This window comes from Fonticella tunisiensis, assembly GCF_004364155.1.
GTDB lineage: Bacteria > Bacillota > Clostridia > Clostridiales > Caloramatoraceae > Fonticella > Fonticella tunisiensis.
In genome coordinates this window covers 1-57,671 of record NZ_SOAZ01000005.1, presented here as the reverse complement: position 1 = coordinate 57,671, position 57,671 = coordinate 1, and the positions used below count along the sequence as shown (strand labels likewise).

The window sequence follows — 57,671 nt, the reverse complement described above, 5'->3', positions numbered from 1 at the left end:
CAACAGGCTACTGTGCAGGAATAAGCTGCTAGGAGGGTGATATTATGTTTTCTATTAGGGGTGCAATCACAGTTGACAGGGATGAAAAGGAGGAGATAATAAAATCCAGCGAAGAACTTCTCCTTAAGATAATAAATAGTAATGGAATAAGCATAGGCGACATAATTTCAGTGATATTCACATGTACAAAGGATTTATGCTCTGCGTATCCTGCAGTTGGTGCCAGGAATATTGGAATAACAAAAGCTGGAATAATGTGCCTTCAGGAAATGTACGTTGAAAACAGCCTGGAGAAATGCATAAGGGTAATGCTCCTTGTGAATGGAGATAAAAATCAAAGTGACGTTAAGCATATTTATCTAAAAAAAGCAGTTAGTTTAAGGCCTGATCTTATGGAGGAATTTTAAAAAAAATATTGAATATATTATTATAAACTTTTGAGGAGGTAAACGATGAATAGACTCGTTATAGCCGTAGATGGACCTGCAGGAGCCGGTAAAAGTACAATATCTAAAGCAATTGCGAAGAGGCTTAATATAGAATATATTGATACAGGGGCTATGTACAGGGCTGTTACTTTAAAACTATTAAGAAGTAATGTTGACTTCGATGATGAGGCTTCTATAAAGGATATTTTAAGCAAAATTGATATTAACCTTTCTGAGGGCAAGGTTTACCTGGACGGTGAGGATGTGTCGGAGGAGATCAGAATGCCCTATATAAGCTCAAGGGTTTCAGAAGTTGCGGCAATGCCACTTGTAAGGGAAAAGCTGGTTGAGATTCAAAGAAAAATGGCATCCACTAAAAGCGTTATCATGGACGGCAGGGATATTGGTACAAATGTTCTCAGGGATGAAGCTAATTTAAAAGTTTACCTTACAGCATCTGTCAGGGAAAGAGGAAATAGAAGATACAAAGAGCTTAAGGAAAAGGGACTGGAGGTAACTCTTGAAGATATTTGCAGGGAAATTGAAAATAGGGATAAATACGACATGTCCAGGGAGATTAATCCGCTCTGTAAGGCAGAGGATGCTGTACTTGTTGATACGACAGGTAAAAGTATAGAACAGGTGGTCCAGGAGATTATACGCCTGGTGGGTAATATAGGGGGGAAAAGTAATGTTTTATAATTTTGCTAAGGCCTTGGTATCAGCAATTTTTCATCTGATTTACAGAATAGATGTTGTAGGTCTTGAAAATGTTCCAGAAGACGATGGCGCTCTTATATGCCCTAACCACTTTTCAAACCTTGACCCTTTTTTGGTAGCTATAGTACTGCCAAAGCAGATAAGATTTATGACTAAATATGAAGCATTTAAGAATCCTGTATTAAGGTTTCTTTTATATAAGCTTGGAATGTTTCCGGTAAAGAGAGGGGAGGCAGATTTAAACGCTGTAAAGACGACGCTGAAAATTTTAAGGGACAAGCAGTTGGTAGGGCTATTCCCTGAAGGGACCAGAATTAAGGGAGGAGCCTTTGGAAAAGCTAATCCCGGGGTTGCAGTCTTTTCAATTAAATCCTCAAAGCCTATAATTCCGGTTTATATTTCAGGTAATTTTAAACCCTTTACAAGGATGAAAGTTATTTTCGGAGAGCCTATAGACTTCAGCCAGTACAAGGGTACAAAATTGACAAATGAGGAATATACAGAAATAAGCCAGAAGGTTATGGAAGAAATTAAAAAGCTAAAGGAGGGAATTTCCTGATGGAAATACTTATAGCAAAAAATGCAGGTTTTTGCTTTGGAGTTCAAAATGCAATAGATAAGGCTGAAAGGGTTGCAGAGGAGGGCAGAGGAGTTTATACCTACGGACCTATAATACACAATAGGCAGGTTGTTGAGAATTTGAAATCAAAGGGAGTGGATGTAAAGGATGATATCGATGAAGTTAAAGAGGGAGACAAAATAATAATAAGATCCCATGGCGTGCCCAAAAAGGAATATGAGGAGCTTGCTGCAAGGGGGTCTGAGATAATAGACGCTACCTGTCCCTATGTAAAACATATACATAAGGTGGTTGAAGAAAAGTCAAAAGCAGGTTATAAAATTGTAATAATAGGTGATCCTTCCCATCCTGAGGTTAAAGGGATTAATGGATGGTGTGATGAAAAAGCAGTCATAATAAATGGTGAGGAAGATATAAATAAAATAGACTCAAAACTTCATAGGATATGTGTTGTTTCTCAGACCACATTTAATGAAGAAAAATGGTATTCTATAATATGCAGGCTTGTGAGAATGGCAAGGGAAATGCTCATTATAAATACAATATGCAATGCAACAGAACTCAGGCAGAAGGAAACCATGGAGCTCTCGAAGCAGGTCGACGTAATGATAGTAGTTGGAGGCAAGGAGAGTTCAAATACAAGAAAGCTGTTTGAAATATCAAAGTCCAACTGCGATAATACAATATTTATTGAAACTGCTGAGGAACTGGATTTGAGCCTTGTAAAGGGTGCTAAAAAGGTAGGAATTACTGCTGGGGCGTCTACACCGGATTATATAATACAGAACGTCGTGGACAAGATAAAAGAAATAGATGTGGAAAATGAAAAGGTGTCATCTAAGGAAGTTCTAAAGGACAACGATAAGGATATGATGGGTGATTATTCTCTTGAGTTTAAGAAAATCCATCCGGGTATGGAGGTAGAGGGTAGAGTTATACTTGTTACGGATAAGGAAGTTTACGTGGATATAGGATATAAGTCCGATGGAATACTACCTTCTGAAGAAGCTTCCAATGAAGAAATAAATCTCAGAGAAAAGTTCAATGAAGGCGATATAATAAAGGTTGAAGTTATTAGGATGAACGATGGTGAGGGAAATGTAGTTCTCAGCAGAAAGTCTATTGAGGAAGAGGAGCTTATCAATTCTCTCAAAGAATATAAGGAAAGCGGCAAAGTAATTGAGGTTGCTATAAAAGGAGTGAACAAGGGTGGATTTGATTGCGTTTACAATTCCATCAGAGCGTTTATGCCTTTATCACTCTCAGGAATCTCAAGGGATGAAGATAGTGAGTCCTATATAGGTAAAAAGCTTAAGGCCCAGATAGCTGACGTAGTGGAAAGCAGAAACGGCATTGAAATAGTAGTTTCAAGAAGGGAACTTATGAAGCAAGAAAGGGAAAGAAAGATTAAGGAGACTTTTGACAATCTTGAATACGGCCAGGTTGTAAAGGGGAAGGTAAAATCAATTATTGATTCAGGGGCATTTGTGAATATAGGGTATGTGGATGTGTTTGTACCAATTTCCGAGATTTCCTGGAGAAGGGTAAATAAGATTCAGGATTTTGTCAAGGAAGGGGATGAAATCGAAATCCTTCTAATTAGGATTGATAAAGAAGAACTTAAGGCTACAGGAAGCTTAAAGAGGCTGAAAAAAGAGCCCTGGGAAGAATTCGCTTTAAGTCACAATGAAGGTGACATAGTGGAAGGAAAGGTTGTAAGGTTTGCAGATTTTGGAGCCTTTGTTGAGCTGGCAGAAGGTGTAGATGGACTTATACACATATCCAACATGGCTGACAGGAGAATTAACAGACCCCAGGAGGTTGTAAAGGCAGGCCAGATTGTTAAAGCCAAAATATTAATGATCGACAAGGAATCAAGGAGAATAGGACTTACTCTTAAAGATATAGAATAATAGCAATTAGACAATTAACTTATAATAGGTAGATACATATTATTTTATTATGATCTACCTATTATTTATTTTCGTTCTATTTATAAGTTGTATATAGAGATAATGGACAAGATTATAAATCGATGTAAAATACAGAGATTTAAAGAGAAATATTGATAAATTATGTTTATAATTTCATTTAACAATTGATTTCTATAATTTATATTGACTTTTTGGTTCATTTTGATAAAATTTATATATTGAAATTTTGAAAAAGGAGGTTGAGAGTCGGAATGAACGCATTGGGTCGTCATATTTTAGCGGAGATATATGGATGCGATCCAGCTATTTTGGATGATAGCGAACTTATTAAAAAGATAATGGTGGATTCAGCCTTGGCCGCAGGGGCTGAAATTAGGGAGGTAGCATTTCATAAGTTTAGCCCTCAGGGAGTAAGTGGTGTTGTGGTTATATCGGAATCACATCTTACTATACACACATGGCCGGAGCTGGGTTATGCTGCTGTGGATGTATTTACATGCGGAGACAGGATAAATCCATGGGATGCATGCAACTATTTAACTGAAAAGTTTAAAGCAAAGCATATAACAGCCACCGAAGTTAAAAGGGGACTCTTTGACCAGCCTGTGTCAGTAAAGGTTTCAAACCTGTAAAGGATAACGAAAATGCGGCCCTAATTATTTAGGACCCATTTTTTATACATAAATATAATATAAATGCTCTATAAAATTCATGAATGAATTTTATAGAGCATTTATTGTAATTTACTGTATTGCTGCAGATAGTGGTGGAACGACCTGTTTCTTCCTTGAGACAACGCCAGGCAGGTAAACAGAGTTTTCACCGGGTTCTACATTAAACGCCCTGGCTATGAGTTCCCTATCCTCACCAACGAATAGAAGCTCAGAGCCTTCCTTTATGATGTCTGTAAGCATTATTATCACAAGGTTGTAGTTTTTATCTTTATAAACCTTCTCCATATATTTAAGCAATTCTTCCTTAACGCTTGTTATGCTGTCCGTATCCATGGTGCTTACCTGTCCGATTCCTATTTTATATTTTCCAAGGCTAAAGTCCTTAAAATCCTGATAGAATATTTCCTCAGGAGTCCTTCCAGTGAGGGAAGAACCTGCCTTGAACATTTCAAGAGCAAAGCTGTCTATGTCAATTCCTGCAATTTCAGCAAGCCTTTCAGCTGTCATTTTGTCAATGAATGTACATGTTGGAGACTTAAACTTTAAAGTATCAGAGAGTATTGCTGCACAAAGTATTCCAGCTATGCTTTTAGTAGGCCTTACACCGTTTTCAAAATATATATTTGCAACAATCGTTGAAGTGCTTCCAACAGGTTCATTTCTGAAGTATATAGGCCTGCCGGTCTGAATATCAGCTATCCTGTGATGGTCAATTATTTCAAGTATTTCGGCTTCATCTATGCCATGAACTGATTGACCGCGTTCATTATGATCCATAAGTATAACCTTTTTCTTTCTCTGGGAAATAAGGTGATATCTTGAAACAAGCCCCTTTACTCTATTGTTTTCATCAACAACGCAGTAGTTTCTGTACCTGGTTTGAAGCATCTTATCCTTTATTTCATCTACAAAATCGTCCAAGTTAAAGCTTATTATGTTTTCCGTCGTCATGACGTACTCAACAGGTATGCTCTGGTTTATAAGCCTTGAAGTTGAAAAAGTATCATTTGGGGTTATCATCAATATGCAATTTGCTTTTTTTGCAGCCTCTATAACTTCCTTTTCTACTTCGCATCCTCCGGTTACAATTATTAGGTTTGCCCCTGATTCTATTGCTATAAGCTGGCTGTCAGTTCTGTTTCCCGTTATTACAATATCACCTTTATCGATAAAGGATTTTGATTGTTCAGGAGTCAGCGCAGCAACAACTACCTTCCCGCTTGTTTTAAAATCCTTCTGGCTGCCGCAAACGATCTTTGCATTAAGGGTTTCAACTATGTTTCTAAGGGGAGTTTTACTTGCAGCAATAATGTTGTTTTCGAGTGCATCCATGTATTTGTTTGTTATGTCTGAAGGGGTAACTATTCCAATAAGTCTTTCGTTTTCATCCACAACTGGAAGAGTTTTTATGTTGTTTTTCTTCATGAGCATCCATGCTGTTTTTATGGATACATCAGGTGACACTGGAATAACGTTGTCGATGTTCAAATCGCTCACCTGAGTTTTTACTGTAGGAAGGTATTCAGGTGCAGGAACACCAAAATAATTAAGTATGAATTCTGTCTCTCTATTAATATCGCCAAGTCTGGCAGCTACAGCATTATGTCCGAGCTTTTTCTTAAGCTCTGCGTAGGCGATTGCTGAGCAAATGGAATCGGTATCAGGATTTTTATGGCCTGTTATGTATATAACGTCCGGCATATTTTCACCTCCTAAATAGATTACTTTAATTATTATATATAAAATGATAAAAAAGTAAATGATTTAATGGAAAAAAGTGAGTTCACACTTTTAGTATAACCTGGCTATGAATTTAAAAACATTTATTTTAATCATTAAAGTGATACTTAAATCAGGTTTTAAATATAAATAGTTATAGGTTTAATTGAGGAGGATGGTATATGTGAGGGTAGTAAATATAAACACAGGAGAAAGAATAGATAGTGATTATGGATTAACCCAGAGAGAAGCGAAGAAAAGGCTTGAGAAACATGGATATAACGAACTTATAAGAAGGGAAAAGATGTCTCCGTTTAAGATCTTTTTATCTCAATTCGGCGATTTTATGACATGGGTACTTATGGCTGCAACGGCCATTTCAGGTTTTATGGGAGAGAAGGCTGATGCTGTTACAATACTTATTATAATTGTTTTAAACGCAGTGCTTGGATTTATTCAGGAATACAAAACTGAAAGGTCACTTGAGGCATTAAAGGAGCTTGCTGCACCAACGGCAAAGGTTATAAGGGATGGCAAGCTTATAACAATTAAAGCAAGGGAGCTTGTTATTGGAGACATTATAGAACTTGAGGCAGGGGATAGAATACCAGCTGATTGTGTACTTATAAAGGGGGATGATGTGAACGCCGATGAATCGATTCTTACAGGTGAATCAATCCCCGTTGAGAAGAAGATATTTAAGGGTATAGAATTTCCTTCAGGTGAAAATATGCTTTATATGGGATGCAGCATTGTCAGGGGACGAGGAAGAGCGAGGGTTATCGCTGTTGGAATGAATACCGAGATGGGCAAAATAGCAGGAATGCTTCAAAATATTGAAACAGGAAGGACGCCTCTTCAAAATAAGTTGGATAAACTGGGGGAAATACTGGTTTACGGATGTATTATCATTTGTGGAATTGTAACTGTTACAGGAATAATCAGAGGAGAGGATGCCTATAAAATGTTTCTAATAGGGGTTAGCCTTGCAGTTGCAGCTATACCGGAGGGACTTCCTGCAATAGTTACTGTATCCCTTGCACTTGGAGTTCAAAGAATGATGAAGAGAAATGCCCTTGTAAGAAAACTTCCAGCAGTTGAAACCCTTGGCTGTACAAATGTTATTTGTTCTGACAAAACAGGAACCCTTACACAGAACAAGATGACCGTAAAGAAAATTTACATAGTTGACAGGAATTGTGACGTTACAGGAGATGGTTATTCAACAAAGGGGGATATCATCTGCAATGGATCAAGGGTTAACGTTAGAAATATTAAAGAACTGAGGATGCTCATAGAGGCAAGCGTTATATGCAATAATTCTTCAATACCTGAAGAGGATAGAAAGGTGGTATTCATAGGAAATAGCAATAGCCAATATTCGGGAGATCCAACGGAGATATCTCTTCTTATTATGGGAGCAAAGTCAGGAATTTATAGAGGAGAGCTTCTTAGAAAATACAGGGTAATAAAGGAGAATCCCTTTGACTCAGAGAGAAAAATGATGTCGGTACTTTGCGGCTATGATAGAAGGAGATACCTATTTGTGAAGGGTGCTCCTGAAAGAGTTTTAAATAAATGTAAAAGTTATCTGGAGAACGGAGAGGAAACCTCACTTTCAAGCAGTATTAGACAAAAAATTACATATGCAAACAATAGAATGGCCGAATCTGCTTTAAGAGTTTTAGCTGTCGCCTATAAAGAAATGGATTCAAGTAATGTTAATACAGGAGAAGACGATCTTGTGTTCCTCGGCCTTGTTGGAATGATAGACCCGCCGAGGGAAGAAGTAAGGGATTCAGTTATAGAATGCAGGCTTGCAGGAATTATCCCTGTTATGATTACCGGGGATCACAAGCTGACTGCCCGGGCAATTGCAAGTGAATTAAAGATACTTGATAAGGACGGAATGGTAATAACTGGTGAGGAACTTGACAGGATGAATGATTCAATGCTGGAAAAGATTATAGATAGGGCAAGAGTGTTTGCAAGGGTAAATCCCTCACACAAATACAGAATTGTTAGGGCTTTGAAGAAAAATGGCATGGTAGTTGCTATGACCGGAGATGGGGTAAACGACGCCCCTGCAATAAAAGAGGCTGACATAGGTATTGCAATGGGTATTTCAGGCACTGACGTTACAAAGGAAGTATCATCCATGATACTTCTTGACGATAATTTTGCAACGATAGTTTCGGCGGTTAGGGAAGGAAGGGTAATATATGACAATATAAGAAAGTTTTTAAGATATCTCCTGTCCTGTAACATAGGCGAGGTTCTTACCATGTTTATTTCATCTTTTTTGAGCCTTCCAATACCACTTTTGCCTATACAGATACTGCTGGTTAATCTTGCAACTGACGGACTTCCTGCAATGGCATTAAGCCTTGAACCGGGGGAAAAGGATGTAATGTCAAGAAGGCCAAGAAGAAAGGACGAGAGCATTTTTTCAGATGGACTCCGGGCAAAGATAATTTTAAGGGGAAGCTTAATAGGCCTTTGTACTATAGCAGCATTTTCCATGACACTGGTGTATTTTGAGGGCAATTTGAGGCTTTCAAGAACAGTAGCACTTGCTACACTTGTAATGTCGCAGCTTTTCCATGTATTCGAGTGCAGATCTGAGAGGCATTCTGTATTTAAAATAGGCTTTTTTACCAATATTTATCTTGTTGCTGCAGTTTTGTCATCGATGATATTATTGATCACGATAATTTACATACCCTGGCTGCAGAGCATATTCTATACTCAAGGATTAAACCTTTTACAATGGGGAATAGTTCTTGCATTTTCAGGCACAATATCCCTGATATCCAGCCTTATATGGTACAGTAAATAAAATGAATATTTAAAATGGTGGCTGAAAAATTAAATTTTCAGCCACCACGAACTTTAAAAATTCTATATATCAAGCTCCTTTATAACATTGGCCATAATCTCTGCAGATTTCTGAAATGCTTTTATTTCATCATCGTCCAGTGGCAGTTCCAATATACTTTCAACACCGTTTTTACCCACAATTGAAGGAACGCTTAAAGCCACATCTGAAACCCCATATATGTTACTTAGAGGAGAAGAAACCGTAAGGATTGACTTTTCATCGCGGGTTATTGCCTCAACAATTCTTCTTACGGCCATGGCCACTGCATAATACGTTGCTCCCTTGTTCTCAATAATTTTATAAGCAGCATTTCTTACTTCATCAACTACTTTTCTTCTGAAGTTTGCATCGCATTTTGATTTACAAATTGTACAGTATTCCGTAAATGGAACTCCTGCTACGTTTGTGAGACTCCATGCGGCAAGTTCGGAATCTCCATGCTCACCTATAATGTATCCATGGATGTTTCTAGGATCAATACCGCAGTGCCTGCTGAGAAGAAATCTGAACCTTGAACTATCAAGGACAGTACCGGAACCTAGAACCCTTCCCCAGGGAAGGCCTGATATTTTGTGAGTTACATAGGTAAGTACATCAACGGGATTGGTGACTATTAGGTATAGGGCCTTATCATTGACTGACAAAAGCTTTGGAATCATTTCCTTAAATATGGCCGTATTTTTCTTGACAAGATCGAGTCTGGTTTCACCGGGTTTTTGGTTTGCTCCGGCGGTTATGATTACAATATCCGATCCCTTTACATCGGAGTAGTCGCCAGCGTAAACATCAACAGGCCTCATTAGTGGAACTCCATGGCTTATGTCCAGGGCATCTCCTATGGCTTTATTCCTGTTAATATCTATTAGAACTATTTCAGTAACTGTACCGCTTGCAGCAAGTGTAAAAGCAGAAGTAGCGCCTACAAACCCAGAACCTACGATTGCGACTTTGCTCATTATAAATTACCTCCCAAATGACTTATTTTAATATTTAGTGTGCGCGAATACAGAATTTTTTATAATACACTTGCATATAAAATAAAGCATATGGAAATCCATATGCTTTATTTTATAAACTGCCTCCTTTGAATGCGTTTTACTTCCTGCTGGTCAACGGCTATTAAATCCTTTTTGGTAGTAAGGTTTCTAACGTTTATAATTTGAATAGCTTCGTTTGCAGTGCCCTTTGATTTCTGATTTTTCTTTGGTTTTAACCCTTGAACAATGACCATGTTACCCTGATTTAACTGCATAAAGACTGGCTTTTTTAACCACTGATTTTTCTTATACTGGCATCTAACTACTGCTTTGCTTCTTTCAGGTTTTACAACTATATCAGCCTTAAGTATATGATAAATCCACAATATAGTTTTGGTAGTAACTTTAACGCTTAATACGTGCCCCTGAACCTGCGTTAAACGATCTCCATATTTTTTTAAATAAGCCTCAGCATATTTTTGTGATAACTTCTCCCTAAAGCTCATTACACTATCTCCTTTGCCACATATTTTATTTATGAATATATAAAATTCCAATTATATTGTAAATTATATCATATATTATGATTTCCACGAAGAAGTTTTTTGATAAAACCGTTTTTAAGAATAATGATAATTTTTTCTTAATATGTCTTTAATTTTTGAAATATTCACACTATAATTATAACAGAAAATACTAATTTATGGTATAGATTATCCTAAATATTTATTATACTAAGTTATGCTGTTATGATTACTTCACTTTTTTATAGTAATTACGGACACATCATTTATGTTGCAGCTCTATGTCCTGCAGAATTTAACATAGGGGAAGATATCAGGGTGGCTATTTTAAGTGTTCCCGAGGGAGATGACAAGCTAGAGAAGTACCCCCTTATGTTCACAACATCCGAGTCCATAGTAATAAATAAGTATGACATGATTAAATATTTCGATTTTGACGATGTTAGGTTGGAAAACACTGCAAAGGAAATGAACCCAAATATCAGGGTGTTCAGGGTATCCTCAACAAAGGAAACTGGTATTGACGAATTGGTGGAGTGGCTTGAAGGCAATATAAATGAAAAAATACAGAATCTTGTCACCCAACTCGAGCATTAGAGCTTCCTTGTGCAATTATATTAATGAATGAAACATATTTTTTATCGCAGCACTCTTAGAAGGATCAAACTGTCACAACAAGTTAATTTTAGGATATAGTTCTTATAAGACTAAAAATTATATAAAATAAAATTATCAATTAGGCCAAATATAGGTTAAAATATTAAGTGAAAATCAAAATAATAGGAGGAATAAAATATGATAACCAGGGAATATGTAGCCTCAATAATTGATCATACTATTTTAAAGCCTGAGACAACTCCTGAGGACGTAAAAAAAATATGCCGGGAAGCCAAGGAGTATGGCTTTGCATCGGTATGCATTAATCCATGCTATGTTAAGCTTGCTTCAGAGGAACTTAAAGGTTCAAAGGTAAAGACCTGTACTGTAATAGGCTTTCCTCTAGGAGCTTCCCCTTCAGAGGTTAAGGCCTTCGAAGCTAGAAAAGCTATTGAAGATGGGGCCAAGGAAGTTGACATGGTTATTAATATAGGGATGCTTAAAGCCAGGGAATATGATTATGTTAAGAAGGATATAGAGGCAGTTGTGGAGGCTGCTAAGGATAAGGCACTTGTTAAAGTTATTATAGAAACCTGTCTTTTAACCGATGAAGAGAAGGTTATGGCATGCAGGCTTTCTAAGGAAGCGGGAGCTGACTTTGTAAAAACCTCAACAGGATTTAGCAAGTGGGGGGCAAAGGTTGAGGATGTTAAGCTTATGAGGGAAACCGTAGGAAGTGAAATGGGAGTGAAGGCTTCAGGAGGAGTGCATAGCTTTGAGGATGCAGTTAATATGATTGAAGCAGGTGCTACAAGAATCGGTGCCAGTTCATCACTTAAGATTATAGGAGTGTCAGCATCCAGCGAGGGAAAAGCATATTAATTTTAGTGCCTAAAACTTTGATGTTTTAGGCTTTTTTTATCTGATGGTGAAAAAATATTATTTAAAACCCCTCTGCCAGAATATTATATATTAAGGCAAAGGAGGGATATGATGTCGGATTATAGAGAGCTAACTTTGGAAGATCTTAAATTCGATTTAAAACTTCATAAGAGCTTTGAATCAACCCTTGAAATAGCGCCCTACAATGATATCATTGGACAGGAAAGGGCAGTTAAAGCACTTGAAATGGGATTGATTATTAATAAGTTTGGATATAACATCTTTGTAGCTGGAAGAAAGGGAACTGGCAAACGCAGTTATATAGCGGATAAGTTGAAGGAGTATGCAAAGGATTACAATGTACCCGATGATTGGTGTTATGTATACAATTTTAACGATCCTTTTACTCCCCTTGCAGTATCACTACATGCAGGAACGGCTGAGGAGTTCAAAAACGACCTGGAAAACTTTATTGACAGCCTTTTTGAAAAAGTGCCAAAGGTATTTTCCGATGAACTTTATGAAAGGGAAAGGAGCAGTATTATAGATAAATATCAAAAAGAGATACTGCATCTTGCTGATAAGCTTTTTGATGAATCAAAGGAAAGGGGCTTTAATGTTAAAAGCACAGGGGAGGGTTTTGCATTTATACCGCTTAAGGACGGAGAAGAGATGAGTGAAAAACAGTACAATGAACTTTCAGAGGAGGAGAAGGAAAGGATAAATCTTCTTGCTAGCGATTTGAAGCTGTTAGCCCTTGAAACTATGAGAAAAACAAAATCCTTAAAGAAGGAAATGGCTGATGAACTTAAAAATCTTGATAATAAAATGTCCATTATGCTGATGGAGAAGGAGATAGAGTACTTAAAGGACAAGTATGGGTATAATAAAAAGATTATCGAATATATAAATGCTGTTGAGCAGGATATTACAGATAATATAGATGCTTTTATGGATTATGAAAATCAGTATGAAAAATATGATGAGAATTTCTTTAAAAGATATTATGTAAATATAATGGTTTGTAATAAGGGTTTAAAGGGAGCTCCCGTTGTTTTTGAAGAAAATCCGGAATACCATAATCTTCTTGGAATAGTGGAATATGAAAATAAATCCGGGACTCTTGTTACCGACTTTACAATGATAAAACCAGGAAGTCTTCACAGAGCCAACGGAGGCTTCCTCGTGATCGATGCTCTTCAGCTTCTAAAAACGTATCGTGGATGGGAAGCATTAAAAAAAGCGCTGAGATCAAGAAACATCAGCATTGAAAATCTAAAAAATCAGTTTGAAATTATTCCTTTAGCTACACTTAAACCTGAGGATATTCCACTTGATATCAAGGTTATAGTTTATGGGAGCAATTATCTATATTATCTTCTCTATAATTATGATGATGATTTTAAAGAGTTATTTAAAATAAAGGTTAATTTTGATGATGAAATAGAAAACACAAGCGATAACATTGGTAAGCTCCTGGGATTTTTAAGCAATTACTGTATTAAAAATGAAATTTTGCCAATAACGCGGGAAGGTGTTATTGAGCTTCTAAGGTACTCTGCAAGACTGTCTCAGAGTAAAAAACATTTTGATTCATCCCTGAAGGAGATTGTTGATATAATTGAACAGGCTGGACCTATTGCAGAATGGGAAAACAGCAGGTTTATAGACGGAAGCCACGTAAAAAGTGCAATCGAGCTTCGGGAAAAAAGGCACAGCATGATAAGAGACAAAATACTGGATATGTACAGGGATAATAAATATATAGTGAATCTTTCAGGGTACAGGATTGGACAGATAAACGGCTTGTCTGTAATAGATTATGGAGATTTTGCATTCGGGAAACAGAATAGAATAACAGTAACCACATTTGCAGGAAGGGATGGAGTAATTAACATTGAAAGAGAAACCGACATGAGCGGAAATATACACAGCAAGGGGATAATGATACTGTCAGGATATATAGGGGAAAGATTCGGCCAGAATATGCCTCTTTCCTTCAGTGCAAGCATTTGCTTTGAGCAGCTCTATGGAGAGATAGATGGTGACAGCGCATCGGCAGCTGAGCTTATAGCTCTTATGTCAAGCCTTGGAGATATTCCAATAAAACAGAGCATAGCGGTAACTGGTTCCGTTAATCAAAAGGGAGAAATACAGCCGGTAGGAGGGTTGATTGAAAAGGTTGAAGGCTTTTATGAAATATGCAGGATATTTGGATTAAATGGAAGCCACGGTGTAATCATTCCCTACAGCAACATTGATGAACTAGTTCTAAAGGATGAAGTGCTTGAGGCTGTTGACAAAAAACTGTTTCATGTTTATGCAGTAAAAACTATCGATGACTGCTTTGAAATATTGTGCCAGGACTTGTACAGAAAGGGCAATAGAAAGAACACTATGGATTATGTAGATGAAGCCATAAGGGCAAAGCTTCAGAAATATAACAGCGTATTTAATGAAAGAGGTAAAAAATAAACAGGTAACCAGCATGCGTTCAAATATAGCGAATTAACCATGGACAAATCTCTTTGAATATCATGATGAAGTTTGCACGTAATTTTAGCAGGTTTTATCTACGATATAAACCTGCTAAAATTACAATCTTTCCAGATATTTATATATCCAAAGTGAAAAATGCAGAAGAAATTTTACCCTTTTCACAGTTTGCTTATACGTTAAACCTAAACAGAACAACGTCTCCGTCCCTCATTACATAATCCTTACCCTCAAGCCTTGTAAGCCCCTTTTCCTTTGCGGCTGTTTCTGAACCGGCTGCAATCAGGTCCTCAAATGATGTAACTTCTGCTCTAATAAACCCTCTTTCAATGTCCGAATGTATTTTTCCAGCTGCCTGGGGAGCTTTTGTCCCTTCAGTAATAGTCCAGGCCCTTACTTCGTCAGGTCCCGCTGTAAGGAAACTAATGAGTCCTAAAAGCCTGTAGCTTGCTTTGATCAATCTGTTAAGCCCAGGTTCATCGAGGCCATAATCCTTTAAAAATTCCTTTTTCTCTTCATCGTCGAGTTTAGAAATTTCCTCCTCAAGTTTTGCACAAATCGGAATGACTTCTGAATTTTCATTTTTTGCGTATTCTTCTACCATCTTTACATAAGGGTTATTTTCATAGCCGTTTATTACATCATCCTCGGATACATTTGCTGCATATAAAACGGGCTTTGAGGTAAGGAGAAAGTACTGTTTTATAAGTTCTTTTTCATCATCGGTCATTTCAAGGGTTCTTGCTGGATTGCCTTCTTCAAGATGAACCTTTAACCTTTCCATAAAGGAGAGCTCCTCCTTTGCCTTCTTATCCCCTGAACGTGCTGATTTGCTTACCTTATCGATTCTCCTCTCCAGTATTTCTATATCTGAAAGGATGAGCTCAAGATTGATTGTCTCAATATCCCTTATTGGGTCAACGGAACCTTCAACATGGACTATATTTGTATCTTCAAAGCATCTAACAACATGAACTATCGCAGCAACTTCCCTGATATGTGAAAGAAATTTATTCCCAAGGCCCTCACCCTTGCTTGCACCCTTTACAAGCCCGGCAATATCATAGAATTCAACTACTGCAGGGGTTACCTTTTTTGGTTTATACATCTCTGCAAGCTTTTCGAGGCGGCTGTCCGGAACTGCGACAACTCCAACGTTAGGTTCTATAGTACAAAAAGGATAGTTTGCAGACTCGGCTCCTGCCTGTGTTATAGCATTAAACAGTGTACTTTTGCCAACGTTCGGTAGTCCAACTATTCCTAATTTCATTCTTATCTTCCTTTCCTGTAATTATCAAATAAATTATAAACCATAGTTCATATGGCTGCAAGTTTAGCGCATGGAGCTTATATATAAAGTTTTGAGTATTAAATTTTAGGATGGAAATGTATAAGATGAGGAGCAGCTATAGATTGGTGAATAAAACCTTTTGTTAAGCTCCCATTTTCTGATTTAACTTAAGAAATTTCAATTATATGGATGTGGTTTATGAGGATGTTTAGCAGCATGTTTTAACGAGTAAGAATATAGCAAATATTTCGACAATATTATGATATATTTAACAATACAGAATTTTTGTGTAGATAAATGAAATAGAAGTTGATATCAAGCATTGTTTTTCTTTGTCGATAATTAACATAATTTTAGAAGCATAGACATATATTTATAATTATTGACAGTTTATAACATATGTTGTAATATAATGTTATACCCACTTTTCACCACAATTTTTATCGGGTGGGTGATATTATGTTGCTGTTAGATAAGGTTGAAATGTTAAGGGGTCTGTTATATGAATTTTTAACACATAATGACCGCGAAATGATCCTTAGGATTAGCCAGGAGCTTGACGAGCTGATAGTTGAGTATTACAACAAAGAGTATAAACGAAATATGTAAAAACGATATAATAGAATTTACGATACGTAGGGATGGTCAGGAAAAGCCGTCCCTATTTTTTATCGTAGAGCCTTTTAAATCCAAAACCAGCAGGACAAGTTATATTAATGGGATTTGAAGCCAGACTGTGTTTTAAGCAGCGCGTATATCTAATATCTTTGTTAGAAATACGTGCTATTTTTATTTTTAAAGGAGGATTTTTTATTTTTATATAGAATTATATAAAATGTGGTGAAAAGTGGAGTAAAGTGGAGTGATTTGTGAGGGATATGGATGTTTATAGGTGAATATCAGCATGCACTGGATTCCAAAAACAGAATTATCATTCCAGCCAAGTTTCGGGAAGGGCTGGGAAATAAATTTGTTATTACAAAGGGACTTGATGGATGCCTCTATGTCTATCCTATGGATGAATGGAAAAAGCTTGAGGAAAAACTGAAGGCGCTTCCACTTACCAACAGGGATGCAAGAGCCTTTGTGAGATTCTTTTTTTCGGGTGCTGCTGAGATAGAAATAGACAAGCAAGGCAGAGCTTTAATCCCTCAAAATCTAATTGAATATGCCGGTATCACGAAGGAAATAGTAAGTATAGGCGTTTCAACAAGAATTGAACTTTGGAGTAAAGAAAAGTGGACTGAATACAATGAACAAAATATCGATTTCGATGAAATTGCTGAAAAAATGTCCGAACTTGGTATTTAAAATAGAGGGTGAAACATATGGAGTTTAAACATGTATCAGTTATGTTAAAGGAATGCATAGAAGGACTTAATATAAAACCAGATGGAATATACGTGGACGGTACATTAGGTGGTGCAGGCCATTCTTCGGAGATATTAAAACGCTTAAACGGTTCAGGCTTACTGGTAGGAATAGATCAGGATCAAAATGCTATAAAAGCTTCCAGGGAGAGGCTAAAAGATTATAACAATTTGATATTTGTACACAATAATTTTTCTAATATTAAAGAAATCCTTAGCAATCTGGGTATTAAGGGCATTGACGGTATGCTTTTGGATCTTGGTGTGTCATCTCATCAACTTGATACTCCTGAAAGAGGGTTTAGCTACATGCATGATGCACCTCTTGATATGAGGATGAATATGGAGGCTCAGTTAAGCGCCATGGATGTTGTTAATGGATATTCGAAGGAGGAGCTTTATAAAATAATAAAGGAATATGGGGAAGAAAAATGGGCAGGGAGAATTGCTGATTTCATTGTTAGAGAAAGAAACAAAAAAACAATTGAAACCACATATGAGCTTGTCAATGTGATTAAGGCAGCGATTCCTGCCTCAGCCAGAAGGGAAGGGCATCATCCGGCTAAAAGGACTTTTCAGGCCATTAGAATAGAAGTGAATAGAGAAATAGAGCTGCTTGAACAGGCTGTTAACGACTGTATTGACGTTTTAAAGAAAAATGGAAGATTATGTATAATAACCTTCCATTCTTTAGAGGACAGGATTGTTAAAAATGTGTTTAAGAAAAGAGAGAATCCCTGTACCTGTCCGCCAAATTTTCCCGTGTGCGTATGCAATAATGAACCGGATGTAAAGATTATAACAAAAAAGCCCATAGTGCCTTCTGATGAAGAAGTTGAAATGAATCCGAGATCAAGAAGTGCTAAACTGAGGATAGCTGAGAAAATATAAGTTCTAACAGGACGTGGGGGTGAATAATATTGGTAATGGTAAAAAACGAAAAAAGATCGTATAATTATACTTATGGCAATACAGCCTACGAGCTGCAGCCGGAAATAGTCAAAAAGGAGAAGAAAAAGGCAAGCAGAAGGCCTAAGAAAAACACTAAGAAAAAGCTAAAAGTTATGTCAATGATAGGGGTTGTGTGTATATTTTCATTTTTATCACTTGCCAGGTTTTCTGCTATAATAAATCTTCAGGGGAATATCCGTTTTGTTAAATCTGAAATAAGCAAGATTCAGAAGGAAAACGAAAATTTAGAGGTTGACATAGCTGAATCAAACAATATCAAAGCGGTTCAAGAGGTTGCTGTTAATAATTATAAAATGGTCTATCCGGAAAACAGCGATATTGTTTATGTGGATGTTAATCCCCTGACTCTACCTGATGATAATGAAAAGAAAAGTGCTTTTCAGTTTGTTCAGAGGCTCCTAGGACTACTAAATTAAGGGGGGTATTTGCTTGAACTTCCAGCACAAAACCACTATAACGGTTAAAAGAAGGATTGTTGTACTTCTACTTATAATATTTGTTGTACAAATGGTGATAGTTGGAAGATATGCATGGGTACAGATAGTTTGGTCCCCTGAGCTCCAAAAGCTAGCGGTTGAGCAGTGGACTCAAGATATTAAAATTTCAGCAAAAAGAGGAAAGATATTGGATAGAAATGGGGATCCCCTTGCCCTCAGTGGAAATGTAGAGAGGGTAGAGGCATTTACAAAAAGTATAAACGAAGCTGAAAAGAACGGTAAGATAACCAAGGAGGAGATGGCGGAGAAGATTGCACCTATACTTGGAGTGACAAAGGATGAAGTTTTAAACAAGCTAAATAAAACCCTTCCAAGCGGTCTGCCAATGTCAACCATAACCCTTGCCAGAAGAATAGAGAAGGAACAGGGAAACAAGATAAGGGACTTAAATTTACCTGGAATACTTGTTTCGGAGGATACTAAAAGGTATTATCCAAACGGCAACCTTGCATCCCACATTCTGGGCAGCACTGACATAGACGGAAAAGGAAGGGCTGGGCTTGAACGTTATTATGATAAGTATCTTGCAGGTGTTCCAGGTAGATTTAGAGGGGAAACGGACCCATACCACAGGGAACTGCCATATACCATTTCAGACTATGAAGCTCCAAAGAACGGCAGCGATATTGTTTTAACCATCGACGAAACAATCCAATTTTTTGTTGAGAAGGCACTTGAGAAAGGATTAGCCGAATATAAAGCAAAAAGGGCATCAGCTATTGTTATGGATCCAAAGACAGGTGAAATACTAGCCATGGCAAATAAGCCGGACTATGATCCAAACAACCCTGTAGTTGGCACCGTTGAGGAGTCAACAGCCCTGTGGAGAAACAGAATGATTAATGAAAGCTTTGAACCCGGTTCCGTGTTAAAGGTTATTACCGCAGCCGCTGCAATCGAGGAAAATGAAGTAAAGGATAGTGATAAATTCTTTTGCAGCGGGTCGTATAAGGTAGCGGATAGAACAATACATTGCTGGAAAAGAACAGGGCATGGGCTTCAGACCTTTCCAGAGATTCTTCAAAATTCATGTAACGTTGGATTCATGATGCTTGGTGAGAGGCTTGGTAAAGAAAAGCTCTATAAATATTTCAATTCATTTGGACTTGGACAGAAAACTGGAATTGACTATCCGGCAGAGGAAAAAGGTATTTTAATGTCCATAGATAAAGTTGGACCCGTTGAACTTGCAACACAGGCCTTTGGTCAGGGTATATCCGTTACGGGTATTCAGTATGCAACAGTTTTAGCTACAATTGCAAATGATGGCAAGATGGTACAGCCTCATCTGGTGAAAAAAATCATTAACACTGATGAAAATGGAAATACCTCAGTTGTAAAAGAGTTTACTCCCCAGATTGTTAAGCAGGTAATATCCGCCGAAACTGCAAGGCATATGAGGGAAATACTTGAAAGTGTTGTATCTGAAGGGGGAGCAAAGAAAGCATACATTGAAGGTTATCATATAGCGGGTAAGACTGGAACTGCCCAGAAAGTTGTTGATGGAAGATATGCTCAGGGAAAGTATATTTCATCCTTTGGTTCTATGGTTCCGGCAAGCGATCCGAAACTGGTGCTCTTCGTTTCTATTGATGAACCTGATCCATCAAATTACTATTCGGGAAGTACTGCGGCACCCCTTGCAAAATCCATATATGAGGACTTGTTTAAGTACCTGAATATGGAGCCTGATACGTCAGGCCAGGAACAGAAGCATGTAAATAAGGTTGTTTTACCGGAACTTAGGGGTATGGGCATCAAAGAAGCCGAAAGCACTCTTAAAAACATCAGGCTAAATTATGAAACTGATGGTAATGGCAGCATAGTATATGATATGAGTCCAAAGCCGGGCGTGTCAGTGGATGAAAATTCAAAGGTAGTTTTATATCTTGGAAATTCTAAAAATGATAATACAAAGGTTGTAGTGCCTGATTTTACAGAGATGACAAGAAAAGAGATATCAGAACTTGCTGCGTCCCTGGGTCTTAAAGTTTCCTTTAATGGCGATGGAATAGGGGTATCGCAGGATGTGGAGCCAGGAACGGAAGTTGATAAAAACACCACCGTTAAAATAATATTGGAGCAGCCTGATGAATAATATTAGCACAATATGGCATAGCCATATTGTGCTAAAACATTAGGAGGAATAAGAATGAAAATATCAGAACTTATAAAAAATGTGGACTATATTAAAATTGTGGGTGAGGATATAGATATAAAATCCTTGTGCTATAACACCTCAGATATAACTGAGGGAAGCCTTTTCTTCTGTATTGAAGGAACAAAAACAGATGGGCATATTTACGCCCAAAAAGCAGTGGACAATGGCGCTTCAGCCCTTGTAATCAGCAAAGATGTAAATGTAAATGGTAAAGTCGTGAAAATCAAAGTAAGGGATACCAGGAATGCCATGGCTTTGATGTCCTCAAATTTCTATGGACGTCCGTCAGAGTATATGGATATAATTGGTATTACGGGAACAAATGGAAAAACCACTTTGACCTTTATGATGAAATCGGTTCTTGAAGCCTCCGGGAAAAAAGCCGGACTTCTCGGTACTATTTATAACATAATGGGTGATGTTGTTGAAGAAGCAAAGAGAACCACTCCAGAATCAATGGATCTTCATAATATCTTTTATAGAATGAAAAAAAATGCGATTGAAGTTTGTGTTATGGAGGTTTCATCACATTCACTCGAGCTTAAGAGGGTAGAAGGAGTTAAATTTAACGTAGGTATTTTTACCAATCTCACTCAGGACCATCTTGATTTCCATGGCACTATGGAGAATTATTTCAATGCAAAGCTCAAGCTATTTAAACAGTGTGACACTGCTGTGGTAAATATAGATGATGAGTATGGAAGAAAAATACCGGATCTTATAAATACCAGAATAATAACCTATGGTATCGATAGAAAAGCAGACGTCATTGCAAAGAACATCAATATTTCTGGTGAAGGAACAGTTTTTGACCTGTGCTATAACGGAATAAGTATGCCTGTGAAGCTTCACCTTCCAGGTAAATTTAACGTATATAACGCACTGGGATGCGCAGCTGCCTCTATAGCCATGGATATCTCAATGGATTTTATAAAAAAAGGCCTTGAAAACCTTAAATCTGTGCCCGGAAGAAGTGAGAAAATCAATTCAAAAAAAGGTTTTACGGTAGTAATAGATTACGCACATACACCTGATGGTATAGTAAACATTCTGACTACAGCTAGGGAATACACCAGGGGAAGGCTTACAACGGTGTTTGGATGCGGAGGTGACAGAGATAAGAGCAAGAGGCCCAAGATGGGAAAGGCTGCAGGGGAACTTTCAGATTTTTGCGTAGTTACATCAGATAATCCAAGAACCGAAGACCCAATGGCAATAATAAATGATATTATTCCAGGAATAAATGCTACCGGATGTAATTATGTTATAATAGAGGATAGAAAGCAGGCCATAAAATATGCAATAGATAATGCAAAAGAGGGAGATGTAATAGTTATTGCAGGAAAGGGGCATGAAACTTATCAGATTTTAAAGGATAAAACGATATACTTTAATGAAAGGGAAATAGTAATGAACATTCTTGGGGAGGAGCTGTAATGGAAGACCTAAGCATAAAAGAAGTTATATCAATTACTGAAGGAGTGGCTGTAAACTATAACGATAATATCGTTTTTACAGGGGTATCTACCGACAGCCGAAATATAAAAAAAGGGGATTTGTTTATAGCTTTGATTGGAAGCAACTTTGATGGAAATGAATTTGTAAATGCTGCATACGAAAAAGGTGCTGCTGCAGCTCTTGTGTCAAGAAAAGTTGAGGGAAACTGTCCACAAATTGTTGTAAAGGATACAATGGTTGCAATGCAGGAGATTGCAAAGTTTTATAGACAAAAATTTGATATTCCTGTTATAGGAGTAACTGGAAGTACCGGAAAAACAAGCACCAAGGAGATGATCTACTCAGTCCTCAGCCAGAGGTACAGGGTTCATAAGACTGAGAAAAATTATAACAATGAGATTGGGCTTCCACGCACTATGTTTGGGCTTAAAAGGGAACATGAAATTTGTGTAGTTGAGCTTGGGATGAATAGGTTTAAAGAAATTGAAAGGCTTGCATATATAGCAAGTCCTAATATTGGAGTTATAACCAATATTGGGACTGCTCATATCGAGAACCTCGGCAGCAGGGAAAACATACTTAAAGCAAAGATGGAGATAGCAACCTTTTTTACTGATAAAAATACACTCATTGTTAATGGGGATGATGACCTTTTAAGTGGGATTTCAGGAACAACATACAGGCTGATAAAGTTTTCAACAAAAAGAAATGGAGATTACAATGCCTTTGATATTAAGGATATGGGAGAGAAGGGCATAGAGTTTTCATGCAAATACAGGGGAGAAGTGCATATATTTAAAACTTCAGTTCCTGGAATTCATAATGTGTATAATGCCCTTGCAGCAATAGCTGTGGCAGATATATACGGACTTGACGTCCAAGAAGTAAAAAATGGAATTCTTAACTTTTCGCCAGGGAAACTCAGGATGGAGATTATCGATGCAGGAGATATAAAAATAATTAATGACTGCTATAATGCAAACCTCGATTCAATGAAGGCAGCAATTGATGTTCTTGCTTCCTATAAAGACAATAGAAGGGTTGCAATACTTGGTGATATGTTTGAGCTTGGAGATTTTTCTGAGGAAGCCCACAGAAGCGTGGGAAAATATTTGAGGGAAAGGTGTAGTTTTTTTGTTGCAATTGGAAAGGACGCAAGATATATTTATGATGAGGCAATAAATGAAGTTGAAGGTATTTATTTTAAAACAAAGGAAGAGGCATTACAGGAGCTCAATAAAGTAATAAAGAAAGACGATGTCATATTGATAAAGGCCTCTAGAGGGATGAAAATGGAAGACATTACTGAATTTTTAACTGCGCAGAGGAAGAGGGGAATATGATGGAAATTACTATATTGGCGACGGTTTGTGCTTTTCTGGTGGTAATATTTTTGGGGCCTATTACCATACCAACACTTAAAAGATTTAAATTTGGTCAGAGTATAAGGGAAGAGGGCCCTCAAAGTCATATGAAAAAGGCAGGAACACCTACTATGGGAGGAATAATGTTTATCATAGCCATTGTCGTTACTACTATGGTTGTATCGCGTAAAATGACAGGAACTTTGTGGGTTGTTCTTTTGACAACTGCAGGCTATGGAGTTATTGGGCTTCTTGATGATGGTTTAAAAATAGTCAGAAGAAGAAATCTTGGTTTAAGAGCCTATCAAAAACTTATAGGGCAGATAACCTTTGCATTTATACTGGCATACTTTGCATATAACAGTAAAGACATTGGAAGCACTATTCATATACCTTTTACTGATGTATATTTTGACCTTGGAATATGGTATATTCCTTTTATAATATTTTTTATTGTGGGAACAACCAATGCAGTAAACCTTACCGATGGCCTTGATGGACTAGCTTCAAGCATAACGCTTATTGTGGGCGTTTTCTTTGCAGTTGTTACTTATTTGATTGGAACTGACAATGAATCCATAGGAAGTCTTTCTATATTCTGTGGAGCCCTTGTTGGAAGCCTTCTAGGGTTTTTAAAGTATAACTCCTATCCTGCTCAGGTGTTTATGGGAGATACTGGTTCCCTCGCCCTGGGAGGTGCAATTTCAGCAATTGCCGTATTATTAAAAATGCCCCTGATAGTAGTTATAGTTGGCGGAATATACGTGATGGAAACCCTGTCAGTAATAATACAGGTCACATCCTTTAAACTTACAGGAAAAAGAGTTTTCAAAATGAGTCCACTTCATCATCATTTTGAGCAGATAGGATGGCATGAAACAAAGGTGGTGGCGTGGTTTTCCATATTAACAGCGATATTTTGCCTTATAGGTTTCTTAGCAATTAGTTTTTAGGAGGTAAATCATGAATAAAAAAAGGGGGCCGGTTGATTTCCCGCTTTTTATAACAATACTTATTCTGCTTGCTATAGGTATTAACATGGTTTTCAGTGCAAGTATGGTTGAGGATTATTATAAGCATAACAATACTATGTATCATTTAATAAGGCAGCTTGTATGGTCTGGTTTCGGCCTGTTTGCAATGATTGTTATGGCAAATGTGGATTATTTTAAACTAAAGAACAAGAAGCTAATTTTTTTCGGAATGGCTGCTACCATTGTTCTTCTCGTTGTGGTTTTATTTATGCCCCCACTAAACGGGGCAAGAAGATGGATTGGAGTTGGAGGGCTGGGTATACAGCCCTCCGAAATAGCCAAGCTTATGCTTATAATTTATCTCTCTGATAATATATCCAGAAAAGGGGAAAAAATAAAAAGCTTTACTTATGGTGTATTGCCCGTACTTTTCATATCAGGGATTTTTGCTGCGCTTATAATACTTGAACCTAATATGAGTACCACCATGATAATATTAGCAACTGCCTTCGCCCTTTTATTTGCAGGTGGAGTACCTCTTAAGTACTTAACGGGGCTATTAATGGTGGGGCTGCTTGGTGCAGTTGTTTTAATAGCCATAGCTCCATATAGATTACAGAGGGTTACAGCTTTTCTAAACCCATGGAGTGATCCCCTTGGAGATGGATACCAGGCTATACAGTCTTTATATGCACTGGGTTCTGGAGGATTCTTTGGGGTAAAGCTGGGACAGTCGAGACAGAAATTTCATTATATACCTGAGGCGCAGAATGATTTTATTTTCGCTATTATCGGAGAGGAGCTTGGTTTTATAGGAGTTTTGATCATAATATTATTATTTGCTTTTCTGATATGGAGGGGAATGAAAATTGCACTAAGCTGTAAAGATAAGTTTGGCAGTCTCCTTGCAACAGGAATTACAACACTAATTGCCGTTCAATCGAGTATCAACTTCCTTGTAGTTTCTTCCTTTATGCCTGTAACAGGGGTTACACTTCCCCTTATAAGCTACGGAGGTTCTTCCCTGGTGTTTACAATGGCATCCCTTGGAGTACTTTTAAACATTTCAAGGCACACAATAAGAAATGGAGTTGAGTAGTATGAAGGTTATAATTTCAGGTGGCGGCACAGGAGGACACATTTATCCTGGAATTGCTATTGCAAGAAAGATAAAAGAAAAAGAACAGGATTCAAGGATATATTTTATTGGAAGTCATAATGGACTGGAAAAGAAATTGGTGCCAAAGGAAGGTTTTAATATCGATTTAATAGAAGTTGAGGGTTTAAATAAAAAATTCTCCTTAAAAACTTTCAGTTCAATAGTAAAGGTATTTAAGGGATATGCAGAAGCCAGAAGGCTTATTAAAAAATATAATCCTGATGTTGTAATAGGCACTGGGGGATATGTGTGTGGTCCGGTGGTGCTTGCTGCTGCACTTAAAGGGATACCTACGCTCATTCATGAACAAAATGCCTTTCCAGGCATAACCAATAAAATTCTGGCACGATTTGTAAATAAAATTGCTATTACTTTTAAAGAAGCAGAACAATATTTTCCAAAGGGAAAGGTTGTATACACAGGAAATCCTATAAGAAGCCAGCTGCTTAAAGCCAACAAGCAAAAAGCCAGGGAAAACTGGGGATTTGATATGAACAGGCCATTGATACTTGTTGTTGGAGGCAGCAGAGGAGCAAGAAACATCAATAATGCTGTTGTTGATGCACTGGAGGATATAAACAGAGAAGGGATACAGCTTCTTTTTATTACAGGAGAAAATCAATATGATGATGTTATAATGCAGATTGAAAAGAAAGGTATTAACCTGAAAAAGTTTGATGGCATTAAAGTAGTCCCCTATGTTTATAATATGCAGGATGCATTAGGTGCGTGTGACTTAATAGTAAGCAGGGCAGGCGCTACGATTATATCTGAAATAACAGCTATGGGAATTCCTGCAATTATAATTCCGTCACCCTATGTTGCAAACAATCATCAAGAATATAATGCAATGGCACTGGAGGAAAATGGGGCGGCAATAGTTATAAAGGAAAGCCAGTTAAAGGATGATATATTTAAAGATCAGGTTTTAAGTATTATAAAAAATAAAGAAATGCTCCATAAAATGTCTGAGAACTCCAAAAAAATTTCCAAGATCGATGCAGCAGATAATATATATCAAATAATTAAAAGTATGTTGCAATGATACATATGAAGTTAATAACAATCCCCTGCAGCTTATTATTGCCGTAGGGGAATTATGATTTCTTAATTGGTAAAAATTTTATAGTTCGAGGATTTGACCAAGAGACGGGTAGGATTTTATAATTAAAAGAGGTTGATTATATGCCTGAGAAAAAGCTGGAAAAAAGACTTAAAAGAAGAAAAAGGTTTATAGGCTTCAGTGCATTAATAATATGTGCTGGAATTATGGTAAGCCTTGCTTTAAAGTCCAGTTATTTTATTATAAACAATATCGTAGTGGAAAAAAATAATTACATTTCAAAGGAAGAGGTTCTTGCTCTTCTTAATATAAAAAATGAAAATATTTTTTTGATCAATAAGAAGGAGCTTGAAAAGAATGTGCTTCAGAATCCCTATGTCGATAGTGTTGCTATAAGGCGAAGGCTGCCATCTACATTAATCGTTGAAATAAAGGAAAAGGAAATAAAAGGTCTTGTGCAATACAACAATTCCTTTATTAACGTAGACAAAGATGGCAAAATGGTTCATATTGTAAATAAATTTCCAGATGGTAATCTGCCATTAATTGAAGGTGTAAAGGTTGAACAATATGCTGTGAATGAGCCAGTTGTAAAGGGGGATGAAGTTAAGGAGAGGGCTTTAAAGGCTGTACTTACGATTCAAGACTATAAGGAGTGCAGGGGGTTGTTTTACAGCATCAATATAGAGGATCCATATAGAATTGTTTTAACTACAAAGGATAAGATGCAGACCATCGATATAGGTGACAGTACAAACCTTGAATACAAGCTGGGATTTGCTATTGCAATCCTGAGCAATGATAAAGTAAAAGGTAAAAAAGTATTCATAGAAATATCCTCCGATGGGACTGCAGTATTTAGAGAACTGGGAAAGGGGTGAAATCATGAAAAGATTAAAATTCCAATTATCCTTAGGAATTATATGTATACTGCTTGGACTTATGATTGCTGTTCAATTTAAAACGGTTAACGCGCCTAAGGCATCTGTGAGCAACAAGAGAGTTGAAGATCTTGTGAAGGAGGTTGAAGGTCTTACGGCGCAACGTGATGAACTTCAAAAGAAAGTGGCAGAGGCTCAGAAGAAAGTTGATGAACTGGAAAAAAATGCTGCAAATTCAAGTACATCTGTAGCCCTGCTTAAGGAAGAAGTTGATAACCTAAGAAAGCTGGCTGGAACGACTCCAGTCGAAGGTGATGGGGTAGCAATTACGTTAAGCATTCAAGACGCATTAAACACAAATGATGTAATACCCATAAATGAATATGATATAATTGCAATAATAAATGAATTAAATGCTGCACAGGCAGAGGCCATTTCAATTAATGGAGAAAGATATGTTGCAAGAACCTCCATTAGAACAGCCGGAGCAGCTATGAAGATAAACGGTAATCCATACGATATGTACAAGGAATTCAAAATTTATGCAATAGGAAACCCGGATGTGCTCTATGCTGCCCTTGACCTTACGGGAGGAGTAATTGACCAGCTTGAAGAGCGCCAGATAAAAGTAAAGATTTCTAAGGAAAAAAATATTAAAATACCTGGAATTAGTAAAAACTTTGAAACTAAATATATTAAATAGATTAGAAGGTGATACCTTTGATACCATTGATTGGACTTCTAATAGGAATATTTATAGGACTTTTCCTTAAAGTAAACATACCAAATATATTTGCTCCATATGTACCTGTCGCTATACTTGCCGCACTTGACTCAGTTTTTGGGGGAGTAAGGGCTGGAATAGAGAAGAAGTTTGATACAGAGATATTTGTATCAGGATTTTTTGGAAATATAATACTTGCTGCAGGATTAACATACCTTGGAGACAGGCTTGATGTGCCTATATATCTTGCAGCCGTAGTAGTTTTTGGAAGCAGGCTTTTTAATAATTTTGCTATAATCAGAAGGCTTCTTATTGAAAGGGGAAGAGAGAAGATAAAGCATAAGGAGGAGCAGTTATGAAAATAGATGAAGGAAAAATCCTTCTGCTGCTCTCAGGAATATTGTCTGGCATTGTTATAACCTCATTCCTTATTAATACATCAATAAGCCGTACAGCTATTTTAAGCTATTCTGATTACAGGCAAAAGAAGGCTGAACAGGATAAGCTTAAATATGAAATAAGTAATCTTGAGAAAAATCTTGATGAATTGAATAAGAAGCTCCTGGACTACCAGATTAACAGCAGTAAGGATAAGGATATATATGATACATTAAAAAAAGAATTTTCAGAACTCAAGGCAAAATATGGCCTCACTGAAGCTAATGGTCCAGGAATTGTTATATATATGAACGATAGGACATATTACTTTAACGACTTTGACAGACAGCTTGCAGATAATCTTGTCCATAATACTGATATAATGTATGTTGTGCAGGATTTGATAAATGCGGGAGCTGAGGCCATTTCAATAAATGGAATTAGATATGTAAGTGGTATGGCTATAACTTGTTCCGGACCTATCATTAGCCTTGAATACGGAGATCATGAAGAAGTTATAACACCCGAATTCAAAATTGAGGCCATTGGTAATCCGGAAACTTTGTATAATGGGATGAACAGTCCGGAGAGCCATTATCAGATCTTGAAGGACAGGGAACTTCCCGTAAGAATAGAGAAGAAAGATAATATAAAGCTGAAGGCTGCAAACATTGATACAGAATCTAAAATTCTTGAAAAAATCAAAAGTGGAGAATAGTCAGTTCGATGTGGAACTGACTATTTTTTAAAATATGATAAAGTTTTGTCAAAAATGAACGAAATATTATTATAAACGTTTTCTATGTAAGTAAACCGACAGCCTAAAGAACATGCATTATAATGATACGTAGATTATATGACTCTATAGCTAAAGTATATGGTGAAAAGTCGGTTCTAATGCTGGAAAAATTTTTTGTGAAAAATTTTATGTAAATAGAGAGGGAAAACGAGTTTTATGTTGAATAATTTTAATGAAGGAAAGTTTTAATTCAATAGGGAGGTTAATTTATAAATGAACAATATAGTTGTATCGCTGGATATTGGTTCGTCTAAGGTATGCGTACTGGTCGCAGAAATTAACAAAAAGCAGTTTAACGTTTTAGGTGTGGGGACCTCCGAGTGCAAAGGTGTAAAAAAAGGAATTATAGTTGATATAGACTCGACAGTTGATGCAATTCAAAGTGCTGTAAAACAAGCCGAACACATGTCCAATAGAGAGATAAAATCTGCATTTGTAAATATTGCAGGGGGTTATACAACTATATATAAGAATAAGGGAGTTATAGCTGTTACAAGGGAAGACAGGGAGATAACCTCAGAGGACGTAGCGAGGGTTATGCAGGCAGCTAAGGTATATGCTGTACCCGCCGACAGGGAAATAATAGACATTATACCTGAGCAATTTGTGGTAGATGGTTATGGTGAAATAAGAGACCCTGTTGGAATGGTTGGGGTAAGGCTTGAAGTCGATGCAAACCTTGTAGTTGCTTCCTGTACAACTGTTCAGAATATAATAAGAAGCGTGCAGCGTGCAGGGCTTGCCGTTGATGGAATTATAGTTGAACCTCTTGGAACTTCGTCTGTAATATTAAACGATGATGAAAAAGAGCTGGGCGTGGCACTTGTTGATGTTGGTGCTGAAACTATAGATATTTCAGTATTTAAGAATGGTTCACTGGTTTTAACAAAGATCATACCTGTTGGAGGTAACCATATAACTAATGATATATCTATAGTATGTAAAATATCTTCCCAGGAAGCTGAAAAAATCAAAAGACAATATGGTACAGCATCTGTTAAAATGGTTCGAAATGATGATATAATAAAAATAAACAATATTGCAGGCAGGGGAGAAAAAGAAATACATCTTGTTGAAATTGCAGAAATAATTGATGCAAGAATTTCTGAGATGCTTTATCTTATTAAAAATGAGCTACATAACAACAATTTGCTGGGATCCCTGGCTGCAGGTATTGTTATAACAGGAGGAGGGCTATTTAACATTAGGGGTATTCAAGATGTTGCTCAATCATACTTTGATGTACCCATACGATTTGGATATCCCAACTATATAGGCGTAGCCAATCCTATTTATTCTGCAGCAACTGGAATTGCCATGTATGCCTTGAAACAGAAAAGGACAAGCATAGTAAACAATAAAAAGCTTGTAGAACGTGGAGAGGTTGCAGCAGATAGGGAAGCTGATGAGAAAGAAGAACACAGGCCAGGCTTAATGGACAGAATAAGAGAATTTTTCGCAGATTTTTTCTAGAATACTTAAGGGGGTATTAATGTGCTAGACTTTGAATTTGATATCGATCAAACGGCTCAAATAAAAGTCGTAGGAGTAGGCGGCGGTGGAAATAATGCTGTTAACAGAATGATAGAATCGGGATTAAGAGGAGTTGAATTTATATCTATTAATACTGATAAACAGGCATTATACATATCCAAAGCAGGACAGAAAATTCAAATTGGAGATAAATTGACCAGGGGACTTGGTGCAGGTGCTAATCCTGAAATAGGACAAAAAGCTGCAGAAGAAAGCAAGGAAGAAATTACCCAGGCGCTTAAGGGAGCAGATCTTGTTTTCATTACAGCAGGTATGGGTGGTGGAACCGGAACAGGAGCAGCGCCTGTTGTTGCTGAGATTGCGAAGGAATTGGGGATATTGACTGTTGGTGTAGTCACCAAACCATTCCTTTTTGAAGGAAGAAAAAGAATGATTCATGCCGAGCAGGGAATTAACAGGCTTAAGGAAAAGGTTGATACTCTTGTAACTATTCCAAATGACAGGCTGCTCCAGGTTGTTGATAAGAAAACACCAATTACAGAAGCTTTTAAGGTAGCCGACGATGTTTTAAAGCAGGGTGTTCAGGGTATATCTGACCTTATAACTATACCGGGGCTCATAAATCTTGACTTTGCTGACGTAAAAACCATTATGCTCAATAGAGGGTTAGCACATATGGGTATCGGAAGAGCAACGGGTGAAAACAGGGCAGTTGATGCAGCAAAGCAGGCTATCTCAAGCCCTCTCCTTGAAACAACAATAAATGGAGCCACCGGGGTTCTTCTAAATATTACAGGAGGCCCAAATCTTACCCTGTTTGAGGTAAATGAAGCTGCTGATCAGGTAAAACAGGCTGCTGATCCTGATGCAAACATAATATTTGGTGCAGTAATTAATGAGGAGTTGGGAGATGACATAAGAATAACTGTTATTGCCACAGGATTTGAAAAACACGAAGATGAAAAGAATGTCAAAAAAAATGATGAGTCAAGTGCTCATGAAGCTTCACCTGTAATAGATTTAAAGAGTGATGATCTCGATATACCGCCATTTTTTAGAAATCAAAGGAATAGAAGATAGATTGAAAGAGGGATTTAATCTCCCTCTTTCTTTATTTTTTGGTGAAATATAAATTTTTTAAGAATATTTTGAGGAAAGTTTTTATATTTATATAATTATAAAGTGACAAATTTTACGGCTGAATGGTCTTATAATAAGAGTATAAAAATTGTCCACGCTACGGAGGTGGGCAAATGCGAAGGGTTGTTTATATTGATATACTAATATTCGAAAATTTTTTTATGAACTATCTTTTGTTATATGTTATAAACCGTTTTTGTAAATGTAAGGCTAAATGGTGGAGAATGGCTGTGGCAGCGCTGACAGGGGCATTATACGTATTTGTCATATTCTTTCCTGATTTACACATTTTCTACTCGTTGATTATGAAATTACTTATTTCCATGATAATGAATGTTATAGCATTTTTGCCCTACAGAATTAAGGATTTTATAAAAATACTCATAATGTTTTATATAGAGGCATTTATTGTAGGTGGTACAATATTTGGTTTTTTTTATCTTGGAAATCAACAACTGGAAGTGGCAAACGGAACCTTTATGATTGATATACCTGCAAACTATATAATTGGTGGAAGTATTGCTGCAATAATTTTGGTTAAGATTGGATTTGATTATTTTGAGAATTATTATAGCAGGGAAAAAAATAAAGTTGAGCTTCAAATAATATTGAACGATAGATGCTGTAATGTAACTGCATTAATTGATACGGGAAATTCCCTGCGGGATCCTTTAACTAATCAGCCTGTGATTGTTGTGAACATGAATTCAGTGTATGATATTTTTTCAGATGATGTAAAACAGGCTCTATTTAAGAAGCAGCAATCGTCATCAATATATGATGCCATTCTATCAACTACCATGAAATCCAGGATTAGAATAATACCATACAGAGCACTTGGAGTTGACAATGGAATGCTTACGGGAGTGAGGGTTGATACGGTTATTGTCAGGCATAAGAGCAGAACCAGGATTATTCAGGGGGCAATAATAGCACTTTATAATAAACCAATATCAAATCAGGGGGATTACCAGGCACTGGCATACCCGGAAATTGTCAAATAGGGGGGGTTCATTTGACAGGCTTTATAAAGGTTCTAGGAGTATTGAGAGATAAGATAAGGTATTTATTGATGTACGTTCAGTGGAAGATTTTTAATTTGCAGGATGTTTACTACATAGGAGGGAGTGAAGCGCTGCCGCCCCCGCTGAGCAATGAAGAGGAAAAAAGGCTTGTTGAACAGCTAAGGGAAGGAAATGAGGAAGTTAAGGCTGTACTTATTGAAAGGAACCTGAGGCTTGTAGTGTATATTGCCAAGAAGTTCGAAAATACGGGCATAAGCGTTGAGGATTTAATATCCATAGGTACAATAGGACTTATAAAGGCGGTCAATACTTTTAATCCTGCAAAAAAGATAAAGCTTGCTACCTATGCATCAAGATGTATCGAAAATGAAATACTCATGTATTTAAGAAGAAACAGCAAGGTGAGAGGAGAGATATCCTTCGACGAGCCTTTAAATGTTGACTGGGATGGAAATGAGCTTCTTCTTTCGGATATACTAGGTACGGATAATGATTTAATATATCATTGTATTGAGGATGAGGTTGAAAGGCAGCTTTTAAAAAGCGCCATGTCACGCCTTAGTACGAGAGAAAAACAGATTATGGAGCTGCGTTTTGGGCTTAAGGGCGGAGGTGAAAGAACACAGAAGGAAGTGGCTGATATCCTTGGCATTTCTCAGTCATATATATCAAGGCTCGAAAAGAGAATTATAAAGCGTTTAAGGCGCGATATAAACAGAATGATTTAGTTTATCTGTTTTTACTAACACAACACTTGTAACCAAATATTATAGTTCATTATGGAAATAAATGCCGATTTTTTTATTGAATAAAAGAAATTCCCTTCGGAAATAATCTAAATACAACAACACTGAAGGGGATGAAGCTGACTTATGATAACAAATAAAGTAGAAATATGCGGCGTTAATACATCTAAATTACCTGTTTTAAAGAATGAAGAAATGAGGCAGCTTATTATCAAAATGAGGCAGGGTGACAACGAAGCAAGGGAGAAGTTTATAAAAGGAAATTTAAGGCTTGTACTTAGTGTTATTCAGAGGTTTAACAATAGAGGAGAAAATGTTGATGACCTTTTTCAGGTGGGATGTATAGGATTAATAAAGGCAATAGATAATTTTGATCTTTCGCAGAATGTGAGGTTTTCAACATATGCTGTACCCATGGTTATAGGAGAAATAAGAAGGTATTTGAGGGATAACAATTCCATAAGGGTAAGCAGATCTTTGAGGGATATAGCTTATAAGGCTCTTCAGGTACGTGACAAACTTATCTCTAAAAACAATAAGGAGCCAAATATTTCTGAAATAGCCAGGGAACTGAAGATCCCCAGAGAAGAAGTAGTATTCGCACTTGATGCCATTCAGGATCCAATATCGCTATTTGAACCTATATATCATGATGGCGGCGATGCAATATTTGTTATGGATCAAATAAGCGATAATAAAAATCATGATGACAGCTGGATTGAAAATATATCGATAAAGCAGGCACTTCAGAAATTAAACAGCCGTGAAAAGCTTATACTTACACTTAGATTTTTTGAAGGTAAAACCCAAATGGAGGTGGCAGAGGAAATCGGTATTTCACAGGCTCAGGTTTCAAGGCTTGAAAAGTCGGCACTGAATCATATGAGAAAATTTATTTAGTAAAATGATGGTTTTTAGCCATCATTTTTTATAATAAATAAATCGTTTCACTAGCTCCACATGAAATAAATTTCACAGTAAGATTACGAAAACAGCTACTATATTTATTGATAATCTAGACATAAGCTGAGAAACTTTTATATTTATTCTGGCGCTCTGCAGATATTTTCTGCTTTTATTCCATTGAACTTTTCAGAGCGGCGCAACGAGTTAATTTACTTTTTTATAATTTACTTTTGTTCATATATAGGTTGTCCACGTCATATATTTTATTGATGGAGGTGAAACAATGGGAGATAAATACTTGGGAAAAAATGTTATAACCCTTACTCAGTTAAGACAGATGGAAGTTATAGAAATCTCTGAAGGCAAAAGGCTGGGATTTGTAAGCGATATTATATTCGATGATGAGTTGAATGGTATAGAAAGTCTTGTCATACCACCACAGGGGGGATTTTTTTCGATATTTAAAAAAAAGGATGAAATAAAGATAAGATGGGATCAGATTAGAGTTTTTGGCGTGGATATAGTTCTTGTGGATTTATCAAATGGAAATTCTAAGGAAATTAATAATATTTTAAATAATAATGAGGATGATGAAAAGTTATTATAACGATTGCAGTTTATATTTCCTTTGATTTTATCATGGACAAATACATACAAAATTTGTATAATTATATAATACGAACAGAGATAAAGTTGATAGGAGAGTTTATTATGAAATGTCCTTTTTGTAGCCACAATGAAACAAAGGTTTTGGATTCAAGGCCAACCGAGGATAATGCTTCCATTAGAAGGCGCAGGGAATGCCTTAGATGCCAGAAAAGGTTTACTACATATGAAAAGGTAGAGGATATTCCTGTTTATGTCATAAAAAAAGATGGGACAAGGGAACCGTTTAATAAAAGAAAGATATTAAATGGGGTTTTAAAATCCTTTGAAAAAAGGCCCGTATCTATTAATGAGATTGAGAAAATAGTAGATGATATTGAAAAGCAGGTATACAATACCATGGATCAGGAAGTTTCAAGCCATTTTATAGGAGAACTTGTAATGCAAAAGCTTAAGGAAATCGATGATGTAGCATATGTAAGGTTTGCTTCTGTTTACAGACAGTTTAAGGATATTAATACATTTATGGAAGAGCTGCAAAAGATATTAAAGGAAAAATAAAAATCCTATAGCATTGCTTTTATACCCCTTTGCCCAAGCAGGGGTTTTATTTTTTATATTGTTAAAAATAGATTAAAAGAATAAACTACTGTTAACACCAGTAAAAAAGCATTATGATATAATTGAAATGATATAAAATGTCCTGGTGGTGATTATGTGCAGAATAATGATTTCATGATAAAACAGAATAATGGTGTAAAGTACTATATAAGTAGAAGCCTGGAGAGATTGGGTTTTGTAAAACACTTTTTCAGCACTAGAATTGGAGGAGTAAGCGAAGTACCCTTTGATTCACTAAATTTAGGGATATACACTGAAGATAAATACGAAAATATAAATAAAAATTATAGCAGGATATTTGAAGCAGCAGATATGGATGGTCAGAATATGGTATATCTGAGACAGGTTCATGGAGATTGCTTCTATATAGTAAATGATGACAATAGAAAAGAAATAATAGGAAAAGACGGAGATGCCCTTATAACTACTTCTAAAAACATACCCATAGGGGTTATGACTGCTGATTGCATTCCAGTAATAATTGTGGACTCACTGAAGAGAGCAGCTGCTGTAGTCCATGCTGGTTGGAAGGGTACCCATCTTCATATTGTTGATAAGGTAGTTAGGTACATGATGGATAACCTGGGAGCGAGGGCAGAATATATTACGGCAGTTGTGGGACCGGGAATTGGACCATGTTGTTTTGAGGTTAAAGAGGATGTGGCAGAGAAATTCACCTTTGTTGAAAAAAGGAACTGCAGCTATTTTGTAGATTTATGGCAAGAGAATAAAAAACAACTTATAAATCTTGGAGTTAGGAATATCATTCACGAACCCTTATGCACCATATGTATGGAGGATAATTTCTTCTCATATAGGAGGGATGGGAAAATCACAGGGCGAATGGCAACCTTTATCGAAATAACATAGGAGGTATATTATGGCAGGAGAAAAGATATTGATCATAGATGATGAATTTCATATAGTAGAGCTTTTGAAATACAACCTTGAATCAAATGGTTATAAGGTTTTTTATGCTTTAAGTGGTAAGGAAGGGCTTGAGATGGCCCTTGAGAAAAAACCCGATTTAATACTTCTTGATATTATGCTTCCTGAAATGGATGGGTTTGATGTTTGTAAAGAAATAAAGAAGAATGAAAGCGTGGAAAATACGCCAATTATAATGTTAACTGCAAAGGGAGAGGAATTTGATAAAATACTTGGCCTTGAACTGGGAGCCGATGATTATATTACTAAACCCTTCTCAGTAAGAGAACTCCTTGCAAGAATTAAGGCAGTGCTTAGAAGAAATGTAAAGGAGGATCAATCTAAAATAGTACATGTTGGAGATTTAGTAATTGATATGGATAGGCATGAGGTTACAAAATCAGGTAATGTCCTTGAACTTACCCTTAAAGAATTTGAACTTCTAAAGCTTCTTGTTTTAAATAAGGGTAAGGTTCTTACAAGGGATTTCCTTCTCGATAAAGTATGGGGATATGAATATTATGGTGAAACAAGAACAGTTGATGTTCATATAAGGCATTTAAGGAAGAAAATAGAAGAGGATGACAAGAACCCAAGATATATTGAAACTGTGAGAGGCATAGGATATAAATTTAAGGAATAATCAGGGTGATTAAATGAGAAAAAAACTTTTTATATTCTTTGTTCTGGTCCTTCTTCTTGGAGTATCAAGTACTGGATTTTTGGCCTATAACGTAACTAAAAGCCTTTTACTTGCAAATATAAAAAGCAATTTAAAATCTGAAAGTAAACTGGCTGTAGATTATATAAAAGCAAATGGAAAAAAAGAAAGCTTTGATGCTATGGCGAAGGAAATAAAGAACAAAACAGGAAAAAGAACAACTATTATTGCATATGACGGAAGAGTGCTTGGTGATTCAGACAGTTTAGTTCAAAGCATGAAAAATCATTTAAACAGGCCTGAAATTCATCAGGCATGGGAAAAAGGAGAAGGTACTTCAGTTAGACTAAGCGAAACAGAAAATAAAACAATGTATTATTATGCTTTGAAATTTCCCTTCGATGGCGAAGAATATATCCTCAGATTGTCAGTGGCGTTTGACGATATAAAAAAGCTACAGTTTAGATATATGAATTTTGTGATTATCACGGTAATAATAGGTGGGATTTTATCATCGATTTTTGTTTATATATATCTTGATATTTTTATAAGGCCTATCAGGGAACTTATCAGACTTGCAACCATAATAGCCCTTGGACAATATGAGAAAAGGGTAAAAATAAACTCCAGGGATGAAATAGGTCAGCTTGGACATGCATTTAACCTTATGGCTGGAAGGCTTCAGGAAACCATACTTGACCTGTCGGATAAAAGAAATAAGCTTATATCAATACTAACGAGCATGGATGATGGTGTAGTGGTATTGGATGAAAATGAAAAGATACTTATAATCAACCCATCGGCCAGAAAGCTTTTTGACATAAAAGGAGATGTTACAGGGAAGTACTTCATTGAGGTAGTTAGAAATCACGACATGGAAAAGCTTATAAAAATTATTCCCGATGAGGATGTCGAGATAAATATAAACTATCCTTCCCACAGAATATTGCGTGTTAAAAGCAAAAGGATTATAAACTATGACAACCATTTTGGAAATCTGGGGGTTTTGCTTGTAATACAGGATGTTACAAAAATTAAAATGCTGGAGAAGATGAGGTCGGATTTTGTTGCTAATGTTTCCCATGAGCTTAAAACGCCGCTGACATCGATCAAGGGTTTTGCTGAAACGCTTATGTATGTTGAAGATAAAGCAACAAAGGAGAAATTTCTCAACATAATTAATATCGAAGCAGAAAGGCTCACAAGGCTTATTAATGATATACTTATCCTGTCGGAGCTTGAAAACAGGGATGTTTCAATAAATTTTGAGAAAATAAACATAAAAAAATCCATTGAAGAAGTTTATTATATAATGCTTCCTTTAGCCAGGGATAAAAATATTGAACTTAAGTTCAATCAGCCAGATAATGATGTTTTTATTTCAGGGGACAGGGATAAGTTTAAACAGATGATGATAAATCTTGTAGACAATGCTATAAAGTATACTAATAATGGTGGAACGGTAGATATAAAATTTAAAGAGGAAGACGAAAGTATAAAGATCTATGTTTCCGACAATGGCATTGGTATACCTGAGGAACATTTGCCAAGGTTATTTGAAAGGTTTTACAGGGTTGATAAGGCGAGATCGAGAAGGCTTGGGGGAACAGGGCTAGGTCTTGCTATTGTAAAGCATGTAGTCATGCTTTTCAATGGGAAAATAGACGTAAAGAGCAAACCGGGCAAGGGTACTACATTTATAATTACCCTCCCCTTATTGAAAAAATAGCATATTCATCGGGGCAGTTTACATGCTGCCCCTATTTTTGTGTGGCTTGATATTTACTCTTTAAAATGATATTATTACTAAATGAAATTATAAGTGGAGTGAATGGAATGAAGAAGGAAATAGTTATAAAAAATGTACTTGATGGAAGCATTGCAGAAGAAGCGGGAATAGAAAAAGGCGACGTACTGCTTAAAATAAATGACATGGATGTTCAGGATATAATAGAATATAGGTTTTTAACCAATGATGAGGAGCTTGTGCTTCTAATCAGAAAGCCAGATGGAGAAGAGTGGGAAATTGAAATAGAGAAGGCTTATGATGAGGATCTTGGAATAGAGTTTCACGATCCTATAATGGATGGACCAAAAAGATGCCATAATAAATGCCTCTTTTGTTTTATTGATCAGCTTCCTTCTGGAATGAGGGAAAGTCTGTATTTTAAGGACGATGATTCAAGAATGTCCTTCCTTCAGGGCAATTTCGTTACTCTCACCAATATGACGGATGAGGATATAGACAGGATAATAAAATATAGAATTAGCCCTATAAATGTTTCAGTTCATACAACTAACCCGGAGCTAAGGGTTAAAATGCTTAACAATAAAAAAGCGGGCAATATAATGGAGAGGCTGGAAAGGCTTGCGAGAAATGGAATAAACATGAACTGTCAAATAGTTTTATGTCCGGGAATTAACGATGGAAAGGAACTTGTAAACACATTAAATGATCTCTACGGTTTTTATCCGCAGATATCCAACGTTGCAATTGTTCCTGTAGGTATTACAAGATACAGAGAAAAGCTTCAAAGACTTGAAGGATTTAATAGTAGGACTGCAGGGGATGTAATTGACCTTATAAAGCCCCTTCAGGATAGATTTGAAAGGGAAACAGGAGAACCCTTTGCAAGGCTTGCTGATGAATTTTATCTAATGGCAGAAAGGGAGATGCCCCCATATGAACATTATGGGGATTTTGAACAGCTTGAGGATGGAATAGGAATGATGAGATATTTTGAAGAAAGAATAATGGAGGACTTAGAAGATAAACATATAGACGGGAATGGAAAGGAATTTGCATTTATAACAGGGACATCAAGCTTTAATTTCATTGTTGATATTTCAAGGAAAATAGAAAAAAAGTTAAACATTAAAATTTCCGTATATAAAGTAATTAATAATTTCTTTGGGGAAAAAATTACCGTTGTGGGACTGATAACCGCCGGGGACATCATAGACCAGCTAAGGGGTAAGATTAAGGAGAGTACGGTATTTATACCGGCAAGCATGTTAAAGGCAGATGAGGATATATTCCTTGATGATATATCTCTTAAAGAACTTGAGAAACATCTTGATAAAAAGATTGTAAAATGCAAATATACCGGAGATGATCTGGTTGAAAAAATAATAGGTGAGGTGGTATAATGTCCAAACCGATAGTGGCAATTGTTGGACGTCCAAATGTAGGGAAATCAACGCTATTTAACAAACTTGCGGGCAGAAGGATTTCCATAGTTGAAGACACCCCAGGAGTTACAAGGGATAGAATATATGCAGAGGTGGAGTGGTTAAATAAAAAGTTTACCCTTGTTGATACAGGTGGAATTGAACCTGAAAGTGAAGATGTGATACTTTCACAGATGAGGCGTCAGGCGGAAATAGCTATAGAAACGGCTGATGTTATAGTATTTATGGTAGACGGTAAGGAGGGAATAACTCCTGCTGACTACGAAGTTGCAAATATGCTTAGAAAAACTCAAAAACCGGTGCTTGTTGTGGTCAACAAAATTGATAACTTATCCCTTGAGGATAACAAATATGAGTTTTACAACCTGGGCATAGGAGATGTAATATCCATTTCGGCAGCCCAGGGTCTTGGCATTGGAGATATGCTTGATGAAATTGTAAGCTTTTTTAATGACTTTGAGGGTGTAGCGGAAGATGAAGGAGAAATAAAAGTGGCGATTATTGGAAAACCGAATGCGGGAAAGTCGTCTCTTCTTAACAGGCTTGTGGGTGAGGAAAGAGCAATAGTAAGCGATATTCCAGGAACAACAAGGGATTCAATAGATAGTTTTGTGGAAATTGGTGGAGATAAATTTCTATTTATAGACACTGCTGGTATAAGAAAGAAGAGCAAGGTAAAGGAAGAGGTTGAAAGATACAGCGTGCTTAGAGCCATTGCATCTATAGAGAGAGCAGATGTATGTGCCGTAGTTATTGATGCAACCGAAGGCGTAACGGAACAGGATGAAAAGATAGCAGGGCTGGCACATGAGGCAGGAAAGGGTGTCGTTATTGTCGTTAACAAATGGGATCTTATAGAAAAAGAGACTAACACGATGAATGAATACAGCGAGAGAATAAGAAAGGATCTATCCTTTATATCCTATGCCCCAATAGTATTTATATCAGCAAAAACAGGACAGAGAGTATCGAGGATGATAGAGTTAATTAAATACGTTGCAGACCAACATGCCATGAGAATCAGGACCGGTGCATTAAATGAAGTTATAAGTGAAGCTGTGTTGATGAAGCAGCCTCCAATCGAAAAGGGCAAGGCTCTTAAGATATATTATGCAACCCAGGCCTCAACAAAACCTCCAACCTTTGTATTGTTTGTAAATTATACGGACATTGTTCATTTTTCCTATGAGCGCTATCTTGAAAATCAGATCAGGCAGCATTTCGGCCTTGAGGGGACGCCAATAAGATTTATTTATAGAGAGAAAAAAGACAGATAGGGAGTGGTATGATGAGAATAGGAGTTCTGGGTTCCGGAAGTTGGGGGACTGCAATTGGCGTACTTCTTTCGAAAAAAGGATATGAAGTAAATCTATGGGATAGAAATAGTGAAGTAATAGAAAGTATAAACCAGACTAGGGAAAATATACGATACCTCCCTGGAGTGTTGCTGCCAGCGGGTTTAAATGGTGTTAATACCATCGATGAGTGTGTGAAGGAAGCCGAAATCATTGTAATTGCAGTGCCTTCTCAGGCTGTCAGAAAAGTCTGCGAACAGCTTAGGGGATTGATACGTAGTGAGCAGATTCTGGTAAGCCTTGCTAAAGGAATTGAGGTGGGGACTTCAAAGCGCATGTCACAGGTTATAGAAGAGTATTTTCCTGATAATCGCATTGCAGTATTGTCAGGTCCCAGCCATGCGGAAGAAGTGTCCCGGGATATTCCAACTGCGGTGGTTGTTACTTCAAAGGAAAGGGAAACTGCTGAGTGCATACAGGATATATTTATAACTCCAAAGTTTAGAGTTTATACAAATCCAGATGTGGTTGGCGTTGAAATAGGAGGGGCGGTAAAGAATATAATTGCCATTGCGGCTGGTATATCCGATGGGCTGGGTTATGGAGATAATACAAAGGCTGCACTCATGACAAGGGGTATAGCGGAAATAGCAAGGCTTGGTGAGGCCTTAGGTGCTGAATATTTAACCTTTGCAGGCTTGGCCGGAATAGGTGATCTCATAGTTACATGTACCAGTATACATTCTCGAAACAGAAGGGCAGGAATGCTCCTCGGACAGGGGAAAAAACTTGAGGAAGCCCTTGCTGAGATTAGGATGGTGGTTGAGGGAGTAAATACAACAAGGTCTACATATGAACTTGCTAAAAAGCTTGGCGTTGACATGCCTATAACCAGCGAACTTTATCGGATATTGTTTGAAGGCAAGGACCCAAGGTATGCGGTATCCGATTTAATGCTTAGATCAAAAACCCATGAAATAGAGGAAATAGCAGTAAAGATGTGGTGATGTACCCACATCTTTTTTGTTCTAAAAAGGGGAATGAAAAAATATATATGTACAAGATAAAATATGTTAAGGGGGGTAGGGCTGTGGCGGAATTTGATATATATAAGGACATAGCCGAGAGAACGCAGGGTGATATATACGTAGGAGTGGTAGGACCAGTCAGGACAGGTAAGTCAACATTTATAAGGCGTTTTATGGAATTGCTTGTAATACCTAACATAAGCAACAGCCATAAAAAGGAAAGAGCAAAGGATACACTTCCACAGAGCGGTTCAGGTAGAACTATAACCACAGTGGAACCTAAATTCATTCCAAATGAAGAGGCTGTAGAAATAGAACTCAATGACAATGCAAGAATGAGAGTAAGACTGGTTGATTGCGTTGGATATATGGTTAATGGAGCGACTGGCCATATTGAAAACGACCAGCCAAGAATGGTAAAAACACCATGGTTCGAGGAAGAGATACCTTTTATCAAGGCTGCTGAAATAGGAACAAGAAAAGTAATAACCGATCATTCGACAATAGGCCTTGTTGTAACCACGGACGGCTCAATAACTGATATACCAAGGGAGGGCTATATTGAAGCAGAGGAAAGGGTAATAGGCGAGCTTCAAAGTTTAAAGAAGCCCTTTATCGTACTGCTTAATACAGTTCATCCATATGCTCCTGACACAATTAATTTAAGAAAGATTATGGAGGAAAAATACTCAGTGCCTGTATATATAATCGACGCACTTAATATGAAGCTTGAGGACATCAACAACATAATGGAAAAGGTGCTTTATGAATTCCCAATAAGAGAGGTTGGAATTAAGCTTCCAGATTGGGTTGAAGTGCTTGATAATGATCACTGGCTTAAAAAGAATTTTATAGTTGCAATAAAAAATTCTGCTCCATTGCTTAACAAAATAAGGGATATAAAACCAGCTGTGGCTGGATACAAGCAGTATGAATTTGTCGGAAATATAAACCTAAATGAAATAAAGCTTGGAGAGGGTACGGCAATAATAGACATGAATGTAAAGGACGGACTTTTTTTTAATGTTCTTGGAGAGATTTGCGGGTATGATATTAATGGAGAGCATGGTCTTCTTAGTCTTATGAAGGAGCTCACCGTTGCAAAGAGGGAATATGACAAGGTAGCAGAGGCACTTAGGGAGGTTAGGGAAACAGGATATGGAATGGTACCTCCCCAGATGGATGAGCTTAAGATGGAGGAGCCGGAAATAGTAAGGCAGGGCAATAGGTTTGGAGTAAAGCTGAGGGCAAGCGCACCTTCACTTCATATAATTAGAGCCAATGTAGAAACAGAGGTTTCACCTATAGTTGGTACTGAAAGCCAGGGGGAAGAGCTTGTAAAGTCACTTGTTGAAGAGTTTGAAAGGGATCCACAGAAGGTATGGCAGCTTAACATGTTTGGTAAGACCTTGGAGGATATTGTTAAAGAAGGACTTCAGACCAAGCTTGCAAAGATGCCTGATGATATACAGGAAAAGCTTCAGAGAACACTTCAAAAGATAATAAACGAAGGAAATGGAGGCCTAATCTGTATAATATTATAAGAAATACTCCGGGAAATCCTGGAGTATTTTTTATGTTGTTATTTTGAAATATTTTATGGATTTTTGGAGGAAATTATTGTTTTTTGAAGAATATTATCAATATAAAGCCGGAGGGAGAATATGAATAAGCTAAAGAACAGTAGAAAGACAACTATATCCTTTTTAATCGTTTTTATGGTATTGATACTCATTATAAGCATTAATTCAGGTGTTAAAACTGTAGATGCAATGTATGGTACTTTTGAGGATAAAGTAGAATTTAAGGGAATGTATTTCGTACAGGAATATGTTCTTCGTGAGGGGGATACAAAGGGGATAAAGTTTAAATTTAAAAATGGGGAGAAAATAAGCAAGGGTGTTGAAATAGCGGAAGGCATATACTCAACGGAAGCAGGAATATTAACATTTAAACTGGATGGATTTGAGAATAAGTATGATTTAAAAAGCATTAAAAATGTTGATGTAAGGGATATTGAAAAATTAATCAAAGAAAAACCACAAATATCCGGCATCAAAATTATAAATAATAGCGAATGGTATATATGTGCTTACATAAGCCCTGAAAACATTGACAGCTTTAGAAAAGGCATGACAAAGGAAATACTCATAAATAATATTTATTATACTGCTGATATAGTTGATAAGTTTAATAATTCATCAGGAGACTTCCTCGTAATGAAGATTAAAAACGATTTAGACGTTGTAAATTTGCACAGGGGCTTTTCTGGGTATATAATAAAATCTAAGAATAATGGTATAATTGTTCCATTAAGTGCATTGTCGGAGTACAATGGAGAAAAGGGAGTCTTCATAGAGGTAAACGGTTATGCATATTTCAGGCCTGTTAAGGTGCTTTCAACTATTAATGATAAGGCAGTGGTAGTTTCAGCGGATTCATCCAAAAAAGAACTTAAGGAATATGATAAAATAATAACAAATCCTTCAAGAATAAGAAATGGAACAAAGGTGAATTAAGAGGTGGTTTTTATGTCCGTTTCAAACAATATATCAAGGGTAAGAGAGAGGATCGAGCTGGCGGCCATGAGGGCAGGAAGGCAGCCAGAAGATATAGAGCTTGTAGCAGTAAGCAAAATGCAGTCCCTTGAGAAAATGTATGAAGCAAAGGAGTGTGGCCTAAGGGTTTTCGGGGAAAACAAAGTCCAGGAACTTCTAGATAAATATGATAAGATCCAGGATGTAAAATGGCATTTTATTGGCCACCTTCAAACAAACAAAGTTAAGTATATTATAGATAAGGTTGAAATGATACATTCTTTAGATAGAATAGGCCTTGTAGAGGAGATAGATAAAAGGGCAAAGCAGATAAATAGAATTATGCCCGTTTTAATCCAGATCAACATCGGCAGAGAGGAAACAAAGTCGGGTATATACGAAGAGGATGTAGAAAACTTTATATCCGGACTTGAAAAATATCAAAATATACTGGTTTCAGGTATAATGACAATTCCTCCTCCATCCGATAATAAATCAGAGATAAGGGGTTATTTCAGAAGGGTAAAGAAGATATTTGATGATCTTAAACAATACAAATATAAGAACTTCGATATAAAGTACCTGTCTATGGGAATGACCAATGATTTTGAGATTGCCATAGAAGAAGGAGCCAATATTATCAGAGTGGGCACTGGAATATTTGGCCAGAGAAATTATTTATAGGAGGGTTTAGCTATGTCAAGTAAGTTTTTAAAGCCCTTTAATAAGGTTATGGGGGCTATAGGAATAGTTGATGAAGAGGATGAAATTATTGAAAATGAGGATGAACAGGAGAAAGAAGAAGAGTACCAGGAGCCTGAAATTATAAGCAGCAGGAGAAACAAGCTTGTGAGCATTAAAACCACTACTGTACCAAGGGTACTTCTAAAAAGACCTGGTGAATTTCAGGATATTATGGAAATAGTCGATGCAGTGAAATCAAGAAAAATAGTTGTTATGAATATAAGCGAAGTGGATCAAAGGCTTGCCCAGAGAATGATAGATTGTATAGTTGGGGCATGCTATGCCTTGAACGGTTCATTCCAGGAGATAGCCAAGTCAATATACCTTGTTGCACCCGACAACGTAGAAATATCAAATGAACTCAAACAGGAGCTAAATAAAAGCGGTTTCTTTTCCTTTTCGGATAAATAATAGAGCCTTTAAGGGCTTTCTACTGGAACTTGTTTTGCCACACAAAAGCAGTCGAAGGATAAGGTGATTTTATGAACTATTATATAGAGCACTTTGAGGGAGATAGGGAAAAGGCTATTCGACTATTAGACAAAGTAAACAGGGTTAAAAGTTCCTGGGGTGAGGAATTTACTGATTTTTTAAACCCGGATGAACAGCTGCTGGTAAAAAACATATGCTCCTCAGAAGGGCTATATTGTAGATTTTTTGGAGGAAAAGGGAACTTTGAAAGGGCAGTTGGGGTTATAAGCCCCTATGAGTATTTTGGAGATTTTCCTGTGGATTTTATAAAAATTACCGGAAACTTTAAATTTGAGAAACTCAGCCACAGGGATTACCTTGGCAGCATTCTTTCCCTTGGTATAAAGAGGGAAAAAATAGGAGACATAAACACATATGAGGATGGGGCAGAAATAGCTGTGCACAGGGATATAAGCGATTATATTTGTTTTAATATCGATAAAATTAAGCACACCGGGGTAAAGCTGCAAAAAATACCCTTTGATGATTTAAGGGAAAGGGCTTTGAAGTTAAAGGAGATGGTGGTAAATGCAGCATCTCTAAGGCTTGATAGCATCGTTGCCGGAGTGACTGGAATGTCAAGGGCTGAAGCCTCAGGCACCATTAAGGGTGGCGGAGTTAAGGTAAACTATGCTTTAGTATGTGAACCATCTAAAAACATAAAAGAGGGGGATATGATATCCATAAGAGGCTATGGAAGATATAAATTTGAAAGCCTTCTTGGAAAAACAAAAAGGGATAGGATCACTCTACAAATAAATAAATACATATAGGAGGGATACGAATGACAATTACACCTAATGAAATAAGCAACAAGGAATTTAAAAGGGTTTTTAGAGGTTATGATATGGATGAGGTAGATGAGTTCCTTGAACAAATATTAGATGATTATGAAAAGCTATATAAAGAAAATATAACACTTAAGGAGAAAATAACTTCTCTAAATGAGAAGATAGAACACTACGCAAACATGGAATCCACACTTCAGAACACACTCTTGCTGGCTCAGACGGCTGCCGATCAGGCAAAGGAAAGTTCCAGAAGAGAAGGGGAGATGATTATTAAGAATGCAAAGGACAAGGCAGCAGAAATAATAAGGGAAGCAGAAAACAGTGCTGCTGAGATCAATAAAAAGAATGAAATTTTAAAACAGGAGTATAATATGTTTAGATCAAGATTTAAGGCCCTCCTCGAAGCTCAAATAGAAGCTATTGACAGAGCCGGAATTGAACTTTCCTCAAGAAATGTGGAAGAATAGGAATAATTACTTTTTAATATACTACTAATGAAATCATAAAACAGACTCAAGGTTAATCCAGAGTCTGTTTTATGATTTCATTTATATAAAAATAGCATCATTTGATATAATATGATTATAATATCTAGTATTTTAAAGGAGAAAGGAATATGCGTGAGGTAAAGATTAGAGCATCCCGTGAGTATAACGTTTATATAAACTCGGGAGGAGATAATATAGGACCTATTCTTGAGAGGCATAAGGTAAAAAGAATCTTTATAATCACAGATGAAAACGTATTTGATTTACATAAAAGCTTTATAGATAAACTTGGAAATAGAACAATTGGAATTAAGGTGATTAAACCGGGGGAAGAAAGCAAAAGCGTTGATTTGATTCTTGATATATACAGGGAACTTATAAAATGTAATGCTGACAGGAAAACTGCCATAGCAGCGATTGGAGGTGGAGTAGTAGGTGACGTATCAGGATTTGCAGCCTCTACATTTATGAGAGGTTTAAACGTCATACATATACCAACAACGCTATTAGCCCAGTGTGACAGCAGTATAGGAGGAAAAACGGGTTTTAATTTTATGAACATTAAAAACATAATAGGAACCTTTTACCAACCTCTCCTTGTTTATATAGATGTTCATTTTTTAAAGACGCTGTCTGATAGAGAATATATAAGCGGCCTTGCTGAGGTTATAAAATATGGATTTGCATGTGATAAGAATTTATTTCATTATGTTGAAGAAAATAAATTAGGAATAAAGGAACGTGAGATGGATAAGCTTTTTCACATTGTAAACCAGTGTGTAAAAATAAAGGGAGAACTGATTGAAAAGGATGAATATGACCATGGGCTAAGGCAGGTTCTTAATTTTGGACATACCATAGGCCATGGAATTGAAAGTATAAATAAATTTAGGCTCTCCCATGGAGAGGCAGTGGCCGTGGGTATGAATCTGGAAGCTTATATGGCCTTTAGGATGGGGTATATAAGTGAGATAGAATATAAAAGGCTTGCGAACATCATAAAATACTTTGGACTTCCAACTGCCGTTGAGGGAATAAATATAGACGAGCTTTTGCAGTTTATGAGTAAAGATAAGAAAAAAATATCAGATGGTATCAAGTTTTCTTTACCGGAAACAATAGGAAGTGCTATAATACTAAAGGAAATAAAGCAGAATATCATAAAAGAAAGTATTTTAGAAGCAATAAGGAGGCAATTATGATAATAGGTATCATTGGAGCAATGGATGAAGAGATTTTTCAAATCAAGGAACACATGCAATTAGAAAGAATAGAGAAAAAGGCCGGCATGGAGTTTTATATGGGAAAATTTCTTGATAAAGAAGTTGTTGTTGTAAGAAGTGGCATAGGAAAGGTTAATGCTGCTATTTGCACACAAATACTAATTGATGACTTCAATGTTGATGTAGTTGTAAACACAGGCATAGCCGGAGGGGTTTATGAGGAAATTAATCCTGGAGATGTTGTAATATCAACGGATCTTGTACACCATGACATGGATACTACGGCCTTTGGCGATAGGATTGGTCAGGTGCCAAGAATGGACGTTTATTCTTTCAAGGCTGACAGCAGGCTTGTGGATCTAGCCTTTTCATCAGCTACACAAATGGATGGGTTTAAAGTATACAGGGGAAGAATAGTTTCAGGGGATCAGTTTATTGCAGATCATATAAAAATTAAAAAGCTGAGAGAGATTTTTGGTGCATATGCTGTAGAAATGGAAGGAGCAGCAATTGGACATACATGTTATGCTAACGGAATCCCATTTGTAGTAATTAGATCCATATCCGACAGGGCTGATGGAAGTGCACATATAGACTATGAAACATTTAAAAACATGGCAATACACAACTCCATAGGAATACTAAAGAATATGATTAGAAATATGTAGGTGATAGAGTTGAAACTAAAGAGAGTTTTAAAAAATAGGGATGAGGCTGGTACTGTGATTGACAATGATTTAATGATAATTGCAGGTCCATGTAGTGTAGAAAATTATGATGTAATGGACAGTACCGTGGCATTTCTAAAGAGCCTGGGAATTAGTTATATAAGGGGAGGTGCCTTTAAGCCGAGGACATCTCCCTATAGTTTTCAGGGGCTTGGTGATAAGGGGCTTGAAATACTTAGGGAAGTAAAGCTTAAATATGATGTTAAAATAGTTTCTGAGATAATGGATGTAAGGGATATAGAAGGCATATGCGAAGTTGCAGATATAGTTCAAATAGGTTCCAGAAACATGTACAACTATCCCCTTCTTAAGGAAGTTGGAAGGTTAAACAAAAAAGTGCTGTTAAAGAGGGGACTATCCGCTACTATAGAGGAATGGCTAAGTGCAGCCGAGTACATATCCCTGGAGGGAAACGATGACATCATTTTATGTGAGAGAGGGATAAGAACATTTGAAACATACACCAGAAACACTTTGGATCTAAACTGCGTGCCTGTAATAAAGCAGAAAACGAAATTAAAGGTAATAGTTGATCCAAGCCATGGGACAGGTAGAAGGGAGCTTATAAAGCCCATGAGCCTTGCAGCTATAGCGGCAGGAGCAGATGGTCTTATGATAGAAATTCATCCTGAACCTGAGAAGGCTCTCTCCGATGGAAACCAGTCAGTTGATTTTGAAGGCTTTAAATCAATTTACAGGGAAGTTTTAAGGTTACATAGATATCTGAATATGGAGTGATATTAAAGAAGTTCTAAAACTCGAGGTGGCTGAAAGATCAAGTGAATTCCTTTAATGCATAAAAGCTAAAGCAAAAGGAATTGCACTTAGGCTTCTCAGCCACTTATTTATTTAGAACCTATTAAAATAAATATTATTTCGGTAAAATGCTGATTTTAAATATTTTTTTGAATAACTTCACAAAATATACTGGGAGGTTTTATTATGGCAAGTGATTGTGAAGAATACAGGAAGGTTCTTCAGACAGTTGCAGCGCAGCTGGAAAGAGCAAAGTTTGGCGACTACATAGACCTTATGCAGAACCCTGTCAGGATGATAGCTTTAAACTTCATATCAGGGATTGCAAGAGGTTTTGGAATTGCTGTTGGTTTTACCATACTGGGAGCCCTGGTGCTTTACCTGCTTCAGAGGCTCGTTGTTTTGAACCTGCCTATAATTGGAGGAATTATAACCGAGATAGTAAAACTGGTACAGTTGAATACAAAGATAAGATAGGGGTGGTATTATGGATAAAGATAAGCTACAAATATATAAAGCAAGGCTCATAAACGAAAGGAATAGAATACAGAGGGCTATTGAAGGTATAATGGAGCATGGTCAGGGATTTTCCCAGAGGGATGAGCTTGAGGAACTTTCCATGATCGACAATCATTCGGGAGACATAGGAACAGAAATGTATGATAAGGTAAGAAGATTTGCCCTATTAAATAACGAAGAATCGATTCTTGAACAGATAAACAACGCCCTTAATAGAATTGAAAGCGGTAAATATGGTATATGTGAGCTGTGCGGAAGGGAAATATCGGAGGAAAGGCTAAACTTCCTGCCATATGCGACTACATGTATTGAATGTGAAGAAAAGAAAGCGGATTACAACACATATAGATATGACAGGCCTGTCGAAGAAGAGACACTGCCTCCCTTTGGAAGAGCCTTTAGGGATTATACTGAAGAGGATGAATATGAAGTTGAATACAACATGGAGGATTCATGGCAGGATGTTGCAAAGTATGAGAAAAGACGTGGGATTATAAGGAATTTCGATGATCAGGATGATGAAGAATTTCCGGACAGCGATCCCGAAGGGGAGGAAGGAATTGTGGAGTTTACAGATAAAATAAGTAACCAGCAGTACAAAAATCAGCTGCCTTAAGTTTATAAGATATGGGTATGTTTATTTCTATGGTTTGAAATGAATAAGCCATATTAAGTATTCAACTCAAGGTATGCCTGCTGTATTAAGGACTTGCATCATTGCAAGTCTTGTTTTATCATTTAATAAGTAATTAATTTAAAAATAGTGGGGGGAGAACATGAATATATTATTTATTTTAATTATAGCGATGCTGGATCAGATAACAAAATATATAGCTAAAAACACTCTTGCTGGCAAAAATATAAGTGTTTTTAAAGACTATCTTGAACTTACCTATGTAGAAAACAGGGGAGCAGCCTTTGGACTTTTTCAAAATATGAAGTTTCTTCTAATTGTAATAACAGCTATTGTAATAGTATTAATGCTTTATTATCTTTTAAAGAGCAAAGATCTAAACAAATGGATGAGGATAAGCCTTATATTAATATCTGCTGGAGCAATAGGAAACCTAATAGACAGAGTAACCCTTGGATATGTTACAGACTTTATTCATTTCTATATTAAGGATATGTTTGATTGGCCGGTTTTCAATGTTGCAGATATATGTGTTGTTTGTGGTACCATATTGCTGGCAATAAACATACTCTTTGCCCGGGAAGAATAGTCAGGAGTGATATTTAATGAGTGAAAAGAACTTTAAGTTCGTAGTTGAAGAAGAGGATTCCGGAAAGAGAATAGACGTTTATATAAGTGAGAAACTAAATGACCTTTCAAGATCCCAGGTTCAGAAGTTAATAAATGATGAAAAAATCAAGCTAAAGAATAAAAAAGTCAAGAGCAATTACAAAATTAAGCCCGGAGATGAAATAAGCGTTGATATCCCGGAACCCGTAAAACTTGAAGTAGTTCCTGAGGACATAGACATAGAGATAATGTACGAGGATGATTATATTGCAGTAGTGAATAAACCCCAGGGTATGGTAGTGCATCCTGCTGCAGGGAACAATTCAGGAACCTTGGTTAATGCTCTTCTCGCAAGGTGTACCAGCTTGTCAAGTATAAATGGCGTAGTAAGGCCAGGTATCGTACACAGAATAGATAAGGATACCTCGGGAGTTCTGGTTGTTGCAAAAAACGACGAGGCACACAGAAGCCTTTCCGAGCAGATAAAGGAGCATTCCGTTAAGAGAGTTTACATGGCACTTACAGAAGGAATTATTAAAAATGATAGTGGAACAATAAGCGCCGCCATAGGGAGGCATCCTGTTGAGAGAAAGAAGATGGCTGTTGTAACAAAGAATGGAAGGCATGCAATAACCCACTATAAGGTTTTAAAAAGATATAAAGAGAATACTCTTATTGAGGCAAGGTTAGAAACAGGACGCACTCATCAAATAAGAGTGCATATGGCATATATAGGACACCCACTTGTAGGGGATCCCGTTTACGGATATAAAAAACAAAAATATAAGTTGAAAGGTCAGGCACTTCATGCAGCGGTTCTTGGTTTTATACATCCGGCAACGAAGGAATACATGGAATTTACTGCACCTCTTCCGGAGTATTTTAAGGAACTTCTAAGGAAAATTGATAGATAGTATATTGAAAATATATGATTAATATGTTATATTAAATATAACCTTTAAATCAGTCCAGAGAGGCTGTAAGGAGCTAAACTTATAAGATTGCTGCAAATATCTTTTGGGTATATTATGCTTCTTACACCTTTCATGGATGTGAGAAGCTTTTTTATTTATGCAGGGAGGTGATATTTTGAACGTTAAGGCTCAACTTCTTGACAATAAGGGGATCGATAGGGCACTTAAGAGAATATCTCACGAGGTAATTGAAAAAAACAAAGGAGCAGCTGACATTGCCCTTGTCGGGATAAAAACCCGCGGGGTACCACTTGCAGCCCGTATTGCAGGGTATATCGAACAGTTTGAAGGAGTAAAGGTTCCTGTGGGAATGCTTGACATAACTCTTTACAGAGATGATCTTACGGAACAGTCTGAACAGGCAAGCCTAAATGAAACTAGGGTTGATTTTGATGTAAGAAATAAAATAATAGTACTTGTTGATGATGTGCTATATACCGGAAGAACTGTAAGGGCTGCATTGGATGCTATTATTCATATTGGAAGGCCACGGGCTATACAGCTTGCTGTTCTTGTGGACAGAGGTCATAGAGAACTTCCAATAAGGGCTGATTATGTTGGGAAAAACGTGCCTACATCAAAATTTGAAATAGTACATGTAAAGTTAATGGAAACAGATGGAGAAGACAGGGTTATTATAACTGAAAAATAATACAGAGATAACCTTTAAATTAGTCCTGAGAGACTAATAAGGGAGCATTTGCTCCCCCAAAGAACCAAATAATCAATATAAAAGGGGGATTTTGTATGAAAAATTTTGTTGACGTTGAAGAAAGACTTCCTATACTAAAAACTATACCGCTAAGCCTTCAACACCTCTTTGCAATGGTAGGTGCAACAATTCTTGTTCCAAACCTTCTGGGTATGAACCCATCACTTGCACTTCTTGGAAGCGGCATAGGTACTCTCATATATATAATCTGCACAAAGGGAAAGCTCCCGGCATATGTCGGATCATCCTTTGCTTTTATAGCTCCAATGCTGTTTGTATCCAAAAGCCAGGGGCTTGATTCTGCAATGGGCGGCGTAGTAGTAGCCGGGCTTGTATATGTGTTGTTTGCCTATATAATTAAGCGATTCGGAACGTCGTGGATTGATAAGCTTCTTCCTCCCGTTGTGGTTGGCTCAGTTGTAATAGTAATTGGGCTCGGACTGGCAGGTACAGCTGTAAACTGGGCTGGACTTCTTCCTAAAGAGGGAGCAGCGGGCATTCTTCAAAACAGAGAAGTATGGGTATCAATGTTTACACTGGCTGTAGCAGTTTTTGGTTCCATGTACTTTAAAGGATTCCTCGCAGTTATACCAATTTTAATTGCCCTTGTATCTGGATATATACTGTCCCTTGCACTTGGCATAGTTGATGTAAAGGTTATACAGCAGGCCAGCTGGTTAGAAATACCTAAATTTCCAGGAGTGAAGTTTTCACTCCCTGCCATACTCGCAATTGCGCCGGTTTCGATAGTGACTATAACAGAGCATATTGGACATGTGTTTGTAACAAACAATGTCTGCGGCAGGGATTTTACAAAGAAACCAGGGCTTCATAGATCAATACTTGGTGACGGCCTTGCAACGAGCATTGCGGGATTAATAGGGGCACCTCCTAACACAACATATGGAGAAAACATAGGTGTCATGGCCATTACAAAGGTATATAGCGTATGGGTAATCGGAGGAGCAGCTGTGATTGCAATACTTCTGTCCTTCATAGGAAAAGTTGGAGCGGTGCTCAGCACCATACCTTTCCCGGTAATGGGAGGAATAAGCATAATGCTGTTTGGAGTTATAGCCTCATCGGGATTGAGAATGCTTGTGGACAGTGGAATAGATTTCAGCCAGAAACGCAACCTTATAATATCCTCTGTTATACTTGTACTTGGAATTGGAGGGGCTAAAATAAACTTCTCCGAAAACTTTGCAGTAGAAGGTATGGCTCTGGCAACCTTTGTAGGAATACTATTAAATTTAATACTGCCTGAAGGTATTAGGGATGAAGATGCAGCGGTGGAAGATGTTGAAGAAATAGCAATAGGCAAAGACGAAGAAACGGAATTGAGCTTATAAAATTGCTATATACGTCGATAAACTATGATAAGGAGCTGTTGAAATAATCAACAGCTCCTTTTAAACTTTTTTTATTCTATTTACTTTTTCCTCGTCAGGAGTAACATAAATAGTTCTATTTGTATAATATATAACCATTCCAGGTTTTGCACCTGAGGGCTTCTTTACATTTTTGCGCTCTGTAAAGTCCACCGGGACGTTTGTAGAATTTTTTGCCTTGCTGAAGTAGGCAGCCAGTATGGCACCTTCAAGGAGTGCTGTATCAGAAACTTTACCAGCTCTGGATTTTATTATAACATGGGATCCAGGTATGTTCTTAGTGTGCATCCATATATCGCTGGATATTGCAAATTTAGTGGTAAGATAGTCGTTTTGCTTGTTGTTTTTGCCAACGTAAATATCAAATCCATCGCTGGAGATGAAGTGGTGTGGTGCTGCTTTGCCCTGATTTTTTCCATTCCTTCTCTTTTTGATGTAGCCCATCTCTGAAAGCTCATTTATTATTTCTTCTATAGTTTCAATGTCAGAAGCATTTTCAAGATTAAAGAGTATTGTCTCAAGGTAATCCTTTTCTTCAAGGCTCTCTTCAAGTTGTTTTGAAACTATTTGTACCGTGGATTTTTCCTTGGAGTATCTTTTATAATATTTTTTTGCATTTTCAACAGGAGAAATCTCCTTATCAAGAGGAACAAAAACCTCTGAGAGGGACTCATCATAGAAATTCTGGAGCATTACTCCGTCTGATCCCTGCACTATTGTATATTGATTTGCCATTATAAGATCTCCATACAACTTCCATTTTTCAAAATCTTTGCATTCCTCAAGTTTTGAGCGATGAATCTGAATCTTTTTTATGTTTTTTTCTATTAAGCCTGTAACAATTTTAAAAACGTCATTGTATTTCTGCTTAAGCCTGTCCCTAAGGTCGCGGCTTCCGTAGAAGGTGTCAAGCAGCTCGCCAGGCGATTCAAAATGAATTTTTTCAAGGTCCTTATATTCCTTAAGAGACATGGCATAATAATCTACCATATCAGAATTTCTATAGAAAATAAAGTTATCAAAGTCACCGCTTTTAATTTTTGAAGTATAATAGAAGAAATTAGAAATAAGCATTTCTCTTTCCTGCTCAGATAACTCACATATTTTTTTGACGCTGAGCTCACCGCATATTTGGTATGAAAAGACTTTTCCTATACCAAAGAAGCTGTTTATAAAAACTTTAAAGGAAGGAATTTCTCCACTACGGTTAAAAATTTCTTCTAAATCGTTTTTTGTTATAGTTAATGGGTTAATTTTATCCTGTGTTGGAGGTTGAATATATTTGACTCCAGGAAGTACCTCCCTGTATCTGCTTATACTGCTTCCTACATGTTTTATTGAGTCTATGATTATGTTTTCATTATTTAGCAGTATTATGTTGCTGTGTTTACCCATTATTTCGATAATTAAACGATAAACTACCGGGTAGCCCAGTTCATCCTTTCCCTCAATTATAAATTCAACGATTCTATCAAAATCCACCTGTCTTATATAAGTTATTCTGCCGCCTGTTAAATGCTTTCTTAATATCATGCAGAAAGTAGGAGGTACAGGAGGGTTTTGAGTGCTTATCCTTGTTATATGAACACGAGGGTAGGAAGGGTTAGCAGAAAAAAGAATTTTAGTGTTTTTGTGTTCTTTTTTTATAAAAATAATAATATCATCTTTGGAAGGTTGATGTATTTTATCAATCTTTCCATCCACAAGGGATGATAGTTCCTTTACAACACTGCTTGTAAAAATTCCATCAAAGGGCATATTATAACCTCCATTATTCTTTACATTTGTTGAACTAAAATCATATCATAAAATAAAGTATAGCATTTTAACACTATTTGTGTAAAATAAATTATATGCTTAAATTGCAATATTAAATGCAACACTTAGTGAAAAATCATGTTGAATAGGGTAAGATAGCCCATACTTAACCTTAAGCCCATCTTAATTACT

At 36.9% G+C, this 57,671-nt stretch carries 57 protein-coding genes (1 of these 57 running past the window's edge); 52 read left to right on the top strand and 5 right to left on the bottom strand.

Annotated features, from left to right (window positions below; all coding sequences use genetic code 11):
• The 6 genes from EDD71_RS04310 to speD form a co-directional block, all read left to right on the top strand.
• Positions 1-32 carry the 3' end of a BaiN/RdsA family NAD(P)/FAD-dependent oxidoreductase gene (locus EDD71_RS04310; protein WP_133627516.1) on the top strand. 1,192 nt of this gene lie to the left of the window's left edge, so only the last 32 of its 1,224 coding nucleotides appear in the window; its start codon lies beyond the left edge, outside the window; its stop codon occupies positions 30-32.
• A gap of 12 nt (positions 33-44) precedes the next feature.
• Positions 45-407: a chorismate mutase gene (aroH, locus tag EDD71_RS04305; protein WP_243116399.1), complete on the top strand. Its 363-nt coding sequence runs from the start codon at positions 45-47 to the stop codon at positions 405-407.
• A 45-nt stretch (positions 408-452) separates the two neighbouring features.
• Positions 453-1,130: a (d)CMP kinase gene (cmk, locus tag EDD71_RS04300; protein WP_133627514.1), complete on the top strand. Its 678-nt coding sequence runs from the start codon at positions 453-455 to the stop codon at positions 1,128-1,130.
• Positions 1,120-1,707, top strand: a complete 588-nt coding sequence (locus EDD71_RS04295) for a lysophospholipid acyltransferase family protein (protein ID WP_133627513.1) — start codon at positions 1,120-1,122, stop codon at positions 1,705-1,707. The genes cmk and EDD71_RS04295 overlap by 11 nt, the downstream gene beginning before the upstream one ends.
• Positions 1,707-3,641 (top strand): bifunctional 4-hydroxy-3-methylbut-2-enyl diphosphate reductase/30S ribosomal protein S1, encoded by a 1,935-nt coding sequence (locus EDD71_RS04290; protein WP_133627512.1) that lies wholly within the window; start codon positions 1,707-1,709, stop codon positions 3,639-3,641. The genes EDD71_RS04295 and EDD71_RS04290 overlap by 1 nt, the downstream gene beginning before the upstream one ends.
• Positions 3,642-3,913: 272 nt before the next feature.
• Complete coding sequence (gene speD / locus EDD71_RS04285; RefSeq protein WP_133627511.1) at positions 3,914-4,294, top strand: adenosylmethionine decarboxylase; 381 nt, start codon at positions 3,914-3,916, stop codon at positions 4,292-4,294.
• A gap of 111 nt (positions 4,295-4,405) precedes the next feature.
• On the opposite strand, the gene EDD71_RS04280 is transcribed toward speD, so the two are convergent.
• Positions 4,406-6,037: a putative manganese-dependent inorganic diphosphatase gene (locus EDD71_RS04280; RefSeq protein ID WP_133627510.1), complete on the bottom strand. Its 1,632-nt coding sequence runs from the start codon at positions 6,035-6,037 to the stop codon at positions 4,406-4,408.
• Positions 6,038-6,239: 202 nt separating this feature from the next.
• On the opposite strand from EDD71_RS04280, the gene EDD71_RS04275 reads away from it, so the two are divergent.
• Positions 6,240-8,894, top strand: coding sequence for a calcium-translocating P-type ATPase, SERCA-type (locus tag EDD71_RS04275; protein ID WP_243116398.1), 2,655 nt, complete (start codon positions 6,240-6,242; stop codon positions 8,892-8,894).
• Positions 8,895-8,956: 62 nt separating this feature from the next.
• Here the strand turns inward: EDD71_RS04275 and EDD71_RS04270 are convergent, their stop codons facing one another.
• Both EDD71_RS04270 and EDD71_RS04265 read right to left on the bottom strand, forming a co-directional pair.
• On the bottom strand, positions 8,957-9,892 hold the full coding sequence (locus EDD71_RS04270; protein WP_133627508.1) for an L-lactate dehydrogenase: 936 nt from the start codon (positions 9,890-9,892) through the stop codon (positions 8,957-8,959).
• A 107-nt stretch (positions 9,893-9,999) separates the two neighbouring features.
• The gene (locus tag EDD71_RS04265) at positions 10,000-10,419 is read right to left on the bottom strand and encodes a hypothetical protein (protein ID WP_133627507.1); all 420 of its coding nucleotides are present in this window, start codon (positions 10,417-10,419) and stop codon (positions 10,000-10,002) included.
• Between the two features lie 243 nt (positions 10,420-10,662).
• Here EDD71_RS04265 and EDD71_RS04260 point away from each other — a divergent pair, with 243 nt between their 5' ends.
• The 3 genes from EDD71_RS04260 to EDD71_RS04250 all read left to right on the top strand — a co-directional run bounded on the left by EDD71_RS04260 (position 10,663) and on the right by EDD71_RS04250 (position 14,391).
• Positions 10,663-11,034 carry a P-loop NTPase family protein gene (locus EDD71_RS04260; protein WP_133627506.1) on the top strand — a complete coding sequence of 124 codons (372 nt, stop codon included), beginning with the start codon at positions 10,663-10,665 and terminating at the stop codon, positions 11,032-11,034.
• 198 nt (positions 11,035-11,232) lie between these two features.
• Complete coding sequence (gene deoC / locus EDD71_RS04255) at positions 11,233-11,916, top strand: deoxyribose-phosphate aldolase (RefSeq protein WP_133627505.1); 684 nt, start codon at positions 11,233-11,235, stop codon at positions 11,914-11,916.
• 111 nt (positions 11,917-12,027) lie between these two features.
• A complete protein-coding gene (locus EDD71_RS04250; protein WP_166636333.1) occupies positions 12,028-14,391 on the top strand; it encodes a Lon protease family protein in 2,364 nt (787 codons plus the stop codon).
• Between the two features lie 193 nt (positions 14,392-14,584).
• Here EDD71_RS04250 and ychF read toward each other — a convergent pair whose 3' ends face one another.
• On the bottom strand, positions 14,585-15,682 hold the full coding sequence (ychF, locus tag EDD71_RS04245) for a redox-regulated ATPase YchF (protein WP_133627503.1): 1,098 nt from the start codon (positions 15,680-15,682) through the stop codon (positions 14,585-14,587).
• Between the two features lie 480 nt (positions 15,683-16,162).
• On the opposite strand from ychF, the gene EDD71_RS04240 reads away from it, so the two are divergent.
• The 42 genes from EDD71_RS04240 to uraA all read left to right on the top strand — a co-directional run bounded on the left by EDD71_RS04240 (position 16,163) and on the right by uraA (position 55,682).
• Complete coding sequence (locus tag EDD71_RS04240) at positions 16,163-16,312, top strand: aspartyl-phosphate phosphatase Spo0E family protein (RefSeq protein ID WP_133627502.1); 150 nt, start codon at positions 16,163-16,165, stop codon at positions 16,310-16,312.
• 273 nt (positions 16,313-16,585) lie between these two features.
• Positions 16,586-17,014: a division/cell wall cluster transcriptional repressor MraZ gene (gene mraZ / locus EDD71_RS04235; RefSeq protein ID WP_133627501.1), complete on the top strand. Its 429-nt coding sequence runs from the start codon at positions 16,586-16,588 to the stop codon at positions 17,012-17,014.
• A gap of 17 nt (positions 17,015-17,031) precedes the next feature.
• A complete protein-coding gene (gene rsmH, locus EDD71_RS04230) occupies positions 17,032-17,964 on the top strand; it encodes a 16S rRNA (cytosine(1402)-N(4))-methyltransferase RsmH (RefSeq protein WP_133627500.1) in 933 nt (310 codons plus the stop codon).
• Between the two features lie 29 nt (positions 17,965-17,993).
• Positions 17,994-18,461 carry a hypothetical protein gene (locus tag EDD71_RS04225; protein WP_133627499.1) on the top strand — a complete coding sequence of 156 codons (468 nt, stop codon included), beginning with the start codon at positions 17,994-17,996 and terminating at the stop codon, positions 18,459-18,461.
• A 13-nt stretch (positions 18,462-18,474) separates the two neighbouring features.
• Positions 18,475-20,640 (top strand): stage V sporulation protein D, encoded by a 2,166-nt coding sequence (locus EDD71_RS04220; protein ID WP_243116397.1) that lies wholly within the window; start codon positions 18,475-18,477, stop codon positions 20,638-20,640.
• 54 nt (positions 20,641-20,694) lie between these two features.
• Positions 20,695-22,140, top strand: coding sequence for a UDP-N-acetylmuramoyl-L-alanyl-D-glutamate--2,6-diaminopimelate ligase (locus tag EDD71_RS04215; RefSeq protein ID WP_133627498.1), 1,446 nt, complete (start codon positions 20,695-20,697; stop codon positions 22,138-22,140).
• Positions 22,140-23,504: a UDP-N-acetylmuramoyl-tripeptide--D-alanyl-D-alanine ligase gene (locus EDD71_RS04210; protein ID WP_133627497.1), complete on the top strand. Its 1,365-nt coding sequence runs from the start codon at positions 22,140-22,142 to the stop codon at positions 23,502-23,504. Before EDD71_RS04215 ends, EDD71_RS04210 begins: the two co-directional genes overlap by 1 nt.
• The gene (gene mraY / locus EDD71_RS04205) at positions 23,504-24,478 is read left to right on the top strand and encodes a phospho-N-acetylmuramoyl-pentapeptide-transferase (protein WP_133627496.1); all 975 of its coding nucleotides are present in this window, start codon (positions 23,504-23,506) and stop codon (positions 24,476-24,478) included. Before EDD71_RS04210 ends, mraY begins: the two co-directional genes overlap by 1 nt.
• A gap of 10 nt (positions 24,479-24,488) precedes the next feature.
• Positions 24,489-25,598: a putative lipid II flippase FtsW gene (gene ftsW, locus EDD71_RS04200; RefSeq protein ID WP_133627495.1), complete on the top strand. Its 1,110-nt coding sequence runs from the start codon at positions 24,489-24,491 to the stop codon at positions 25,596-25,598.
• A gap of 1 nt (position 25,599) precedes the next feature.
• The gene (gene murG / locus EDD71_RS04195; RefSeq protein WP_133627494.1) at positions 25,600-26,703 is read left to right on the top strand and encodes an undecaprenyldiphospho-muramoylpentapeptide beta-N-acetylglucosaminyltransferase; all 1,104 of its coding nucleotides are present in this window, start codon (positions 25,600-25,602) and stop codon (positions 26,701-26,703) included.
• Between the two features lie 140 nt (positions 26,704-26,843).
• Positions 26,844-27,602, top strand: coding sequence for a cell division protein FtsQ/DivIB (locus tag EDD71_RS04190; RefSeq protein WP_133627493.1), 759 nt, complete (start codon positions 26,844-26,846; stop codon positions 27,600-27,602).
• A gap of 4 nt (positions 27,603-27,606) precedes the next feature.
• Entirely contained in the window at positions 27,607-28,305 is a 699-nt protein-coding gene (locus tag EDD71_RS04185) for a DUF881 domain-containing protein (protein ID WP_166636332.1), read from the top strand.
• Positions 28,306-28,322: 17 nt separating this feature from the next.
• A complete protein-coding gene (locus EDD71_RS04180; protein ID WP_133627491.1) occupies positions 28,323-28,685 on the top strand; it encodes a small basic family protein in 363 nt (120 codons plus the stop codon).
• Positions 28,682-29,422, top strand: coding sequence for a DUF881 domain-containing protein (locus EDD71_RS04175; RefSeq protein ID WP_133627490.1), 741 nt, complete (start codon positions 28,682-28,684; stop codon positions 29,420-29,422). The genes EDD71_RS04180 and EDD71_RS04175 overlap by 4 nt, the downstream gene beginning before the upstream one ends.
• 294 nt (positions 29,423-29,716) lie before the next feature.
• On the top strand, positions 29,717-30,976 hold the full coding sequence (ftsA, locus tag EDD71_RS04170; RefSeq protein WP_133627489.1) for a cell division protein FtsA: 1,260 nt from the start codon (positions 29,717-29,719) through the stop codon (positions 30,974-30,976).
• A 21-nt stretch (positions 30,977-30,997) separates the two neighbouring features.
• The gene (gene ftsZ, locus EDD71_RS04165; RefSeq protein WP_133627488.1) at positions 30,998-32,077 is read left to right on the top strand and encodes a cell division protein FtsZ; all 1,080 of its coding nucleotides are present in this window, start codon (positions 30,998-31,000) and stop codon (positions 32,075-32,077) included.
• 173 nt (positions 32,078-32,250) lie between these two features.
• Positions 32,251-33,141: a sigma-E processing peptidase SpoIIGA gene (spoIIGA, locus tag EDD71_RS04160; protein ID WP_133627487.1), complete on the top strand. Its 891-nt coding sequence runs from the start codon at positions 32,251-32,253 to the stop codon at positions 33,139-33,141.
• A 68-nt stretch (positions 33,142-33,209) separates the two neighbouring features.
• Positions 33,210-33,890, top strand: coding sequence for an RNA polymerase sporulation sigma factor SigE (gene sigE, locus EDD71_RS04155; RefSeq protein WP_133627629.1), 681 nt, complete (start codon positions 33,210-33,212; stop codon positions 33,888-33,890).
• A gap of 144 nt (positions 33,891-34,034) precedes the next feature.
• Positions 34,035-34,808 carry an RNA polymerase sporulation sigma factor SigG gene (gene sigG, locus EDD71_RS04150; protein ID WP_133627486.1) on the top strand — a complete coding sequence of 258 codons (774 nt, stop codon included), beginning with the start codon at positions 34,035-34,037 and terminating at the stop codon, positions 34,806-34,808.
• A gap of 289 nt (positions 34,809-35,097) precedes the next feature.
• Entirely contained in the window at positions 35,098-35,421 is a 324-nt protein-coding gene (locus tag EDD71_RS04145) for a YlmC/YmxH family sporulation protein (RefSeq protein ID WP_133627485.1), read from the top strand.
• A 104-nt stretch (positions 35,422-35,525) separates the two neighbouring features.
• Entirely contained in the window at positions 35,526-35,981 is a 456-nt protein-coding gene (gene nrdR, locus EDD71_RS04140) for a transcriptional regulator NrdR (protein ID WP_133627484.1), read from the top strand.
• A gap of 174 nt (positions 35,982-36,155) precedes the next feature.
• Positions 36,156-36,911: a peptidoglycan editing factor PgeF gene (gene pgeF / locus EDD71_RS04135; protein ID WP_166636331.1), complete on the top strand. Its 756-nt coding sequence runs from the start codon at positions 36,156-36,158 to the stop codon at positions 36,909-36,911.
• Between the two features lie 10 nt (positions 36,912-36,921).
• Positions 36,922-37,611 (top strand): response regulator transcription factor, encoded by a 690-nt coding sequence (locus EDD71_RS04130; RefSeq protein WP_133627482.1) that lies wholly within the window; start codon positions 36,922-36,924, stop codon positions 37,609-37,611.
• Positions 37,612-37,624: 13 nt separating this feature from the next.
• Positions 37,625-39,358 carry a two-component system histidine kinase PnpS gene (gene pnpS / locus EDD71_RS04125; protein WP_133627481.1) on the top strand — a complete coding sequence of 578 codons (1,734 nt, stop codon included), beginning with the start codon at positions 37,625-37,627 and terminating at the stop codon, positions 39,356-39,358.
• 107 nt (positions 39,359-39,465) lie between these two features.
• Positions 39,466-40,779, top strand: a complete 1,314-nt coding sequence (locus EDD71_RS04120; RefSeq protein WP_133627480.1) for a DUF512 domain-containing protein — start codon at positions 39,466-39,468, stop codon at positions 40,777-40,779.
• Positions 40,779-42,098: a ribosome biogenesis GTPase Der gene (gene der / locus EDD71_RS04115; protein WP_133627479.1), complete on the top strand. Its 1,320-nt coding sequence runs from the start codon at positions 40,779-40,781 to the stop codon at positions 42,096-42,098. The genes EDD71_RS04120 and der overlap by 1 nt, the downstream gene beginning before the upstream one ends.
• A gap of 11 nt (positions 42,099-42,109) precedes the next feature.
• Complete coding sequence (locus EDD71_RS04110) at positions 42,110-43,123, top strand: NAD(P)H-dependent glycerol-3-phosphate dehydrogenase (protein ID WP_279233004.1); 1,014 nt, start codon at positions 42,110-42,112, stop codon at positions 43,121-43,123.
• An 83-nt stretch (positions 43,124-43,206) separates the two neighbouring features.
• Entirely contained in the window at positions 43,207-44,688 is a 1,482-nt protein-coding gene (spoIVA, locus tag EDD71_RS04105; protein WP_133627477.1) for a stage IV sporulation protein A, read from the top strand.
• A 120-nt stretch (positions 44,689-44,808) separates the two neighbouring features.
• A complete protein-coding gene (locus EDD71_RS04100; RefSeq protein WP_133627476.1) occupies positions 44,809-45,663 on the top strand; it encodes a biotin/lipoyl attachment domain-containing protein in 855 nt (284 codons plus the stop codon).
• 12 nt (positions 45,664-45,675) lie between these two features.
• Positions 45,676-46,365 (top strand): YggS family pyridoxal phosphate-dependent enzyme, encoded by a 690-nt coding sequence (locus EDD71_RS04095; RefSeq protein WP_133627475.1) that lies wholly within the window; start codon positions 45,676-45,678, stop codon positions 46,363-46,365.
• 12 nt (positions 46,366-46,377) lie between these two features.
• A complete protein-coding gene (locus tag EDD71_RS04090) occupies positions 46,378-46,836 on the top strand; it encodes a cell division protein SepF (RefSeq protein WP_133627474.1) in 459 nt (152 codons plus the stop codon).
• Between the two features lie 71 nt (positions 46,837-46,907).
• Positions 46,908-47,669 carry a YlmH family RNA-binding protein gene (locus tag EDD71_RS04085; RefSeq protein WP_133627473.1) on the top strand — a complete coding sequence of 254 codons (762 nt, stop codon included), beginning with the start codon at positions 46,908-46,910 and terminating at the stop codon, positions 47,667-47,669.
• Between the two features lie 11 nt (positions 47,670-47,680).
• Positions 47,681-48,154, top strand: coding sequence for a DivIVA domain-containing protein (locus EDD71_RS04080; protein WP_133627472.1), 474 nt, complete (start codon positions 47,681-47,683; stop codon positions 48,152-48,154).
• Positions 48,155-48,303: 149 nt separating this feature from the next.
• A complete protein-coding gene (gene aroB / locus EDD71_RS04075; protein WP_133627471.1) occupies positions 48,304-49,377 on the top strand; it encodes a 3-dehydroquinate synthase in 1,074 nt (357 codons plus the stop codon).
• Positions 49,374-50,066, top strand: a complete 693-nt coding sequence (locus EDD71_RS04070) for a 5'-methylthioadenosine/adenosylhomocysteine nucleosidase (RefSeq protein WP_133627470.1) — start codon at positions 49,374-49,376, stop codon at positions 50,064-50,066. The genes aroB and EDD71_RS04070 overlap by 4 nt, the downstream gene beginning before the upstream one ends.
• Positions 50,067-50,864, top strand: a complete 798-nt coding sequence (aroF, locus tag EDD71_RS04065) for a 3-deoxy-7-phosphoheptulonate synthase (protein WP_423244800.1) — start codon at positions 50,067-50,069, stop codon at positions 50,862-50,864.
• Positions 50,865-51,068: 204 nt separating this feature from the next.
• Positions 51,069-51,359, top strand: a complete 291-nt coding sequence (locus EDD71_RS04060) for a DUF5665 domain-containing protein (protein ID WP_133627469.1) — start codon at positions 51,069-51,071, stop codon at positions 51,357-51,359.
• A gap of 10 nt (positions 51,360-51,369) precedes the next feature.
• The gene (locus EDD71_RS04055) at positions 51,370-52,017 is read left to right on the top strand and encodes a TraR/DksA C4-type zinc finger protein (protein ID WP_133627468.1); all 648 of its coding nucleotides are present in this window, start codon (positions 51,370-51,372) and stop codon (positions 52,015-52,017) included.
• A gap of 160 nt (positions 52,018-52,177) precedes the next feature.
• The gene (gene lspA / locus EDD71_RS04050) at positions 52,178-52,624 is read left to right on the top strand and encodes a signal peptidase II (RefSeq protein WP_133627467.1); all 447 of its coding nucleotides are present in this window, start codon (positions 52,178-52,180) and stop codon (positions 52,622-52,624) included.
• 16 nt (positions 52,625-52,640) lie between these two features.
• On the top strand, positions 52,641-53,558 hold the full coding sequence (locus tag EDD71_RS04045) for an RluA family pseudouridine synthase (RefSeq protein ID WP_133627466.1): 918 nt from the start codon (positions 52,641-52,643) through the stop codon (positions 53,556-53,558).
• A 157-nt stretch (positions 53,559-53,715) separates the two neighbouring features.
• Positions 53,716-54,270: a bifunctional pyr operon transcriptional regulator/uracil phosphoribosyltransferase PyrR gene (gene pyrR, locus EDD71_RS04040; RefSeq protein ID WP_423244799.1), complete on the top strand. Its 555-nt coding sequence runs from the start codon at positions 53,716-53,718 to the stop codon at positions 54,268-54,270.
• A gap of 95 nt (positions 54,271-54,365) precedes the next feature.
• On the top strand, positions 54,366-55,682 hold the full coding sequence (uraA, locus tag EDD71_RS04035; RefSeq protein WP_133627464.1) for a uracil permease: 1,317 nt from the start codon (positions 54,366-54,368) through the stop codon (positions 55,680-55,682).
• Between the two features lie 60 nt (positions 55,683-55,742).
• Here uraA and EDD71_RS04030 read toward each other — a convergent pair whose 3' ends face one another.
• Positions 55,743-57,479, bottom strand: coding sequence for an Rqc2 family fibronectin-binding protein (locus tag EDD71_RS04030; RefSeq protein ID WP_133627463.1), 1,737 nt, complete (start codon positions 57,477-57,479; stop codon positions 55,743-55,745).
• Positions 57,480-57,671 lie beyond the last annotated feature (192 nt).

Excerpts from the sequence above, each read along its gene's own strand:
- aroH (WP_243116399.1), top strand. The coding sequence starts at position 45 with ATGTTTTCTATTAGGGGTGCAATCACAGTTGACAGGGATGAAAAGGAG.
- cmk (WP_133627514.1), top strand. The coding sequence starts at position 453 with ATGAATAGACTCGTTATAGCCGTAGATGGACCTGCAGGAGCCGGTAAA.
- EDD71_RS04295 (WP_133627513.1), top strand. The coding sequence starts at position 1,120 with ATGTTTTATAATTTTGCTAAGGCCTTGGTATCAGCAATTTTTCATCTG.
- EDD71_RS04290 (WP_133627512.1), top strand. The coding sequence starts at position 1,707 with ATGGAAATACTTATAGCAAAAAATGCAGGTTTTTGCTTTGGAGTTCAA.
- speD (WP_133627511.1), top strand. The coding sequence starts at position 3,914 with ATGAACGCATTGGGTCGTCATATTTTAGCGGAGATATATGGATGCGAT.
- EDD71_RS04280 (WP_133627510.1), bottom strand. The coding sequence starts at position 6,037 with ATGCCGGACGTTATATACATAACAGGCCATAAAAATCCTGATACCGAT.
- EDD71_RS04270 (WP_133627508.1), bottom strand. The coding sequence starts at position 9,892 with ATGAGCAAAGTCGCAATCGTAGGTTCTGGGTTTGTAGGCGCTACTTCT.
- EDD71_RS04265 (WP_133627507.1), bottom strand. The coding sequence starts at position 10,419 with ATGAGCTTTAGGGAGAAGTTATCACAAAAATATGCTGAGGCTTATTTA.
- EDD71_RS04260 (WP_133627506.1), top strand. The coding sequence starts at position 10,663 with ATGATTACTTCACTTTTTTATAGTAATTACGGACACATCATTTATGTT.
- deoC (WP_133627505.1), top strand. The coding sequence starts at position 11,233 with ATGATAACCAGGGAATATGTAGCCTCAATAATTGATCATACTATTTTA.
- EDD71_RS04250 (WP_166636333.1), top strand. The coding sequence starts at position 12,028 with ATGTCGGATTATAGAGAGCTAACTTTGGAAGATCTTAAATTCGATTTA.
- ychF (WP_133627503.1), bottom strand. The coding sequence starts at position 15,682 with ATGAAATTAGGAATAGTTGGACTACCGAACGTTGGCAAAAGTACACTG.
- EDD71_RS04240 (WP_133627502.1), top strand. The coding sequence starts at position 16,163 with ATGTTGCTGTTAGATAAGGTTGAAATGTTAAGGGGTCTGTTATATGAA.
- mraZ (WP_133627501.1), top strand. The coding sequence starts at position 16,586 with ATGTTTATAGGTGAATATCAGCATGCACTGGATTCCAAAAACAGAATT.
- rsmH (WP_133627500.1), top strand. The coding sequence starts at position 17,032 with ATGGAGTTTAAACATGTATCAGTTATGTTAAAGGAATGCATAGAAGGA.
- EDD71_RS04215 (WP_133627498.1), top strand. The coding sequence starts at position 20,695 with ATGAAAATATCAGAACTTATAAAAAATGTGGACTATATTAAAATTGTG.
- EDD71_RS04210 (WP_133627497.1), top strand. The coding sequence starts at position 22,140 with ATGGAAGACCTAAGCATAAAAGAAGTTATATCAATTACTGAAGGAGTG.
- mraY (WP_133627496.1), top strand. The coding sequence starts at position 23,504 with ATGGAAATTACTATATTGGCGACGGTTTGTGCTTTTCTGGTGGTAATA.
- ftsW (WP_133627495.1), top strand. The coding sequence starts at position 24,489 with ATGAATAAAAAAAGGGGGCCGGTTGATTTCCCGCTTTTTATAACAATA.
- murG (WP_133627494.1), top strand. The coding sequence starts at position 25,600 with ATGAAGGTTATAATTTCAGGTGGCGGCACAGGAGGACACATTTATCCT.
- EDD71_RS04190 (WP_133627493.1), top strand. The coding sequence starts at position 26,844 with ATGCCTGAGAAAAAGCTGGAAAAAAGACTTAAAAGAAGAAAAAGGTTT.
- EDD71_RS04185 (WP_166636332.1), top strand. The coding sequence starts at position 27,607 with ATGAAAAGATTAAAATTCCAATTATCCTTAGGAATTATATGTATACTG.
- EDD71_RS04175 (WP_133627490.1), top strand. The coding sequence starts at position 28,682 with ATGAAAATAGATGAAGGAAAAATCCTTCTGCTGCTCTCAGGAATATTG.
- ftsA (WP_133627489.1), top strand. The coding sequence starts at position 29,717 with ATGAACAATATAGTTGTATCGCTGGATATTGGTTCGTCTAAGGTATGC.
- spoIIGA (WP_133627487.1), top strand. The coding sequence starts at position 32,251 with ATGCGAAGGGTTGTTTATATTGATATACTAATATTCGAAAATTTTTTT.
- sigE (WP_133627629.1), top strand. The coding sequence starts at position 33,210 with ATGTACGTTCAGTGGAAGATTTTTAATTTGCAGGATGTTTACTACATA.
- sigG (WP_133627486.1), top strand. The coding sequence starts at position 34,035 with ATGATAACAAATAAAGTAGAAATATGCGGCGTTAATACATCTAAATTA.
- EDD71_RS04145 (WP_133627485.1), top strand. The coding sequence starts at position 35,098 with ATGGGAGATAAATACTTGGGAAAAAATGTTATAACCCTTACTCAGTTA.
- nrdR (WP_133627484.1), top strand. The coding sequence starts at position 35,526 with ATGAAATGTCCTTTTTGTAGCCACAATGAAACAAAGGTTTTGGATTCA.
- pgeF (WP_166636331.1), top strand. The coding sequence starts at position 36,156 with ATGATAAAACAGAATAATGGTGTAAAGTACTATATAAGTAGAAGCCTG.
- EDD71_RS04130 (WP_133627482.1), top strand. The coding sequence starts at position 36,922 with ATGGCAGGAGAAAAGATATTGATCATAGATGATGAATTTCATATAGTA.
- pnpS (WP_133627481.1), top strand. The coding sequence starts at position 37,625 with ATGAGAAAAAAACTTTTTATATTCTTTGTTCTGGTCCTTCTTCTTGGA.
- EDD71_RS04120 (WP_133627480.1), top strand. The coding sequence starts at position 39,466 with ATGAAGAAGGAAATAGTTATAAAAAATGTACTTGATGGAAGCATTGCA.
- der (WP_133627479.1), top strand. The coding sequence starts at position 40,779 with ATGTCCAAACCGATAGTGGCAATTGTTGGACGTCCAAATGTAGGGAAA.
- EDD71_RS04110 (WP_279233004.1), top strand. The coding sequence starts at position 42,110 with ATGAGAATAGGAGTTCTGGGTTCCGGAAGTTGGGGGACTGCAATTGGC.
- EDD71_RS04100 (WP_133627476.1), top strand. The coding sequence starts at position 44,809 with ATGAATAAGCTAAAGAACAGTAGAAAGACAACTATATCCTTTTTAATC.
- EDD71_RS04095 (WP_133627475.1), top strand. The coding sequence starts at position 45,676 with ATGTCCGTTTCAAACAATATATCAAGGGTAAGAGAGAGGATCGAGCTG.
- EDD71_RS04090 (WP_133627474.1), top strand. The coding sequence starts at position 46,378 with ATGTCAAGTAAGTTTTTAAAGCCCTTTAATAAGGTTATGGGGGCTATA.
- EDD71_RS04085 (WP_133627473.1), top strand. The coding sequence starts at position 46,908 with ATGAACTATTATATAGAGCACTTTGAGGGAGATAGGGAAAAGGCTATT.
- EDD71_RS04080 (WP_133627472.1), top strand. The coding sequence starts at position 47,681 with ATGACAATTACACCTAATGAAATAAGCAACAAGGAATTTAAAAGGGTT.
- aroB (WP_133627471.1), top strand. The coding sequence starts at position 48,304 with ATGCGTGAGGTAAAGATTAGAGCATCCCGTGAGTATAACGTTTATATA.
- EDD71_RS04070 (WP_133627470.1), top strand. The coding sequence starts at position 49,374 with ATGATAATAGGTATCATTGGAGCAATGGATGAAGAGATTTTTCAAATC.
- EDD71_RS04060 (WP_133627469.1), top strand. The coding sequence starts at position 51,069 with ATGGCAAGTGATTGTGAAGAATACAGGAAGGTTCTTCAGACAGTTGCA.
- EDD71_RS04055 (WP_133627468.1), top strand. The coding sequence starts at position 51,370 with ATGGATAAAGATAAGCTACAAATATATAAAGCAAGGCTCATAAACGAA.
- lspA (WP_133627467.1), top strand. The coding sequence starts at position 52,178 with ATGAATATATTATTTATTTTAATTATAGCGATGCTGGATCAGATAACA.
- EDD71_RS04045 (WP_133627466.1), top strand. The coding sequence starts at position 52,641 with ATGAGTGAAAAGAACTTTAAGTTCGTAGTTGAAGAAGAGGATTCCGGA.
- pyrR (WP_423244799.1), top strand. The coding sequence starts at position 53,716 with ATGCAGGGAGGTGATATTTTGAACGTTAAGGCTCAACTTCTTGACAAT.
- uraA (WP_133627464.1), top strand. The coding sequence starts at position 54,366 with ATGAAAAATTTTGTTGACGTTGAAGAAAGACTTCCTATACTAAAAACT.
- EDD71_RS04030 (WP_133627463.1), bottom strand. The coding sequence starts at position 57,479 with ATGCCCTTTGATGGAATTTTTACAAGCAGTGTTGTAAAGGAACTATCA.